At 65.5% G+C, this 57671-nt stretch carries 51 protein-coding genes (2 of these 51 cut by a window edge); 24 read left to right on the top strand and 27 right to left on the bottom strand.

Going from position 1 to position 57671, the window contains the following annotated elements; genetic code table 11:
- The 3 genes in view from B5D62_RS16090 to B5D62_RS16080 are tightly spaced (at most 57 nt apart) and all read right to left on the bottom strand, a layout consistent with a single transcriptional unit that may run on beyond the window.
- Positions 1-71: the 5' end (the start) of an RNA-binding S4 domain-containing protein gene (locus B5D62_RS16090; protein ID WP_085934930.1), read on the bottom strand. Its footprint begins 184 nt before the window's first position; only the first 71 of its 255 coding nucleotides appear in the window; its start codon is at positions 69-71; its stop codon lies off the left edge, out of view.
- Positions 72-91: 20 nt separating this feature from the next.
- Positions 92-3373, bottom strand: coding sequence for a helicase-related protein (locus B5D62_RS16085; RefSeq protein WP_085934929.1), 3282 nt, complete (start codon positions 3371-3373; stop codon positions 92-94).
- Between the two features lie 57 nt (positions 3374-3430).
- Positions 3431-4186, bottom strand: coding sequence for a DUF1223 domain-containing protein (locus B5D62_RS16080; RefSeq protein ID WP_170920968.1), 756 nt, complete (start codon positions 4184-4186; stop codon positions 3431-3433).
- Between the two features lie 234 nt (positions 4187-4420).
- On the opposite strand from B5D62_RS16080, the gene B5D62_RS16075 reads away from it, so the two are divergent.
- Genes B5D62_RS16075 through B5D62_RS16060 form a run of 4 tightly spaced genes read left to right on the top strand, consistent with a single transcriptional unit; the run spans position 4421 to position 8020 of the window.
- Positions 4421-5164 (top strand): metal ABC transporter ATP-binding protein, encoded by a 744-nt coding sequence (locus B5D62_RS16075; protein ID WP_085934927.1) that lies wholly within the window; start codon positions 4421-4423, stop codon positions 5162-5164.
- Between the two features lie 10 nt (positions 5165-5174).
- On the top strand, positions 5175-6044 hold the full coding sequence (locus B5D62_RS16070) for a metal ABC transporter permease (protein WP_085934926.1): 870 nt from the start codon (positions 5175-5177) through the stop codon (positions 6042-6044).
- Between the two features lie 9 nt (positions 6045-6053).
- Positions 6054-7049, top strand: a complete 996-nt coding sequence (locus tag B5D62_RS16065; protein ID WP_085934925.1) for a YeeE/YedE family protein — start codon at positions 6054-6056, stop codon at positions 7047-7049.
- Complete coding sequence (locus B5D62_RS16060) at positions 7046-8020, top strand: alpha/beta fold hydrolase (protein WP_085934924.1); 975 nt, start codon at positions 7046-7048, stop codon at positions 8018-8020. The genes B5D62_RS16065 and B5D62_RS16060 overlap by 4 nt, the downstream gene beginning before the upstream one ends.
- Positions 8021-8086: 66 nt before the next feature.
- Here B5D62_RS16060 and msrB read toward each other — a convergent pair whose 3' ends face one another.
- A complete protein-coding gene (gene msrB / locus B5D62_RS16055; RefSeq protein WP_085934923.1) occupies positions 8087-8488 on the bottom strand; it encodes a peptide-methionine (R)-S-oxide reductase MsrB in 402 nt (133 codons plus the stop codon).
- Between the two features lie 43 nt (positions 8489-8531).
- Entirely contained in the window at positions 8532-13358 is a 4827-nt protein-coding gene (locus tag B5D62_RS16050; RefSeq protein WP_085934922.1) for an NAD-glutamate dehydrogenase, read from the bottom strand.
- Positions 13359-13806: 448 nt separating this feature from the next.
- Here B5D62_RS16050 and B5D62_RS16045 point away from each other — a divergent pair, with 448 nt between their 5' ends.
- Together B5D62_RS16045 and B5D62_RS16040 are read left to right on the top strand one after the other, a co-directional pair.
- Complete coding sequence (locus B5D62_RS16045; protein WP_085934921.1) at positions 13807-15681, top strand: ribonucleoside-diphosphate reductase subunit alpha; 1875 nt, start codon at positions 13807-13809, stop codon at positions 15679-15681.
- Positions 15682-15752: 71 nt separating this feature from the next.
- Positions 15753-16715, top strand: coding sequence for a ribonucleotide-diphosphate reductase subunit beta (locus B5D62_RS16040; protein WP_085934920.1), 963 nt, complete (start codon positions 15753-15755; stop codon positions 16713-16715).
- 9 nt (positions 16716-16724) lie between these two features.
- Here the strand turns inward: B5D62_RS16040 and B5D62_RS16035 are convergent, their stop codons facing one another.
- Complete coding sequence (locus B5D62_RS16035) at positions 16725-18086, bottom strand: MFS transporter (protein WP_085934919.1); 1362 nt, start codon at positions 18084-18086, stop codon at positions 16725-16727.
- An 82-nt stretch (positions 18087-18168) separates the two neighbouring features.
- Here B5D62_RS16035 and B5D62_RS16030 point away from each other — a divergent pair, with 82 nt between their 5' ends.
- The gene (locus B5D62_RS16030; RefSeq protein ID WP_085934918.1) at positions 18169-19107 is read left to right on the top strand and encodes a LysR substrate-binding domain-containing protein; all 939 of its coding nucleotides are present in this window, start codon (positions 18169-18171) and stop codon (positions 19105-19107) included.
- Positions 19108-19131: 24 nt separating this feature from the next.
- Here B5D62_RS16030 and B5D62_RS16025 read toward each other — a convergent pair whose 3' ends face one another.
- Together B5D62_RS16025 and B5D62_RS16020 are read right to left on the bottom strand one after the other, a co-directional pair.
- A complete protein-coding gene (locus B5D62_RS16025; RefSeq protein WP_085935144.1) occupies positions 19132-20157 on the bottom strand; it encodes an amino acid ABC transporter substrate-binding protein in 1026 nt (341 codons plus the stop codon).
- Positions 20158-20219: 62 nt separating this feature from the next.
- Entirely contained in the window at positions 20220-21353 is a 1134-nt protein-coding gene (locus B5D62_RS16020; RefSeq protein WP_218191095.1) for a serine hydrolase domain-containing protein, read from the bottom strand.
- Positions 21354-21444: 91 nt separating this feature from the next.
- On the opposite strand from B5D62_RS16020, the gene B5D62_RS16015 reads away from it, so the two are divergent.
- The 3 genes from B5D62_RS16015 to B5D62_RS16005 are packed head-to-tail and all read left to right on the top strand — an operon-like array spanning position 21445 to position 23121.
- A complete protein-coding gene (locus tag B5D62_RS16015; protein WP_139373919.1) occupies positions 21445-21807 on the top strand; it encodes a PadR family transcriptional regulator in 363 nt (120 codons plus the stop codon).
- Positions 21804-22376: a DUF1700 domain-containing protein gene (locus tag B5D62_RS16010; protein WP_170920967.1), complete on the top strand. Its 573-nt coding sequence runs from the start codon at positions 21804-21806 to the stop codon at positions 22374-22376. The genes B5D62_RS16015 and B5D62_RS16010 overlap by 4 nt, the downstream gene beginning before the upstream one ends.
- A 10-nt stretch (positions 22377-22386) precedes the next feature.
- Positions 22387-23121 (top strand): GIN domain-containing protein, encoded by a 735-nt coding sequence (locus B5D62_RS16005; RefSeq protein WP_170920966.1) that lies wholly within the window; start codon positions 22387-22389, stop codon positions 23119-23121.
- A 33-nt stretch (positions 23122-23154) separates the two neighbouring features.
- On the opposite strand, the gene B5D62_RS16000 is transcribed toward B5D62_RS16005, so the two are convergent.
- From B5D62_RS16000 to B5D62_RS15945, 12 genes are all read right to left on the bottom strand, one after another.
- Positions 23155-23379: a hypothetical protein gene (locus tag B5D62_RS16000; RefSeq protein WP_085934915.1), complete on the bottom strand. Its 225-nt coding sequence runs from the start codon at positions 23377-23379 to the stop codon at positions 23155-23157.
- Positions 23380-23514: 135 nt separating this feature from the next.
- Positions 23515-24795 (bottom strand): TRAP transporter large permease, encoded by a 1281-nt coding sequence (locus B5D62_RS15995; RefSeq protein WP_085934914.1) that lies wholly within the window; start codon positions 24793-24795, stop codon positions 23515-23517.
- 6 nt (positions 24796-24801) lie between these two features.
- Positions 24802-25365 (bottom strand): TRAP transporter small permease, encoded by a 564-nt coding sequence (locus B5D62_RS15990; RefSeq protein WP_085934913.1) that lies wholly within the window; start codon positions 25363-25365, stop codon positions 24802-24804.
- Between the two features lie 22 nt (positions 25366-25387).
- Positions 25388-26404, bottom strand: coding sequence for a TRAP transporter substrate-binding protein DctP (dctP, locus tag B5D62_RS15985; RefSeq protein ID WP_085934912.1), 1017 nt, complete (start codon positions 26402-26404; stop codon positions 25388-25390).
- Between the two features lie 144 nt (positions 26405-26548).
- Entirely contained in the window at positions 26549-27223 is a 675-nt protein-coding gene (locus B5D62_RS15980; protein ID WP_085934911.1) for an aspartate/glutamate racemase family protein, read from the bottom strand.
- Positions 27224-27257: 34 nt separating this feature from the next.
- Positions 27258-28136, bottom strand: a complete 879-nt coding sequence (locus B5D62_RS15975) for a hypothetical protein (RefSeq protein WP_085934910.1) — start codon at positions 28134-28136, stop codon at positions 27258-27260.
- Entirely contained in the window at positions 28133-29017 is an 885-nt protein-coding gene (locus tag B5D62_RS15970) for an ABC transporter permease (RefSeq protein WP_085934909.1), read from the bottom strand. The genes B5D62_RS15975 and B5D62_RS15970 overlap by 4 nt, the downstream gene beginning before the upstream one ends.
- On the bottom strand, positions 29014-30057 hold the full coding sequence (locus B5D62_RS15965; protein WP_085934908.1) for an extracellular solute-binding protein: 1044 nt from the start codon (positions 30055-30057) through the stop codon (positions 29014-29016). The genes B5D62_RS15970 and B5D62_RS15965 overlap by 4 nt, the downstream gene beginning before the upstream one ends.
- A gap of 35 nt (positions 30058-30092) precedes the next feature.
- The gene (locus B5D62_RS15960; RefSeq protein WP_085934907.1) at positions 30093-31145 is read right to left on the bottom strand and encodes an ABC transporter ATP-binding protein; all 1053 of its coding nucleotides are present in this window, start codon (positions 31143-31145) and stop codon (positions 30093-30095) included.
- Position 31146: 1 nt separating this feature from the next.
- Positions 31147-31971, bottom strand: a complete 825-nt coding sequence (locus B5D62_RS15955) for an ABC transporter permease (protein ID WP_085934906.1) — start codon at positions 31969-31971, stop codon at positions 31147-31149.
- 97 nt (positions 31972-32068) lie between these two features.
- Positions 32069-33298, bottom strand: coding sequence for a metal-dependent hydrolase family protein (locus B5D62_RS15950; protein WP_085934905.1), 1230 nt, complete (start codon positions 33296-33298; stop codon positions 32069-32071).
- Between the two features lie 144 nt (positions 33299-33442).
- The gene (locus B5D62_RS15945; protein WP_085934904.1) at positions 33443-34678 is read right to left on the bottom strand and encodes a metal-dependent hydrolase family protein; all 1236 of its coding nucleotides are present in this window, start codon (positions 34676-34678) and stop codon (positions 33443-33445) included.
- Between the two features lie 173 nt (positions 34679-34851).
- Here B5D62_RS15945 and B5D62_RS15940 point away from each other — a divergent pair, with 173 nt between their 5' ends.
- A complete protein-coding gene (locus B5D62_RS15940) occupies positions 34852-35406 on the top strand; it encodes a P-loop NTPase family protein (RefSeq protein WP_085934903.1) in 555 nt (184 codons plus the stop codon).
- 193 nt (positions 35407-35599) lie between these two features.
- Here B5D62_RS15940 and B5D62_RS15935 read toward each other — a convergent pair whose 3' ends face one another.
- From B5D62_RS15935 to B5D62_RS15915, 5 genes are all read right to left on the bottom strand, one after another.
- A complete protein-coding gene (locus tag B5D62_RS15935) occupies positions 35600-36799 on the bottom strand; it encodes a CaiB/BaiF CoA transferase family protein (RefSeq protein ID WP_085934902.1) in 1200 nt (399 codons plus the stop codon).
- Positions 36800-36895: 96 nt separating this feature from the next.
- Positions 36896-38278 carry an MFS transporter gene (locus tag B5D62_RS15930; RefSeq protein WP_218191094.1) on the bottom strand — a complete coding sequence of 461 codons (1383 nt, stop codon included), beginning with the start codon at positions 38276-38278 and terminating at the stop codon, positions 36896-36898.
- Positions 38279-38422: 144 nt separating this feature from the next.
- Positions 38423-39109 carry a DUF2848 domain-containing protein gene (locus B5D62_RS15925; protein ID WP_085934901.1) on the bottom strand — a complete coding sequence of 229 codons (687 nt, stop codon included), beginning with the start codon at positions 39107-39109 and terminating at the stop codon, positions 38423-38425.
- Positions 39109-39912: a putative hydro-lyase gene (locus B5D62_RS15920; RefSeq protein WP_085934900.1), complete on the bottom strand. Its 804-nt coding sequence runs from the start codon at positions 39910-39912 to the stop codon at positions 39109-39111. The genes B5D62_RS15925 and B5D62_RS15920 overlap by 1 nt, the downstream gene beginning before the upstream one ends.
- Before the next feature lie 9 nt (positions 39913-39921).
- On the bottom strand, positions 39922-40674 hold the full coding sequence (locus tag B5D62_RS15915; RefSeq protein ID WP_085934899.1) for an SDR family NAD(P)-dependent oxidoreductase: 753 nt from the start codon (positions 40672-40674) through the stop codon (positions 39922-39924).
- A gap of 255 nt (positions 40675-40929) precedes the next feature.
- Between B5D62_RS15915 and B5D62_RS33390 the strand changes: the two genes are divergently transcribed.
- From B5D62_RS33390 to B5D62_RS15860, 12 genes are all read left to right on the top strand, one after another.
- Positions 40930-41097, top strand: coding sequence for a hypothetical protein (locus B5D62_RS33390; protein WP_170920965.1), 168 nt, complete (start codon positions 40930-40932; stop codon positions 41095-41097).
- A gap of 58 nt (positions 41098-41155) precedes the next feature.
- Positions 41156-43192 (top strand): protein kinase domain-containing protein, encoded by a 2037-nt coding sequence (locus tag B5D62_RS15910; protein WP_085934898.1) that lies wholly within the window; start codon positions 41156-41158, stop codon positions 43190-43192.
- Positions 43193-43251: 59 nt separating this feature from the next.
- On the top strand, positions 43252-43839 hold the full coding sequence (locus B5D62_RS15905; protein WP_085934897.1) for an ANTAR domain-containing response regulator: 588 nt from the start codon (positions 43252-43254) through the stop codon (positions 43837-43839).
- 263 nt (positions 43840-44102) lie between these two features.
- Positions 44103-45257 carry a CmpA/NrtA family ABC transporter substrate-binding protein gene (locus B5D62_RS15900; protein WP_085934896.1) on the top strand — a complete coding sequence of 385 codons (1155 nt, stop codon included), beginning with the start codon at positions 44103-44105 and terminating at the stop codon, positions 45255-45257.
- Positions 45254-46555 carry a CmpA/NrtA family ABC transporter substrate-binding protein gene (locus B5D62_RS15895; RefSeq protein WP_085934895.1) on the top strand — a complete coding sequence of 434 codons (1302 nt, stop codon included), beginning with the start codon at positions 45254-45256 and terminating at the stop codon, positions 46553-46555. Before B5D62_RS15900 ends, B5D62_RS15895 begins: the two co-directional genes overlap by 4 nt.
- On the top strand, positions 46555-47454 hold the full coding sequence (gene ntrB / locus B5D62_RS15890; RefSeq protein ID WP_085934894.1) for a nitrate ABC transporter permease: 900 nt from the start codon (positions 46555-46557) through the stop codon (positions 47452-47454). The genes B5D62_RS15895 and ntrB overlap by 1 nt, the downstream gene beginning before the upstream one ends.
- Before the next feature lie 10 nt (positions 47455-47464).
- Positions 47465-48268, top strand: coding sequence for an ABC transporter ATP-binding protein (locus tag B5D62_RS15885; protein WP_085934893.1), 804 nt, complete (start codon positions 47465-47467; stop codon positions 48266-48268).
- Positions 48269-48276: 8 nt separating this feature from the next.
- Positions 48277-50037, top strand: coding sequence for a NirA family protein (locus B5D62_RS15880; protein WP_085934892.1), 1761 nt, complete (start codon positions 48277-48279; stop codon positions 50035-50037).
- The gene (locus B5D62_RS15875; RefSeq protein ID WP_085934891.1) at positions 50034-52652 is read left to right on the top strand and encodes a nitrate reductase; all 2619 of its coding nucleotides are present in this window, start codon (positions 50034-50036) and stop codon (positions 52650-52652) included. The genes B5D62_RS15880 and B5D62_RS15875 overlap by 4 nt, the downstream gene beginning before the upstream one ends.
- Positions 52652-54058 (top strand): siroheme synthase CysG, encoded by a 1407-nt coding sequence (gene cysG / locus B5D62_RS15870; protein ID WP_085934890.1) that lies wholly within the window; start codon positions 52652-52654, stop codon positions 54056-54058. Before B5D62_RS15875 ends, cysG begins: the two co-directional genes overlap by 1 nt.
- Before the next feature lie 47 nt (positions 54059-54105).
- Positions 54106-54861: a peptidoglycan L,D-endopeptidase MepK gene (locus B5D62_RS15865; protein WP_085934889.1), complete on the top strand. Its 756-nt coding sequence runs from the start codon at positions 54106-54108 to the stop codon at positions 54859-54861.
- A gap of 4 nt (positions 54862-54865) precedes the next feature.
- On the top strand, positions 54866-55375 hold the full coding sequence (locus tag B5D62_RS15860) for an O-acetyl-ADP-ribose deacetylase (RefSeq protein ID WP_085934888.1): 510 nt from the start codon (positions 54866-54868) through the stop codon (positions 55373-55375).
- Here B5D62_RS15860 and B5D62_RS15855 read toward each other — a convergent pair.
- Positions 55347-55922: a DUF924 family protein gene (locus tag B5D62_RS15855; protein WP_085935140.1), complete on the bottom strand. Its 576-nt coding sequence runs from the start codon at positions 55920-55922 to the stop codon at positions 55347-55349. The genes B5D62_RS15860 and B5D62_RS15855 overlap by 29 nt on opposite strands.
- Before the next feature lie 41 nt (positions 55923-55963).
- On the opposite strand from B5D62_RS15855, the gene B5D62_RS15850 reads away from it, so the two are divergent.
- Positions 55964-57529 (top strand): alkaline phosphatase family protein, encoded by a 1566-nt coding sequence (locus B5D62_RS15850; protein ID WP_139373918.1) that lies wholly within the window; start codon positions 55964-55966, stop codon positions 57527-57529.
- A gap of 15 nt (positions 57530-57544) precedes the next feature.
- Here the strand turns inward: B5D62_RS15850 and B5D62_RS15845 are convergent, their stop codons facing one another.
- On the bottom strand, positions 57545-57671 hold the 3' portion of the coding sequence (locus B5D62_RS15845) for an energy transducer TonB family protein (RefSeq protein ID WP_085934886.1). Its footprint extends 791 nt past the window's final position; 127 of the gene's 918 nt are visible here — the last part of the coding sequence; its start codon lies off the right edge, out of view — the gene reads right to left on this strand; the stop codon is at positions 57545-57547.

Genomic DNA, 57671 nt, shown 5'->3' with positions numbered 1-57671 from the left:
TCGACATAGCGCGCGGCGAGCGAGCGGGTCTTGAAGAAACGTGCCTGCCAAAGCCATTTGTCGAGCCGCATCTGCTCCTGTTACCCGACAGTCATTTCTTTCCGCCCAGCTTCAACTCCAGCAGCTTGGCAAAAGGCGAATCAGCATTCGCCTCGCCCTTCTTTTCCGTCGTGGCGTAAAGGCGCAGCGCCGGACCCTGGTCGTCCCGCCGTTGCCGTGGACCCTGCGGGCGGTCGTCGCGCGACCGGTTCTCGCGTCCGCCGCCCTTGCCCTGGTCTGGTCGCGGGCCATGGGGTTTCGGTCCGCGATTGGGACCTTCCCGACGAGGGCTGTCGGCAAAAAACTGCCGTTCGTTCGGCCGCTCGGGCCGCTCCCGACGCCGTTGCTCGCGGTGGTCGCGCTGCTGCTGGCGCTGCCGCTCGCGCTGTTCCTCGCGCTCGCGCAGGAAGCGTGGCTTGACCGAGAAACTGTGCGGACCGCCTTCTTCGGTCGGAAGCAGAACGCGATAGCCGAGGCCGCGCAGGACGTCGGCCATTTGCGGCTCCGAGCATCCAACCAGCGACATCATCTGGGGCGTGGCGCGGAAATGGCCCGGCGGGAGCTGCTTCGGCGGATCCTTCCTGGGTTGCGGCGCGTGGCCTTCCTCGGCCTGGGCCGACGCGCCGGAGGTCTCTTCCGTTGCTGATTCCGCCGGTTGGGCGGCGGGTGCGTGCGGCTCGCTGGCCGCTGTCTCGTCGGTCCCGACCGGCTGCTCGGCAGTCGTCTCATGCGACGGCGCCGCTTCCGACGAGACTTCGGCCGTCACCGGCTCGGCCATCGGTGTCTCGGCCGTTACTTCCTCGGCCGCGGTCGCAACAGCTTCTGGCGCTTGCGGTGCCTCAGCCGCCAGCTCCCCGGCGCTCGTCTCGGCCGTCCCCGCCTCGCCTTGGGGTTCCGGCTCGCTTTCGCCGAAGGCCGCTGCAACGATGGCCCATTCCGTGATCTCGTCCGCCGAAGGCTTGGGCGCCTCGGGGGCTGCGAGCTCGGAGGCTGCGGGCTTTTCCTTTTCGCCTTCGGCCTTACGTTCCTGCTGTTGCGCCCGGCGTGCGGCTTCGCGGCTTTCGCGGACGGACTGGCGCGCCATCGCCGCCAGGCGCTCGACCATGTCGGCGCGGATCGCGTGGGCACCCAGCGGCAGATAACCGATCGCGGCATAGAATTCGCGCTCGGCATCGCGCGGCAGATCGATCGATGTGCGACCCTCGGCCGGCAGCGGCGGAATGCTGTCGCGATTATGCGCCACCATCCATAGGCCAGCGCGCAGACGGATCGGCACCGGCTTCAGCATGCTGGGGAAATAGAGGGAGTACACGCCCACACGCACGCCCAGCTTGGCCAGGGCCTTGCGATCCTCTTCGGTGAGCTCGGACAGCTGCTGCTCGATCGGTCGACGCGGCAGCACGCCAAGATGCTCGCACAGCTGGAAGATGATGCCGCGAGCGCCCGGCGGCAGCTGTTCCTGCGTCGCGCGTGCATCCATCAACTCGCTGAGGCCGAGGCGGATGCGAGTCTCCACCCATGTCGCGGCGCGCTTGCGGACTTCCTCGCGTGCGGGACCGTCGAGAAGATCCGACGGCAGCGCCTCGACCTTGGGGGCGAGTGTGTCGCCACTCGCTACGAGGCGGGCGATCGGCCCACCGCCCCAGCAGACGCGCAGCTGCGAATCGAAAACGAGCTCGCCGTCGTTCGCACTCGTGAAAGCCTGCAGCCGCGTCGGCAGGTTTTCGCGCAGTGCGCGCAAGGCGGCAGTCAGAACGGCTTTCTGATCCGTCTGGCCTTCGGTCGTATCAGGAACGAAGCGGAACCCCTCGATGCGTCCGAGATGCTCGCCCTCGACAATGACCTCGCCCGCTTCGGCGACCGACGTCGTCATTTCACCCTCATCATGTAATCTTCGTACAAGCAACGCGGCACGTCTATCGACAAACCTCTGTGTCAGGCGCTGATGTAGCACGTCTGAAAGCTTGTCCTCGATTGCTCTTGCACGTTCCTGCCAATGTGCCGCGCGCTGAATCCAGTCCGCTCGATGCGAAATATAAGTCCAAGTACGCACATGTGCGATACGAGCCATCAATGTATCGATGTCGCCGTCGTAGCGCTCTAGTCTTTTGACGTGGCTTTCGATCCAGTCCTCGGGCAGTCGTTCGCCGCCCTGCGTCAGATGCTGGAAGAGTTCGCCGAGAAGATGGGTATGCTCCTCCGTCATGGTCTTGCGGAAATCGGGTACCTGACATACTTCCCACAGCAGCTTCACCCGGCTTGGCGCATGCAGGCGCGGCAGGAACTCGGACCGCTGGCCGAGAGTCTGCAGGGCGAGCTGGTCGTCCTGCTCACGCACCCGTTGGAGTGCGGCATGGGGTGGCGGCCGGTTGAGGGAGCCGATCAGCGCCGATACGGAAAGGAAATCCAGCGCCGAATTGCGCCACTGCACGTCCCGTAGCGGGTCGAAGCGATGATTTTCGATGGCCTCCACGGTTTCGGGGTCCAGCCCGCCGACATCGCTGGTGGTGCCGAAGGTGCCGTCGTTCATGTGCCGGCCAGCACGACCGGCAATCTGCGCCAACTCGACGTTGCGCAGCGGCCTCAGATTACGCCCGTCATATTTGCGCAATGACGCGAACCAGACATGGTTCACGTCCATGTTGAGGCCCATGCCGATCGCATCGGTCGCAACGAGATACTCGACCTCACCCGACTGGAACATCTCGACCTGGGCGTTGCGCGTGCGTGGACTGAGGGCGCCCATGACGATCGCCGTGCCGCCGCGCTGTCGCCGGATCAGCTCGGCAATGGCGTAGACTTCGTTGGCGGAAAAGCCGACGACAGCGGACCGCCGCGGCAGGCGAGTCGCCTTCTTCGGGCCGACATAGGAAAGCTTGGAGAAGCGCGGGCGCGCGACGATGTCGATGTCGGGCAGCAGGCGATTCAGTACCGGTCGGATCGTGTCGGCGCCGAGCAGCATGGTCTCGTTCGTGCCGCGCGCATTGAGAAGCCGGTCGGTGAAGAAATGCCCGCGCTCGGGATCGGCGGCCATCTGGATCTCGTCGACGGCCAGGAACGAAACCGTACGCTCGACGGGCATCGACTCGACCGTGCAAACGAAATAGCGCGCGCCCGGCGGAAGGATCTTTTCCTCCCCGGTGATCAGGGCTACCTGATGGGCGCCCTTTATCCGAACGATCCGGTCATAGTTTTCGCGCGCGAGCAGGCGCAGCGGGAAACCGATCATGCCGGACTCGTGTCCCAGCATGCGTTCGATGGCGAGATAAGTTTTGCCGGTATTGGTGGGACCGAGAACGGCGGTCAGGCGGCCGGCAGCGCTGCTGAGCGACATGGGGCCACCTTCGCCCGCGTCTGCGGCCGAAGCAAGGCCGCGAATCGGCCCCAGGCGTTAGTTGGTCGCAATCGGCTCGAGCTTGTTGCAGCCGATGATCTGGCCCTGATTGGCGCGCTGGACCAGGACCGCGACGCCTTGCTCGGGTCCGAAGCGATCCGCCGGCACGGTCCATTGCGCCGAGCTGCCATCCCAGCGGCTGACGACCTCGAAATGACGCACGATATTGAAATTCTCGAGCGTTCGTCCGTCATTCTCGCCGGCCCCGATCTTGGTGGCGACGCGACGGTCGTATACGGCCAGCGCGATGTCGGCGGGTTCGTGGCCAAGATCGAAGGGCGCCAGCCGGATGACGAGTGGGGCGTTGACGGCGTGGGTCAGCTCCGGAGTCGCGCGCCGGGGGCAACGGGAGCGCGCCTGATCCAGCATGTCTTCCACGCTGGCGCTTGTGACCGCGGGCCGGTGCACGATGCCGTCGACCACCATCTCCGGCGTATAGACATAGCGCTGTTTCAGATTCCGGGCATACGCGCGCTGGCGCAGCGTTGTGGTCGACGAGGCGAACTTGTCCTTCCAGCCGATATAGTCCCAGTAATCGACGTGATAGGAGAGCGCGACGATGTCGGCGCGGCGCGCCAACATCCCCAGGAGCCGATCGGCCGGCGGGCAGGAGCTGCAGCCTTGCGAGGTGAAGAGCTCGACCGCCCATGGACCAGCCGCGGCCTCGCGCGCGACAGCGCCCTCGCGGCGGCTCGCAAGTGCGGTGGCCGTGAACGCTGCGGCACCCGTCAGGATCAGACGGCGCCCAAGCATGGACACGCTCGACATGGTTCTAGAATGGACAGATCGGACGCTCTCGGCCAATCAACAAACGGTTAGCGGCAGCTGGACTCGTAAAAGGTGATAATATAACAAATTTGCCGATGCCGACGCCCGTTTCACCAGGCACTGCCCTGCTCGCGATGAGCGCATCCAGCCGGGTCGCTGCGGCACTGGCTGTGGCGGCGCTGCTGTGGCTCTGCGTCTGGGCAGTCATCTGAGGCCCTCATGAACCCGGCGTTTCGCTTGGTCGATGTCACGGTCAGCTACGATCGCCATCCGGCCGTGCACCACGTGTCCGTCGACATCCCGGCCGAAGAGATGACGGCGATCGTCGGTCCGAATGGCGCCGGCAAGAGCACGCTCCTCAAAGCCCTGCTCGGCCTTGCGCCGCGGATCGAGGGCCGGATCGAATGCCACGCGCAGCGCATCGCCTATCTTCCCCAGCAGGCGGAGATCGATCGCAGCTTCCCGATCTCGGTGTTCGACACCGTATTGCTGGGCGGCTGGACGCGCTTCGGCGGCTTCGACGCGGTCACCAAGACCGATCTCAATGACGCTTGGCGTGCCATCGAGGCGGTCGGACTCGCCGGCTTCGAACAACGGCCCATCGACACTTTGTCGGTTGGGCAGTTCCAGCGCGTGCTGTTCGCCCGCCTGTTGCTGCAGGACGCCGATCTCGTGCTGCTCGATGAGCCTTTCGCCGCGGTCGACGCCAAGACGGTGGCCGATCTCATGGTCGTGATCCGGCGTTGGCGCGCGGAGAAGCGCACGGTGGTTGCCGTTCTGCACGATTTCGATCAGGTCCGGCGCGAGTTTCCCAACAGCCTGCTGTTGGCCCGCGAACTCGTGGCATCGGGACCGACCGAGCGGGTGCTCTCGGCCGAGAACCTCCTGCGTGCGCGGGCGATGGCCGAAGCGTGGGACGAACATGCCGGCGCCTGCGACATGCCGATGCGCTTGAGCGCCTGATCGGCGGCCCATGCTCTACGATCTTCTGATTGGGCCGTTCGCCGATTTCGGCTTCATGCGCCGCGCGCTGGTGGCAAGCCTTGCTCTGTCGATGGGCGGCGCCTCGATCGGCGTGTTCCTGATCCTGCGGCGCATGACACTGATGGGTGATGCGTTGGCGCATGCGCTGCTGCCCGGCGCGGCGCTGGGCTTTCTCCTGGGCGGCCTTTCGCTTCCGGCAATGAGTCTCGGCGGATTTCTTGCCGGCATCGCCACGGCGCTGGCCTCCGGGGCGATCGCCCGGTTCACCAGCATGCGCGAGGATGCGAGCTTCGGAGCGGCGTATCTGACGTCGTTGGCGCTCGGCGTGATGATCGTCTCCTTCCGCGGTTCGGCGATCGATCTGATGAACATCCTGTTCGGCGCCATTCTCGCTGTCGACAACACGGCCCTCATACTGGTGGCAGCGACGACGACCGTTACCCTGGCCGGGCTTGCCGCGATCTATCGGCCGCTGGTCGTGGAATGCTTCAACCCGGGCTTCCTCGCCGCCATGGGCGTAAGGGGCTCACGTTATCATTATCTCTTTCTGGCGCTCGCCGTGCTCAACATGGTGGCCTCGTTCCAGGCGCTGGGCACGCTGATGGCGCTTGGCCTCATGCTTCTGCCGGCCGTCGCGGCCTCGTTCTGGGCGCGCGAAGTGTGGTCGATGACCGCGATCGCCGCCCCCATGGCGTTTCTGTCGGCGACGATCGGCCTGCTGGTATCGTTCCATGCCGGATTGCCGTCCGGCCCGGTCATCGTGCTGATTGCCAGCCTGTTCTTCCTTGGCTCGTTGCTCCTGGGCTCCCGCGCCTCGGTGCGGGCAAGGCTGTCGCAGCGCGTGCACCTTCGGGCATAACCTGTCTTCATGTCGTTGGACAGTAATGCCGCGGTCGCGCTTGCGGCTTTCGTGATTGGCGCGCTCTTCGGAGCCTTGGCCCGCTGGTCCGGCTTCTGCCTGCGCGGCGCCGTCGAGGACACTCTCACGATCCCCGAGGCGCCACGGCTGCGCAGTTTCCTGCTGGCGATGGCGGTGGCCTTTCTCGGCGTCCAGGCGCTGGTCCTGACGGGCCGCCTCGATCTGTCGAGGGCGGTGGTGCTGCCGCAGAGCCTATTCTGGGGTGGCGCCCTGCTGGGCGGTGCGTTGTTCGGCGTCGGCATGGTGCTGACCGGCGGCTGCGGCACGCGCCTGCTGGTGCTCATGGCCGGCGGCAATCTGCGATCGGCGATTTCCTTTCTCGTCTTCGCGCTCGTCGCCTATGCCACGATCCGCGGCATCCTCGCGCCGGTGCGCAGTGCGCTGATGGCGCTGAGTTCGACGCCGCTCGGACGGCAAACCTTGCCGACGACTGTCGGCGTGATCGTCGCCGCGTTGGCGCTCGTCGGCGCTTTCTGGCGCCGTGTGCCGCCACGGCATCTGGTGGCGGGTCTGTTGATCGGTCTGCTGGTCCCGGCCGGCTACCTCGCCACGACGCTCCTGGCTGACGAGTTCGATCCGCTGCCGGTGGAGAGCCTCAACGTCACCCGCGCCGGTGGCGATGCGCTGGTCTATCTGCTGATCTGGACCGGAGCGAAGATCAATTTCGGAATCGCCTTTGTCGCCGGCATCCTGGTGGGCGCGGCTGTCATCGTGGCGTTGCAGGGCGACTTCAAACTGGTGGGGTTCGATCGGCCGGTCGACATCTTGCGTTATGCGTTCGGCGCGGCGCTCATGGGAGTGGGCGGCGTACTGGCGCTGGGCTGCACGATCGGCAATGGTCTCACCGGCGTCGCGTCCTTGGCGCCGACCTCGTTCATCGCCGTCCCGGCCATGGTCGTGGCGGCGGCGGCGACGTTCAAATGGCGTTGGAGGAGACAGGCATGACGGCTTCACCGGTTCCTGGCGTGGCACTCAAGACGGTCACGGCAAACAACATCCACATGCGTTACGCCGAGATCGGCAGCGGACCGCTGGTGCTGTTCTGCCACGGCTGGCCGGAGAGCTGGTATTCCTGGCGGCATCAGTTGACGGCCCTGGCTGCCGCTGGCTTCCGCTGCGTGGCGCCCGACATGCGCGGTTACGGCGGCACGGAGTCGCCGGAGCCGATTGACCAGTACACGCTGCATCATCTGGTCGGCGACATGGCCGAACTCACCAAGGCGCTGGGCGAGACCAAGGCCTATATCGTCGGCCACGATTGGGGCGCGCCAGTCGCCTGGCACGCCGCGCTCTGGCGGCCCGACCTCTTTCCGGCCGTTTGCGGCATGAGCGTGCCCTACGCCCCGCCGGGCCATGTCGACATCCTGACTGCGCTCGACAAGCTCGGCATCCACGACTTCTACCTGCAATATTTCCAGAAGCCCGGCGTGCCCGAGGCCGAGCTGCAGCAGGACATCAAAGGCGCCCTGCGTCGCCTCTATTATGCGGCGAGCGGCGACGTCACCGAACAGGGCAAGGGATTTGCGCGGCTCACCGCCGGGTCCTTGCTCGGCAATACGGTCGATCCGGCCGCGCTGCCGGCCTGGCTGCGGTCCGAGGATCTCGACTATTACGCCCAGGAATTCTCCCGCACCGGCTTCCGCGGTGGCCTCAACTGGTATCGCAACCTGCGTCGCAACTGGGAACTGGCGGCACCGTGGCGCGGTCAACCGATCCGTCAGCCATCGTTGTTCATCGCTGGCAGCCGCGATGGCGTCCTCAGGTTTCCGGCGGCTCAGGCGCAGCTCGACGCCTATCCCAAGACTCTGCCCGGTCTGAAGGGCAGCCATATCCTCGACGGTGCCGGCCACTGGGTGCAGCAGGAGCGCGCCGACGAGGTCAACCGGCTGCTGATCGCATTCCTGAAGGGGCTCTAGATCTTCGGAACCGCGCGCTTCCAGGCGATCCATCTCCGCACGGGAAGCGCGCGGTGCACGATATGACTATTTCTTCTCCTCGAACTTGAGCGCCGCGCCGTTCATGCAGTAGCGCTGGCCAGTCGGTTGCGGGCCGTCCGGGAAGACGTGACCGAGATGGCCGCCGCATTTGGCGCAATGCACCTCGACACGCGTCATGCCGTGGCTTTGATCGACCGAGGTGTCGACGGCAGCGCCCATCGGCGCCCAGAAGGATGGCCAGCCCGAGCCGCTTTCATATTTGGTCGACGAGTCGAATAAGGGTTCGCCGCAACCGGCACAGCGGAAGATGCCCGTGCGCTTCTCGTTGTTCAGCGGGCTGGTGAAAGGCCGCTCGGTGCCATGATTGCGCAGCACATGGTGCTGCAGCGGATCGAGTTCCTGGCGCCACTCGGTATCGCTTTTGTCGATGGGGGTCTTGGTGCTCATGATGTCCTCCGATTGACTGCCGATCTCCGCTCACACAACGTATTCAGACCAGGCTTCGCAACTCCGTCGTCGTCACCGACAGCATGGCGAGATCGAGCTGGCCCGTGCCCGACAGCTCTTCCTTGAGCCGGTCGACGCGCTCGAGGGCGAGCGGCCGGCCCTCGGCCCAACGGGACAGCGCGACGTCCGGATCGGCTGCGCCATCGGCGCCGGCGGCACGCAGGACGGAGCCGAGCAGGTCGGCATGCAAGGCTGCCAGCTCGTCCGCCATGGACAGCGCCGCCTGCGCCGGCCACTGGCCTTCGCGCGGCAGCTTTTGCGCGCCAATGGCGAGGGCGGCCAAAGACAGCCGCTCGCCGAGCCGGAAGTAGAGGCGCGCCGCGTCCTCGATGCTGCAGCCGTTGGCGCGCGCCGCCAGCATCAGATCGCCGGCGCTGGCAAGCGTCTCCAGGGATGCGGCGCGCCGTGCCACCGCCGGCGGCGCGCCAAGCGCCTCGAAGGTGGCGCCGCGCTCGTTCAAGGCGGCCGTTTCGGCCGGACCGATCATCGTGGGATGCAGGTCGCCCAGCGCCGCGACCGCGGTGCCGAGCTGGTCGGTCGCGGCCAGCGTGTCGATTGGCTGCGGCAGGCGACGCAAGGTCCATTGCACCGTGCGGATCAGGAACCGCTGCGAGGCCACGAGCATGCGGATCTGCGCTTCGGCCTTGAGCGACTCGTCCAGCGCCTCGATATCGGTCCAGAGATCGCGCAGGTTCCAGGCGTCGCGCACCACGGCGAAGGCCCGCGCGATGGCCGCGGCCGACGCGCCGGTGCGCTGGCCTACGCTGCGCACGAAGGTCGGACCGCAGCGATTCACCATCGAGTTCACGACCTGCAGCGTCGTGATTTCACGCCGCAGGCGATGGTCGCGGATCGCGCTCTCGAATTTCTGCTCCAGCGTGGTCGGGAAGTAGCGCAGCAGCTCGCTTTCCAGCAGCGGATCGTCGGGCAGATCCGAATTCAGGATCTGCTCGGCGAGATCGATCTTGGCATAGGCCAGCAGGACGCAGAGTTCCGGCCGTGTCAGGTACTGGCGGTTCTGCGCGCGGGCGCGCATGGCGGCCGAATCAGGCAGGAACTCGACGGCTCGGTCCAGGCGACCCTGGCGCTCGAGCGCACGCATGAAACGCTCCAGCCGATCATGCTCCTCCCCGGCCTGCGCCTCGGCAATGCTGATGGCTTGGCTCTGCTGGTAGTTGTGGCGCAGCACGAGCGAGGCGATCTCGTCGGTCATGCCGAACAGCAATGCATCGCGATCGGCGACGTCGAGCTGGTCGCGCTCGATCGCAGTGCCCGTCACGATCTTGATGTTGACCTCGTGATCGGAAGTGTCGACGCCGGCCGAATTATCGAGCGCATCGGTGTTGATCCTGCGTCCTGCGAGCGCCGCCTCGATGCGGCCGCGTTGCGTGAAGCCGAGGTTGGCGCCCTCGCCCACGACCCGCGCCCGCACGTCGGCGGCGTTGATGCGCAGCGCATCGTTGGTTCGATCGCCCGCCTCGGCATTGCTTTCGCCGGAGCTTTTCACATAAGTGCCGATACCGCCGAAATACAGCAAATCGACCGGCGCCTTCAGGATCGCACGCATGAGATCGATCGGGGTCGTGACGGGCTGTTCGATGCCAAGCGCGGCGCAGGCGGCCTCCGACAGCGTGATCGATTTTGCCGTGCGTTCGTAGAGGCCACCGCCCGCAGACAGCAACTTCTTGTCGTAGTCCATCCACGAGGAACGCGCCAACTCGAACAGCCGCTTGCGCTCGGCCCAGCTGATCTCCGGGTCGGGCGACGGATCGATGAAGATGTGGCGATGATCGAAGGCTGCAACCAGCTTGATCTGCCTGGACAGCAACATGCCGTTGCCGAACACATCGCCCGACATGTCGCCGACGCCCGCGACCGTGAAGGGCGTGCGCTGGATGTCGGTGCCGAGCTCCCGGAAGTGCCGCTTCACCGATTCCCAGGCGCCACGGGCAGTAATGCCCATCTTCTTGTGGTCGTAGCCTGCTGATCCGCCCGAGGCGAAGGCATCGTCGAGCCAGAAGCCGTAATCGCGCGCCAGCGCGTTGGCGATGTCGGAGAAGGTCGCCGTGCCCTTGTCGGCGGCGACCACCAGGTAGGGATCGTCGCCGTCGTGGCGCACGACCTGCGGCGGCGGCTTGACTGCGCCGGCGATGTAATTGTCCGTGAGATCGAGCAGGCCGCGTATCAGCGTCTGATAGCAGAAGACGCCTTCTGCCTGCAGTTGCTCGCGGCTGCCACCCTGGGGCGGCCGCTTGACGTAGAAACCGCCCTTGGAGCCGGTCGGCACGATCACGGCGTTCTTCACGATCTGCGTTTTCATCAGGCCGAGAATCTCGGTGCGGAAGTCCTCGCGGCGATCGGACCAGCGGATGCCGCCGCGGGCGACGCGGCCGCCGCGCAGATGGATGCCTTCCATGCGCGGACTGTAGACGAAGATCTCGACCAGTGGCCGTGGCGCCGGCAGGTCGTCGATGGCGCGGCTATCGACCTTGAAGGAGATCCATTCCTTTACCTCGCCGGCCGTGTCCCGTTGCCAATAGTTGGTGCGCAGCGTGCAACGCACGGCATTGAGGAAGCGCCGCAGGATGCGATCCTCGTCGAGCGTGGCGACGGCCTCGACAGCCCCGCTCAGCGCGGCTTCGACCGAGTCGATGCGCTCGGCGCGACGGTCTGAGCGCGCCTCGCCCAGGGCCGGGTCGAGGCGGGCACGGAAGAGATCAATCATCCCGCGCACGATCGCCGGATAGGCGGTGAGGACCCGCTCCATGTAGTCCTGGCTGAAGGCGATACCGGCCTGCCGCAGATACTTGGCATAGGCGCGCAGCAGAGCCACTTCGCGCCAGGCCAGCCCGGCGCCCAGCACCAACCGGTTGAGGCCATCGTTCTCCATGGCCCCCGCCCACAAGCGGTCGAGGGTCTCGGCGAAGCGTTCTCCCACCGCAATGAGATCGACGGCGGACTGGTCGGCCGTCTCCACGCTCAGCACCTGCAGCGCCACGCCGCTTGGCGCCGCCTCCGCGCCCAGCAGGAACGGCGCCTCGCTCAGGACGCGCAGGCCGAGATTCTCGGCCAGCGGCAGGATGTCGGAGAGCGCGATCGGCTCGCCGGGATGGAACAGGCGCACGCTGAACCGATGCGGCGGCAGTCCCGGGTCGCGATTAAGGCGGACGCCGAACGGGGCGCCCGCGAGGGCGGCCTGCAGCGGCTCGATATCGGCCACGGCATGATCTGCGTCGAAGCTGTCGCGGTACACCGGTGGGAAATAGCCGCGCCAGGTGCGCGCCGCGGCGCGTCCTTCGGCATCGCCCAGCTTGGCCTGCAGGGCCGCGCGCAGGCGGTCGTTCCATGAGGTGGCGGCTTCGGCGAGCGCCTGTTCGAGTGCCACAAGGTCGGGGGTGGGCGCATTGGGGCGGTCGAGCTTGAGCGTATAGAGCGCGCGGGCCAGCGCCGACTCGTCGCTGCTGGCGCCGGTGATGGAGATGACCTTGCCGTGCCAGGCCTCCTGCAGCAGATGGCAGAAGCGCTCGCTCAACGCCGCATCGAAGCGCTCGCGCGGCGCGAAGACCAGGCACGTGGCGAAGCGGCCAACTGCATCGCGTCGCGTGAACAGCGCCACGCGACGACGTTCCTGCAGCTGCAGGATGCCGAGCGCGTGCTTGTAGAGCGTGTCCTCGTCGATCTGGAATAGCTCATCGCGCGGATAGGAATCGAGGATGGCCAGCAGCGCCTTGCCATCGTGGCTGTTGGGATCGAGGCCGGCGCGCCGCAGCACGCTGTCGACGCGTCCGCGCAGTAGCGGCACTTCACGCACCATGGCGTGATAGGCGGTCGAGGTGAACAGGCCGACCAGTCGCCGCTCGCCGGTCACGCGGCCATCCGGGTCGTGTGTCTTAACGATCACGCAGTCCATGCCGCCGGTGCGATGAACCAGCGACAGCCGATCGGTCTTGACGATCATGAGCTGCTGCGGGCCGCGCGCGAAGCGCGCCATCGCCTCGCCGCCGCCGAGGCCGGCATCGAACAGATGCACCTCGTCGCGCCGCAGGATGCCGAGCGCCGAGCCCGGGATCAGGTCGTAGCGGAGGCCACCGGGATGTGTCGCGTCATCGACGTAGCGATAGCGGCGATGGCCGAGAAAGGTGAAGTGATTCGACTCGAGCCAGCACAGGAATTCCTCCTGCTCGGTGTGAGCCGTGCCGCTGCCGGCCATCAGGTCCTCGAGCGAATCGAGGCAGGCCCGGCGCAGCGCCGGCCAATCCTCGACCGCCATCCGCACCTCGCCGAGCACGCGGGCAAGCGTGGCCGCCAGCTCGTCCAGCACCTCCGGCTCGGCCTGCCGGTCGATCTCGATATGCATCATCGACTCGGGCCGCGCCCGTTCGCCCGCCTCCGTCGCCACTTCGATCAGGTCACCATCGAGATCGCGCCGCACCGCCATAACCGGATGCGCCAGCAGATGGACCGAGATCTCGCGGCGATTGAGCTCGTTGGTGATCGAATCGACCAGGAACGGCATATCGTCGTTCACGATCTGAACGATCGTATGTCGGCTTTCGAAGCCATGGTCGGCCAGGGTCGGATTGAACACGCGCACCTTGGCGATCCCGGGCAGGCGCCGCCTCGCGAAATTCAGAAGGCAGACAGCGGCGGCCGCGCGCTGCTCCATGGGCGCCGCCGCCAGGTCCCTGTCCGCCACGCGCTCATAGAGGCGCCGAGCGAATTCGGCCGCGCCCTGGCTCTGGGACTGGCTCGCGGCGGCCGCGCAGATAGCATCCAGGCCGTAGATTCTCGGTGCGAGTACTGTTGCCATCGATCTTTCCTACGCTGTCGGCGCTGCCTGGATGGTACGCCGCACCATGACAATCTGACGACGAAGACTTGGCAGGCCAGAAGTGCCCACCGCATCGGCCCTTTCGCTCTATGGCCCGACGCCGCCGGGCTGATTCGCTGGGCTTTCTGTTTGGGACCCACGGAATCCGCGGGAAAGCGCGTTTTGTTCTCCTCCCATGCTGCATCTGCGAAGAGTCTGCCGAGGCCAAGAAATCAGAATCTGTAGGGTCATTTTTTCATTTCAAAACAATGCACTAAGAGACCATTCCTGAGATTCACATTAGTGGAATAAAATTGGCGATGACAGGGCGGCCGCTACGCGTATCATCAAGGAATAGTGGGGCTGGGCCAACCGGTCCCTAGATGTAGGTGTCTTCCACAAACTGTTTTATCCACAGGTGTGGACAAGAAGAAAATGGGGGCCGCAAGTGTTTGATGTTGTTCAAGTTCGAAGCGGTGCTCGGGTTGTTACCGACTCCTCTCGGGACGCCCGCCTGACGGCCTTCGGCAAGGCCACCCTGGCCGACCGGTACCTTCTGCCGGGCGAAAGCTACCAAGAAATGTTTGCGCGCGTCGCCTCGGCCTATGCCGACGACGATGCCCATGCCCAGCGGCTGTATGATTACATCAGCAACCTCTGGTTCATGCCCGCGACCCCCGTGCTCAGCAACGGCGGCACGTCGCGCGGCCTGCCGATCTCCTGCTTCCTGAACGAGGCCAACGACTCGCTCGAGGGCATCGTCGGGCTGTGGAACGAGAATGTCTGGCTGGCGGCGCGTGGTGGCGGCATCGGCTCCTACTGGGGCAATCTCCGCTCGATCGGCGAGAAGGTCGGCATGAACGGTAAGACCTCCGGTGTCGTGCCCTTCATCCGCGTGATGGACTCGCTGACGCTTGCCATCTCCCAGGGCTCGCTGCGTCGCGGCTCGGCCGCGGTCTACCTGCCCGTGAACCATCCCGAGATCGAGGAGTTCATCGAGATTCGTCGCCCCACCGGCGGCGACCCCAACCGCAAGGCGCTCAACCTCCATCACGGCCTGCTGATCTCCGACGCCTTCATGCGCGCCGTCGAGGCCGACGAGGAATGGGCGCTGACCAGTCCCAAGGACGGCGCCGTCCTGCGCAAGGTGTCGGCTCGCCATCTGTGGATCCGCATCCTGACGGCGCGCATCGAGACCGGCGAACCCTACCTGGTGTTCGTCGATCACGTGAACAAGGCGATGCCGGAGCACCACAAGCTCGCGGGTCTCGAGGTCAAGACCTCCAACCTGTGCAGCGAGATCACGCTGCCGACCGGCGTCGACCATCACGGCAAGCAACGCACGGCGGTGTGCTGCCTCTCGTCCCTCAACCTCGAGACCTATCTCGAGTGGCACGAGCATCCGACCTTCATCGAGGACGTGATGCGCTTCCTCGACAATGTGCTGCAGGGCTTCATCGACAATGCCGGCAGCGACTTCGCCCGTGCCACCTATGCCGCCATGCGCGAGCGTTCGGTCGGCCTCGGTGTCATGGGCTTCCACTCCTTCCTGCAGCAGAACAACATCCCGATCGAAGCGGTGATGGCGAAGGTGTGGAACAAGAAGATGTTCAAGCACATCCGCGCCCAGTGCGACCAGGCATCGAAGATGCTGGCCGCCGAACGCGGTGCCTGTCCCGATGCCGCCGATTTCGGCGTCCAGGAGCGTTTCTCCAACAAGCTCGCCATCGCGCCCACCGCCTCGATCTCGATCATTTGCGGCGGCGCCTCGCCCGGCATCGAACCGGCGGCGGCCAACGTCTACAATCACAAGACGCTGTCCGGCTCGTTCGTGGTGCGCAACCCGTACCTGGAAAAGGTGCTGGCGCAGAAGGGCCGCAACGACGAGGACACCTGGACCTCGGTCATGACCAGCCAGGGGTCGGTGCAGCATCTCGACTGCCTCGACGATCACGAGAAGGCCGTGTTCAAGACCGCCTTCGAGATCGATCAGCGCTGGCTGGTGGAGCACGCGGCCGACCGCGCGCCGTTCATCTGCCAGAGCCAGTCGCTCAACCTCTTCCTGCCTGCGGACGTGCACAAGCGCGACCTTCACCAGATCCACATGATGGCCTGGAAGCGCGGCGTGAAGAGCCTCTATTACTGCCGCTCGCTGTCGATTCAGCGCGCGGACATCGTCTCGAACGACGCTGTCGTCTCGCCGCTCGGCGATCAAGCTCTCTCCGTGCCTAGAGTAGACGTCCCCGCGCCCTTGCCGGTCGGCACGCCGCCGGCCGGTGGGGCCAATAACAACGACTATGAAGAGTGTCTAAGCTGCCAGTAACGCGTCCCCGATGACGGGCTGCCGAAAGGCAGCCCGTTACCGTCACAGCTCCAGCCGAAGAATTCCGCGCCATGTCCCTTCTCGACGCCAAGCCGATCTACAAGCCGTTCCACTATCCTTGGGCCTACGATGCGTGGCTGACCCAGCAGCGCATCCACTGGCTGCCGGAGGAAGTGCCGCTGGCCGACGACGTCAAGGACTGGCGCAACAAGCTCTCGGACAGCGAGCGGCATCTGCTGACGCAGATCTTCCGCTTCTTCACCCAGGCCGATGTCGAGGTGAACAACTGCTACATGAAGCACTATTCGCGGGTGTTCAAACCCACGGAAGTGCAGATGATGCTGTCTGCCTTCTCGGCGATGGAGACGGTGCATGTCGCCGCCTACAGCCATCTGCTCGACACGATCGGCATGCCCGAGACCGAATACTCCGCCTTCCTCACCGTCAAGGAGATGAAGGACAAGTACGACTACATGCAGGGCTTCAACGTCGACTCCAAGGAGGACATCGCCAAGACGCTGGCAGTGTTCGGCGCCTTCACCGAGGGCCTGCAGCTCTTCGCCACCTTCGCCATGCTGATGAACTTCCCGCGCTTCAACAAGATGAAGGGCATGGGGCAGATCGTGTCGTGGTCGGTGCGCGACGAGACGCTGCACTGCAACTCGATCGTCAAGCTGTTCCGCACCTTCGTGCAGGAGAACCCGCAGGTCTGGAACGAGGGTCTGCAGCGCGAGCTTTACGTGGCCTGCTCGACCATCGTCGAGCACGAGGATGCCTTCATCGATCTCGCCTTTGAACTCGATGGCATCGAGGGCATGACAGCGACCGACGTGAAGCGCTACATCCGCTTCATCGCCGACCGCCGCCTGGTCCAGCTCGGCCTGCAACCCATCTACCGCAAGGATGCCAAGAATCCGCTGCCGTGGATGGACCAGATGCTGAACGCTATCGAGCACACCAACTTCTTCGAGAACCGCGCCACCGAGTATTCCAAGGCCTCGACGCGCGGCACCTGGGAAGAGGCGTTCTCGTAGGCTGGCAGGTCATGCCGCCGGCTGCGGCACGGGCCTGGGCAACAGACTCCAGGCGGCGATAGCACCGACCGCGGCGATGCACGCCGCCAACGCAAAGGTTTGAGCGAATCCGGCCGGCGCACGGTCCGACCCGACCGCTGCGCCGAGCGCGGCGATGCCGACGGCAAATCCGCCCTGGCGCATGACGATGGTCAGCGCCGAGGCCATGCCGGCTTGGGCCGGCGGTGCCAGGGCGACGACGGCGCCGGAGAGCTGGGAATGGGCCAGCGCCGCTCCGATGCCGATGCACGCCATGCCGGTGAGGGCGAGACCGAAGGCGATGGCCGAAGAGGCATGCGTCGCCGCGCCAGCCAGGACCAGATCTCCGGCGGCGACGATCAGAAGCGCGAGGGTGAATGGCCAGCGCGATCCCCAATGCGATACCAGCCTTCCGCCGACGGGCGGAAGAACGAGCATCGGCAGCGTCGCGGCCAGGAGAACGAGCCCCGACATGTCGACCGAGAATCCAAAACCGGCTTGCAGGAACAACGGCAGGTAGACGAGGACGGACCAGTAGCCGACCGAAAGTGTGACCAGCAGTGTGGCGCTCGCGATCATTGCCGGCCGCGCCAGTAACGCGGGATCGAGGATCGGCTGGGCCTGTCGCCGTTGCTGCAGGACGAACATCAACCCGATGACGGCGCTGCCGAGAAGGGTGGTGGGGCGCGTCACGGGCATGCTGCTGCCCTGAAGGAGTGCCTCGACCGCCAGCGAGAGGGCCAGGGTCAGCAGCAGGATGCCGGTTGGATCGAGCGGCCGGCCGGTGTCGGGGCGCATTTCTGCCACGAGCCGGGGCAGCATCCAGCCGGCCAGCAGGCAGAACGGCAGATTGGCCAGGAAGATCCAGCGCCAGCCGAAAGCAGAGGCTACCGCGCCGCCGAGAGTCGGCCCCAGCGCCATGGCGACGCCGGAAACGATACCGGTCACGGCGAAGGCTCGCGCACGATGACCGGCATCGGCATAGAGCCCGGCGATCAGCGAGATCGATCCGGTGATGACAAAGGCTGCCGCCGCGCCTTGCAGCGCCCGCGCGAGCCATAGGGACGGGCCGTCCCAGGCGAAGGCACAGGCAAGTGAGGCGAGGGCAAACCCAACATTGCCCAGGAGAAGGGCGCGCCTCCGCCCATACCGATCCGCCAGGGCACCCGAGGCGAGCAGCAAACCGGTGAAAGCGAGACTGTAGGCGTCCATGACCCAGGCGAAGCCGGCGATGCCGAAGCCGAGATCCGCGCCGATAGAGGGCATGGCCACCACGACGGCCGTTACGTCGAGTTGGGTGAGAAAGGCGGCGAATGAAAGGGCGAGGGCGGGCGTGTGATGAAAGCGACTCATGCCGGGGATTGTCGCCGGGCCTGGCCGGTCGCTCCGAGCGCCAACGCTTCACTCCAACATGAATATCGTTCATAGTGCAGTAATGCGCCGCCTGCCACCCTTCGATGCCCTGGTCGCCTTCGACAGCGCGCTTCGTCACCGCAGCGTGACGCGGGCGGCGGGCGAACTCGGCGTGACGCAAAGTGCGGTGAGCCACCGGCTGCGACGACTCGAATCGTTCATTGGCGCCCCGCTGCTCTATCGAACGAGCGAGGGACTGAGCGCGACCGCCACCGGCGAGGCCTTGGCGACAGGCCTTACCGAGCTGCTCGATGGATTGGCCGATTTGCGGGCTCGTTGTCGGGCGGCGATGGCGCCAGCCAGCCTGCGGGTCGGCATCGGCCCGGCGCTGGCCCACCATTGGCTGGTGCGTCGCTTGCCGGCCTTCACGGCCGCTCATCCCGCAATGGAGATCGAACTGGTCATCGTCGAAGGCGAGATCCAGACGCGGTTGCCGGATGTCGATGTGGAGATCCGCTGGCTGCCGGTCGACGCTGCGCGCCAGACCTCGACGCAGCGCATGCTCTTTCAGGAGCGGGTATTCCCGGTCTGCCACCCGCGCCTCTTGCCGAATGGCAGAAGCCTGCGCGATCCGAAGGCCCTGGCCAGCCTGCCGCTCCTGCACAAAGGGCCGGCGGGCCGTGGCGGCGGCGCGGAATGGTCGTGGCCGGTGTGGTTCGAGCGGCTGGGCATCTCGACGCGGCCGCCCTCGGGACTGCGGTTCGGCACGTTGGGAACGGCGATCAGCGCAGCGTTGGAGGGTGCTGGCGTGGTGCTCGCGCGCTCGCTGCTGGTGCATGACGCGCTGGCGGACGGGCGCCTCGTCCGGGTCCTTCCCCCGAGCTGGGAGATGGCATCGAGCAAGGTTCATGTCGTGCGCTCGCCAGCGGCTCTCGGCAGCGACGAGCGCGTCGCTTGCTTCGCCGCCTGGGTGGCAGCCGAGGCCAAGGCGACGGTCGGAAGACCGCGACAGGTCGCGTGATCGGTTAAGGCGCGTCGCTGGCCTTCACCGGATTGGCGGTGCGTATTGCAGACCGCCCTGGCTCCACAGCCTATTGAGGCCGCGATCGACCTTGAGCGCGCTGCCGGCGCCCAGGTTGCGGTCGAAGGCCTCGCCGTAGTTCCCGACCTGCTTGACGATGTTGTAGACCCACCGCTCGTCGACGCCGAGCGCCTTGCCCATGCCGGGGGTGACGCCGAGCAGGCGCTTCACGGTGGGATTGTCGCTCTTCAGCATCTCGTCGACGTTGTTCGATGTGATGCCGTACTCCTCGGCCTCGATCATGGCGTACTGGGCCCATTTGACGATGTCGGCGAACTGGTTGTCGCCGTGACGCACGGCCGGTCCCAGCGGCTCCTTGGAAATGATCTCGGGCAGGATCTCGTAGTCGTCGGGATTGGCGCTATTGGCGGCGCGCGTGCTGTAGAGGCGGGCGCGGTCGCCGGTATAGACGTCGCAACGCCCTGCGAAGAAAGCGGCGCGGATCTGGTCGATATCCTCGAAGATGACCGGCTTGAAGGTCATCTTCATGGCGCGGAAATAATCGGCGATATTGAGCTCGGTCGTGCTTCCCGACGGCACGCAGATGGTGGCGCCGTTCAACTCCCGGGCGCTCTTCACCCCGAGCTTCTTGGGCACCATGAAGCCCTGGCCGTCGTAGTAGGTGATGCCCGTGAAATCGAGGCCGAGCGCGGTGTCGCGTGTCAGGGTCCAGGTCGTGTTGTTCGAAAGCACGTCGACCTCGCCGGACTGCAGGGCCGTGAAGCGATGCTGGGCCGACAGCGGCACGTACTTGACCTTCTCCGAATCGCCGAACAGGGCGGCGGCGACCGCGCGGCAGACATCGACGTCGATGCCTCGCCACTTGCCTTCGTTGTCGACCATCATGAAGCCGGCCAAACCGCCCGCCGCCACGCCGCAGATCAGCGTGCCGCGGGCCTGCACGGTGTCGAGATCCTTGCCGGCCAGCGCGTAGCCCGATGGGGCAAGCAGGGACAAGCAGATCATTGTCGCCAGAAGGAATCTGTGCATCTCGGTCTCCTCTCCCTCACCCGGCGCAAGGGGCGTGCCACGTTTGACGTCGGCCCCTTCCTTCATGACAGAAGCGGCAGCACCACCGCCATGAGGATCGTGAAGGCGACACGGCCCTGTTCCCGACCGGTCATGCCGTAGTTGCCGCAATTCATCGCCACCACCAAGTCCAGATCAGGCAGCACGAAAAGGAACTGGCCGCCCCATCCGATGCCGCCGACCCAGCGATGCAGCAGCGATTGCCCGGCCGCCGTCACCTGGCCCACATACCAGTGATAACCATAGTCCCGGCGGGCATCGATCCGGACGACCGGCGTCGTGATCGTCTTCACCCAGCCCGCGGGTACGAGCTGGCGGCCTTGCCATTCGCCGCCCGAAAGAACGAGCTGGCCGATCTTCAGCATGTCGCGCGGCAGGAGGCGAAGGCCGGAGGCGGCATAGGGTTCGCCCCTGCTGTCCGTCGCCCAGGCCGATGCGCCGAAGCCCATGGGCTCGAACAGGACGCGGCGCGCATAGTCGAGCAACGGTTGTCCTGTTGCGCGCACGATCAGATGGGCAAGCAGCGCCGTGGCGCCGCCGCAATAGGTCCATTGCGAGCCGGGCGCGTACACGATCGGTAGCGACAGGATGTAGCGATAGCGGTCCGGCGCGGCGTCCATCGCATCCTCGCTGTTCTGCGGATGGCCATAGGGGATCGAGAGCTCGTCCCATGCGAGTCCCATGGTCATGCTGAGAACGTGGGCGATGGTGAGCTTTTCCCGGCCAGGCTGGAGCGCGAGGTCGGCATATTCGGGGAACTGCGCATAGAGCCCGGCCTCGGGCGGCGGGACTTTTCCCTCGGCGAGGGCAATGCCGTAGAGCAGCGCCACCACGCCCTTGGACACGGAGTACAAGTCGTGCGGCACGTCGGGGCCGAACACGACCCGGCCGAGCGGTCCGCGCGATCGGCTTTTGTCCTCGCCCGGTTGGTAGTGCTCGAAGATGACGCTGCCGTGCTGGGAGACCAGCAGGGCGTGCAAGCCGCTGAGCTTTTCCTGCTCGGTCACGAATGCGAGGCGACGATCGAAATCGGCCGCTGCCGGCGTGGCGAACGCAGCTCGGCCTCGCCCAGCGAGCAGAATGGCCGCACCGCCCAGCATCAAGCTGCGGCGGGCGATGGAACGGTCGAGCGGGTGGCGGCGGACTTGGTCGGTCATGGGCGCTGTTCTCCTCTGGACAGACGACATGGCATCCACTACCTTGTTTTGCAAGGTACTGTGTCATACGTGATAGAGGGTGCTGAAGCCCGTGTCCGATTCGCTGCTCGTTCAGCTTCGCAAAGGTGTGCTCGACATGTGTGTGCTGGCCCTGCTCGCGCGCAGCGACGGATATGCCTACGACATCGCTGCCCGACTGGCCGAGGACATCGGCATGGGCGAGGGCACGATCTATCCCTTGATGCGGCGCATGCAGGCTGATGGCCTGGTGAAGACCTACCTCAAGGAATCGAGCAGCGGCCCGCCGCGCAAATATTACCAGCTCACCAAGGCGGGCCATGCCGCGCTCGCCGCCCAGAAGGCGGAATGGAATGCCTTCGCCGCCGCGGTGGCCGACGTGCTGTCGGACGCGCGGTCTTCCTCGGCAACGCGATCCCAGGGAGCGGACAAATGACCAAGGCCGAGTTTCTCGACACACTGCGCCGCCGCCTCGCCGGCCTGCCGCCGGCGGAAATCGACGACCTTGTCGGCGACTATGCCACGCACTTCGACGACGGCATGGCGGCCGGCCGCAGCGAGGCCGAGATCGCCGAGGCCCTGGGCGATCCGGCACGGCTGGCCCGCGAGCTGCGGGCGGAGGCGGGCTTTCGTCGCTGGGAAGAAGCGCCGACGCCGGCCAACTTCTTTGCCGTCTTGTTCGGCTTCCTGGCACTGGTCGCGGTCGACTTCGTCTTCCTGTTGCCGGTGCTCGCCGGGCTTGCGTTCTTCGTCTTGCTGGCCGGGTTCGTGCTGCTCGGACTTTGCGTCGCGGGCTTCGTGCTGGTGCTCGAGCTGTTCCGCCTCGATCACGGTCTCACCCTGCATTATCTGGCGCGCCTCTTCGCCGGCATCGGTCTGCTGGGCGTGGGTGTTGGCGGCGGCGCTCTCCTGCTGCTGCTGGTCGATTATGTCGTGAGACTGCTCGGGAAGTTCGCGCGGCTGCACTACGCGCTGCTGGGCCAGGCCGGGCAGGCGGCGGCTTAGGAGGATGACCATGATCAGGGGGCTTCGCGCCGTTGCGGCCATCGGGCTCGGTGTCGGCATCGTCTCGCTCGCCATCGCCTATACGCTGGGCGGACGCGACGTCGACGGGTTGTGGGATCATCTGCATCGCCGCGACTGGGCTTGCGACGATGGCAAGGCTAGGCGCGACGGCGCATCGGAACGACGGCTCGCCTGGAATGGCGAGGACGCGATCGATATCGCCGTGCCAGCCAGCGTCCGGCTGCGCGCAGGCGAGGGCAACGAGATCGTCGTGCGCGGCGCACCGGACATCGTTGCCCATGTCGCCGTGCATGGTGATCATCTCGTTCTCGATTGCCACGGTCGCGGCGCGTCCCGCGAACTCGAGGTCGTTCTCCCGGGCAAGGCCTTCCATCGCATCGGCCTTTCCGGCTCTGGACGGCTGACGATGGAAAACCTCTCCCAGCCGGAGATGGCGCTGCGGATCAGTGGCAACGGCAGCGTGCGCGCCCAGGGCAGCGTCGACCGGCTGTCGGTTGCTGTCGCGGGCTCCGGCGACGCCCGGCTCGCCGACCTCGCGGTGAAGGCGCTGACCGTGAAGATCGCCGGCAGCGGCAGCGTGGAGGCAGCACCTCAGGACGAGGCCGACGTGTCGATCTCGGGTTCGGGCAATCTCAAGCTCCTGAGCCGGCCTGTCCATCTGACCACCCACATCTCCGGCTCCGGCCGATTGAGCCAGGTGCCTGCCGGGCCGGTGGGCAAGTAGGAGAGACAGCTTCGACGTTGGAGTGCTGCCGATTCAGTATGTTCGACTGTAACCGTCGGGATGCAGATCGGGATATCGTCGAGCAACCGGAAGAGTGACCTGCACATGCAGGTTGTGAATGATATCGCCAAGAAGGCGGATCATCTGTTTGCGTTCGGACTCGCTTTCGACGACATCCACCGCAATGTGCAGCTCGCCCAGAGCAAGCTCCACTTGCTTCATTGCCACCATGATCTTCTCTGCTACTTCGCGTTCCATTGCATCCTCGTTCTGCCTGGACCTAGCGGTCATCGCCTTTTTGGCATGCATGCTCACACGCATCGACGCGTCAGGCAGTCATCGGCGGTGCGTGTCTCGCCACCGCTAAACTTGATCCGTATACGCGGTGTCGACCTAATGTCCGTAGACGAGCTGCGGTAGCCACATGGTCAATGGCGGCCAGTAGGTGATGATCATCAGGACGATCAGCAGCAGGACCAGGAACGGCAGGATGCCGCGAATGACCTCGCCGATCGGCGCGGTCGAGATGGTGGCCAGCACATAGAGGTTGAGCCCGACCGGCGGATGCACCAGGGCGATCTCCATGTTGTGCGTGAAGATGATGGAGAAATGTACCGGGTCGACGCCAAGCGGGACCAGCGCCGGCGCCAGGATCGGCAGCACCAGCAGCAAGGTCGCCACCACTTCGAGGAAGCAGCCGAGGATCAGCAGCAGGACGTTGATGGCGAGCAGGAACTCCCAGGTCGAGAAATGGTGGTCGAGCACCCATTTCACGAGCTGCGCCGGCACGCCGGAATCGGTCATCCAGTGGCCGAAGGCGATGGCGGTGGCGACGATCAGCATGATCGTGCCCGCGCTTTTGATGGCGTCGGCGATCACCGACAGCGACTGCGTCCAGTGGAACCCGCGATAGAAGCCGAGGCTGATGGCCATCGAGGCGGCGGCAGCGATGGCGGCTGCCTCGGTGACGGTGACGATGCCGCCATAGATGCCGACCAGGACGATGATCGGCACCAGCAGGGCCGGGATCGCCCGCCAGGTGACCTTGAGCCGCTCCGCCATCGGCAGAGCCGGCTCGACGGGGAAGTTGTTGCGGCGCGCGGTGTACCAGACCCAGCCGAAGAAGGCGGCGGCCTGCAGCAGGCCCGGCAGGATGCCCGCCAGGAACAAACGGGGGACCGATTGCTCGGCGACGATGCCGTACAGGATCAGGGCCAGGCTGGGCGGGATGACGATGCCGATCGTGCCCGAGGCGCCGATGACACCGAGCGCGAAGGAGCGCGGATAGCCTTTTTCCAGCATGGCCGGCAGCAGGATCGTGCCCATGGCAAGCGCGGTCGCCACCGAGGAGCCGCAGATCGCGGCGAACAGGGTGCAGGAGACCACGGTCACCAGTCCCAGCGAGCCGCGCACGCCGCCGATCCAGGCGGTGCAGAGATCGACCAGCGCCTTGGCGACGCCACCCTGCCGCATGAAGGCCGCTGCCATCACGAACAGCGGCAGCGACATCAGGGTCGAGGAGTTGAGCGAATCGATCACGACCTGCGCGGCCCCGATCAGCGGCTGGTCGGAGAAAATGTAGAGGACCGCGGCGCAGGCGCCGAGCACGAGGAAGATCGGCATGCCCGAGGCGAGCAGGCCGAAGAACATCACGAAGAAGAGGGTGACCCACATCGGCGATCAGTCCGTCGTTGCCGACTTGGCGTCGCCGCCGGCCGGTGCCATCAGGTCATGCTCCGCCGTATGGCCAACCGTCATGGTCGCGGGATCGAAGCGGAAGAGATACCGGTAGAGGCGAATGGCGTAACGGACCGTCATCAGTAGACCGCCCACCGGCAGCGACGCGTAGTAGATCCACATCGGGAAGGCGAAGTCGGTCGAGCTGTGCTCGTCCAGCATCCAAGACGACTCGGTGATGTTGAAGCCGTACCACACCATGCCGATGCAGAAGACCAGCGCCACGATACAGTTGAAGCTCTCCAGCCAGCGCTGACCCGTCGGGCCGACGAGGCGCAGCACCAGGTCGGGCCGCACATGGCCATCGGTCCGCACCAGCTGGCTCGAGATGATCATCACGCCCCAGACCACGAGATAGACGATCACCTCTTCGGCCCAGCTGATGGCATAGGCCGGAAAGAAGTATCGCCCCGCGACCTGGACGATGCCCACGATCATGGCAATGGCGCCGAGCAGCCCCACCAGGGTCCGCTCGATGCGATCCCAGAAATTGTCCGTGCGGTTCACTCTGGACCTAGCCGTGCCAACCCTAGCCGATCGCTTCCTTGACCAGCTTCACGATCTCGGGCGAGAGCTTGGCATCCTTGATCAGGGCGTCGACGTCGCCGAGCATGGCCTTGCGGGCTGCCGCGAGTTCGTCGGCGGAGGGGTCGGTGAATTTCACGCCATTGGACTCCATGACCTTGCGGCCGTTGGCCTGGGAAGCCGCCGCGTTGCTGCGGTAGCCGCCGATATTCTGGGCCCAGAGGTCGGTCATCATCTTCTGATTGTCGGCGCCGAGCTTGGCCCAGGTGGCGTTGCCGATCATCGGGATGTACTGGCCCATGAACTGATGGTCGGCATAGGAGTACTTCACGCCCGCTTCCCACAGCTTGGCCGAATTGCAGCTTTCGTCGGTGCTGACCAGGGCGTCGAAAGTGCCTTGGCTCAGCGCCAGCGGCACGTTCGGCCAGGCGGTGGTGTTGGCGATGCCGCCCACGAACTTGATGCGCCAGGAGATGCCCGCGCCACCGGGGCTGCGGATCTTGAGGCCCTTGAGATCAGACAGGTGATTGAGCGCCGTCTTGGTGCTGTACCAGTTCTGATAGCCGAGATCGATCCACGGCCCCAGTACCTGGGTATGCAGCTTGCCCATGAGCTGCTGGTTCACGTACTGGCCTGGCTTGCCATCGGTCGCCTTGTGCGTGGTCTCCGACGATTGGCCGTAGAAATAAGGCAACTGCACCATGTCGCAGTCGGGCACGAGGCCGGTCAGCGTCCAGGCGCCGGGCGCGGCCATCTCGACCTGACCCTGCAACAGGGCCTTGGAGACGTTGAGGTCGGCGAACAACTGGCCGGAATGGAACACCTCGCCGACGATGCCGCCATTGGAGGCCTTGGCCAGTTTCTCGAAATAGTCGACGATCGTCTGATTGCGCGGATGGCTGGGGGCCGTGTCGAGCGAGCAGCGGATCTTGAGCGGCTCGGCGGCGCGCAGGATGGCCGGCGAAACGAGCGTGGCGGCGGCAGCGCCGAATACGGCGCGGCGCGAAAGGCGCAGAGACATCAGACGTTCCTCCAATTGGACCTTGCCTTATGGTTCTTGGGCGACGTGCGTCGCCGGTCCGCAAGGAGCAGTTTAGAAGCGGTAGCGTCTGGCGTTAAAGGCCAAATGTCGCAGCGAGCCGCTTGGCGCTATTTCACGCGCGGATCAGGTCGATAGGGCGGTCCGGAAGATCGCCTCGACATGAATGTCGGCGCAGTCGATCACGGCAAAGTCAGGCGTGCGGTCGGCGAACGCCAGGAACAGATCGGTGCCGCCCAGCATGATCGCCTCGGCGCCCCGATCGCGGCACAGCATCCGGCCGGCCTCCAGGAAGATCAGCCGCTGTTGCTCGGTGACGCGGCCGATATTCGCCATCGCGGAATAGGCGTCCGCCACGCGGTCGAACATCTCGCCCTCGGGCGCGATCAGATCGGCAAACGGTACGCCGCCATAGAGCTTGCTGCCCATCACCATGCGCGTGCCGAGCACGCCGATCTTCCTGAGCTTGCGGGCGGCGATCGCGGCACCGACGGCGGGAATGGCGTTGACGAGCGGCAGAGGCGAAATCGGCTCCAATTCCCTAATGCAGAAATGTCCGCCCATCGAGGTGACTGCCGCGATATCGGCGCCGGCCGCCTTCAAACGATCGATGAGGCCGGCGAAGATCGCGGCCTGCCGGGCGGGCTGGTTGGCGGTCAGGTTGCGGCCCATTTCCTCGACATCGGCATGGACGATCGTGAGGGTGAGCGGACGGCCGGCGGCGCGATGCCGGTCGATCAGGCCGCGATAGTAGAAATCCGTTGCCGCCGGTCCGATACCGCCGATCAGTCCGATATGCATGTCGACAATCCTGCCTTGTTCCGGGCTCCCGAGGTCAAGAAGTGTAAAGCACCTTCTCGACCAGCTCGCGGTCGAGAACCTCGGCCATCGCGACACCGGACACCGTATGGCTGCGCGGCACGAGGGATGAGACGAAGGCGACGACGTCGGCCGGTTGATCATCGTAATTCAGTGACACGGCCTCTCCCTCGTGGGGGGAACTGTGCCGTCCAAGGTCGGGGAGCGCTTCGTTCCACGGCAGGTAGACCATATCGATGGCCTTACTGAAAAGCCGCCGAGGGGCAAACTTCTCCCGTTCGATCAACAGATAGTCCACTTTCGGCAGGATCGCGGGGATGCAGTCAGGCCACACCGCCATCGTCGCGAGTCGCCCATCGATCAGGATGAAGATGATGGCGGGAACGAAAAGATCGCGCGTCTGCTCATGCTGCAGAATCGGCCGACAGTAGTTCCAGTTCCAGATTCTCGTCAGCTGCTCGGCCGGCAACGCCGACGGTCTTTTGCCGGATTGGGACTGGCGGGTAAGGACCGATCGATAAGCGATCTCGTTGCCATGGTTCCAGCCGCTGATCAGCTCGTTACGACGATACTCACCTTCACCCATGCCATGGCTTTGGGGGTCGAGGACCACGCAGTCGAACTCGCGGACGAAGGCCGCGACTTCCAGCTCCGCCTCGTAGATGAAGAAGCTGGGCCGGAAGAAGTTCACCCCAAAAGCAACGGCATAGCTGCTATCCGGGGAGTCAGGCTCGGCCTCGTGCTTGTCGAACCAGAAATACACACCGGTGGACTGGTTCTCGTAAAACGCCTGCCCGCTCTCGATGGTGTAGTTGGGCTGCGCACGAAAATAGTCCAGCATCTGGCCTTCGGTGATCGTCCCTGATCTTGGCTTCAAGTAGAGATCGTAGCTCATGCGGTCGTCCGTCGCGCGGAGCGGCGCTGGATCAGGAGGTTCGCCACCACCGTGAGGCCGAGCGTCACCGCCATCAGAATGAAGGCGATGGCGCCGCCGAACGGCCAGTTGGTTTGCTGGGTGAACTGGTTGTAGACCAGCGGCGCCATCATCTTGAACAGCGGCCCGCCCAGCAGATAGGGCGTGGCGTAGGCGTTCATCGCCAGGATGAAGGTCAGGATGGTGCCCGAAAGGATGCCGGGCAAGGCGAGCGGCCACAGCACGCGCCGAAACATGGTGAGGGGCGGGGCGCCCAGGCTGAAGGCCGCTTCCTCGACGGCGCGGTCGATGCCCTCGATCACGCTCTGCAGCGACAGGACCATGAAGGGCAGGTTGACGGCGATGATGCCGATGATGACGGCCTTCTCGGTGAACATGATCTCGAGCGGCTTGTCGATCAGTCCGAGCCCGGTCAGGCCGGCATTGACGAAGCCCTTGTTGCCGAACACCACCATCCAGCCCGCCGCGCGCACGGCATTGCCGACGAACAGCGGCAGGACGATGGCGATGATCAGCAGGTGCTTGAAGCGGCTTTGCGTGCGCGCCACGACATAGGCGAGCGGAAAGCCCAGCACGAGACAGGCGACCGTCGACAGCAGCGCGATCTTCACCGTCGTCGCCAGGGCCGCCGTGTAATAGGGATCGGTGAAGAAGTGGATGTAGTTGGCGGCCGTCAGCGCCTCGACCATCGTCTTGGTCGCCTTGTCGAAGCCGTTGAGGCTGAAGCGGAACAGGATCGCCAGCGGCGCGAACAGGCTCACGGCGACGAAGATCGTCGCCGGCCCGATCAGCGCCGATGCCGTCAGGAGTCGGCTGCGCTGCCTGTCGATCGCGAGGCTCATCCCTTGAACGACTTGTTCCACCATTCCTGGAACGCGACGTCGTTCTTGGCCAGATAGCCGTAATCCAGATCGACCAGCCGCTTCTGCTCCTCGGGCGTGAAGCCGATGCGCTTCTGCACGTCGGCCGGCACGTTGGCGTTGGTGACGGTCGGGTTGTAGCCCATGTCGACCGCGAAGGCCTCCTGCGCCGCCGGCTCGAGCATGGCGTTCAGATAGGCATAGGCGCCGGGCTTGTCGGGCGCATTCTTCGGCATGGCGAAGCCCGAGATGTACATCGGCACGCCTTCCTTCGCGGCCGCCGTCTCGATCGGGATGCCGGCATTCTGCCACTGCACCGCGCGCGCCTTCCACATGATGCCGATGGCGATCTCCTCGGTCTTCATCGCCTGGGCGAAGGCCTCGTTGCTGGGATAGATGCGGGCGCCGGCCTTCTTGCAGGCCAGCAGCAGCGCCTTGCCAGGCTCGATGTTGCTCGGCGATCCACCGCCGGCCATGCCGGCGGCAACCAGCGTGTACTGGTACTGGATGTCGATGATGCCAAGCTTGGAGCCCATCTTGGGATCGAACGTCTCGGCGAAGCTGGTCGGCGGCGTCGAGAGCAGCTTCGGATTGTAGAGGATCACCTTGCCCGAATAGATCTGCCCGATGCCGTAGGGGTACTTCATCATCGGCATCAGATTCTTGGCCAGCGGGATCTTCGAGTAGTCGAGCTGCTCGAGCAGGCCCTGTTCGTTGGCCTCGTACATGTTCGCGGCCGACAGGCCCTGCACGTCCGATGTGCCGCGCCGCAGCGTCTTCTCGGCCAGCATCTTGGCCCGCCGCGGCGGGTCGTTGGCCTCGTCCTTGACCACGTCCCACCCCTTGGGCTCGAGGAAGGGCTTCTCGATGTTCTTGGCCAGCAGGCGCGAATAATCGCCACCCCAGGTGCCGACGACGATGCGCTTGTTGTCCTGGGCGCGTGCGAACTGGGGCGCGCCAAGAGCAAGGGCGGCGGCGCCACCCAGCAGGGTGCGGCGGCGAAGCGGGAACGGACCGGACATGAAGGCCTCCTGTGTCTTTCGTTTATTCGGTCTTGCTACTCGTTGAATACCTGCGCCGCCGCCGCTGGCCAGCCGACATGAACCGGCTGGCCAACCTCGGGCACGAAGGCGCCATCGCGATTGGCGACATGGACGATCAGCCGGTCGCTGGGCGACAGGCGGACGTGGATGTCGATCAAGGCGCCGAGATAGGAGACGAATTCCACGGTACCGCGCAGGTTGTTGTCCAACCCGCTCCCGGCGGTCGACGCGATGCCGACGCGTTCCGGTCGCAGCGCCAGCGCTCCCCGACCCGGCGTGCCGCCGACACACGCCAAGGTCAGACCGCCATCGGTCCGGAACCGGCCGGGTGCCTCGACCATGCCCTCGAAGAAGGTACTGCGGCCGACGAAGTCGGCCACGAAGCGGTTGGCCGGCCGCTCGTAGAGGTCGCGCTGGGTGCCGACCTGGCGCACCGCGCCTTCGCTCATCACCACCAGCCTGTCGGCCATGGTGAGGGCCTCTTCCTGGTCGTGCGTCACCATCACCGCGGTCAGGCCGAGCTTCTGCTGCAGCTCGCGGATCTCCACGCGCACTTCCTGGCGCAGCTTGGCGTCGAGGTTGCTGAGCGGCTCGTCGAGCAGCAACACGTCGGGATGGATGGCCAATGCGCGGGCCAGCGCCACGCGCTGTTGCTGACCGCCGGAAAGCTGGCGGGGCAGGCGGCCGCCATGGCCGGCCAGGCGCACCAGCGCCAGCGCATCATCGACGCGCTTGGCGATCTCGGCGCGCGCCACCTTGCGCATCTCGAGGCCGAAGGCGACGTTCTGCGCCACGGTGAGATGGGGGAATAGGGCGTAGCTCTGGAACACCATGCCGGCGTTGCGCCGCCACGGGGGCAGCAGCGTCACATCGCGTCCGCCCAGCTTCACATGGCCGGCGGTGGGTTCGATGAAGCCAGCCACCATGCGCAAGGTCGTGGTCTTGCCGCAGCCGGAAGGTCCCAGGAGCACGAGGAATTCGCCGTCCGCGACCTGCAGCGAAACCTCGCGCACGGCCTGGAAGTCGCCGTAGCGCTTGGACAGGTTCTCGATGTCGAGCTGTGCCATGTCAGACCACCCGGGCCAGCTTGACGTAACGATCGGTGATCAGCATGGCGATGGCGATCAGGACGATCTGCACCACCGAGACCGCCGCGATGGTCGGATCGATCTTCCACTCCAGATACTGGAGGATCACGATCGGCAAGGTGGTGCGGCCCGGGCCGACCAGGAACAGGCTCATCTCCAGATTGCCGAACGAGGTGACGAAGCCGAACAGGGCGCCGGCCACCATGCCCGGCCGGATCGCCGGCAGGGTGATGCGCCAGAAGGTGATCCAGCGATTGGCGCCGAGATTCTGTGCCGCCTCTTCGGTGGTGCGGTCGACGCCGGCCAGGCTCGCCGTGACCAGCCTCACGATCCAGGGAATGACAATCACGACATGCCCTGCCACCAGGGCATAGAAGGTGCCGATCACGTCGACATCGAGCGCGTTCTCGAGCTCGACGTGGAACACGTACATCGACGTGCCCAGCACGACGCCCGGCACGATCAGCGGCATCAGCAGCAGGCTGGAGAGCGGCGCCCGCCAGGAGATGTCGTACCGCGCCAGGCAGAGCGCGGCCGGCACGCCCAGTGCGAGGCCAATCACGGTCGCCAGCACGCCGACCTGGAATGAGAGCGAAAACCCGTCGACGAACTTCCTCTGGTCGAGGATGGCCGCGAACCAGCGCAGGCTATAGCCCTCGGGCGGGAAGGACGGGATTTCCTGGCGGAAGAAGGCAAGCCACACCACGAAGACGAGCGGCAGCAAGATGTAGGCCAGCGACAGCGTCGCGGCACCGTTCAAGGCCCAGCGGCCTGCGCGGCGGCGGATAAGCGCGACGGCGTTCATGGCTTGGGGCGCGCGACTCCGGTCGCGCGTCTTTGCCGATCGCGGTCGAGATCGCGGCACTGGCGTGACGCGCCGCTGGCGAAGAGGCCGTCGGTTGTCACAGCGCGTTCTTGTGGAACTTGCCGGCCTTCATGATGACCGGCAGGTTGACGCCGCCATCCTGGAACAGGCCGAGATCCTTGAGGGGATCGCCGTCGACCACGAGCAAGTCGGCATAGGCTCCGGGCTGGATGGTGCCGAGCTTGCCCTCCTGGCGCACGACCTCGGCGCCGATCAGGGTAGCCGAACGGATGACGTCGATTGCCGGCATGACCTCGCCGCGGATCCGGAACTCGCCGGTCTGCTCGTTCTCCAGCGCACCCAACAGGTCGGAGCCGTAGGCCATTTTCACGCCCGCTTTGCGGCAATGCTCGAGTTCGGCATAGCCGTATTTCAGGACTTCATCGTTCTTCTCCAGCATCTCGTTCGGCATGCCGAATTCCTTGGCCCGCCGCTTCATGGCGTCGTAGGTCACGAGATTGGGGATCATGTAGACGCCCTTCTTCGCCATCAGCCTGGCGGTCGGGGCATCGACGAGATTGCCGTGCTCGATGGTGCGCACGCCGCAATTCACGGCGCGGCTGATGGCCTCCGGCGTATAGGCATGGGTCAGCACGTAGCGTCCGAAGGCCTGCGCTTCCTCCACCGCCGCGGTGATCTCCTCGACCGTGAACTGCAGCGATTCGAGTGGATCGTACGGCGAGGCCACACCGCCCGAGACCATCAGCTTCACCTGATCTGCGCCCTGGCGCATCTGCTCGCGCGCCGCCTTGCGCACTTCGTCCGGTCCGTCGGCGATGCAGCGGATGAAGACCATGCCGTTGCAGCACAGGCAGGGCGGGCCGATGTCGGTGCGCCGGTTGCGGTCGTTGTGGCCGCCGGTGGGGCCGATCGAGCGGCAGGAGATGAAGAGGCGCGGGCCCGGGATCAGACCTGCTTCGACCGCGGTCTTGGTGCCCCAGTCGGCGCCGCCGGCGTCGCGCACCGTGGTGAAGCCGCGATCGAGCATGCGCTTCAGGCGCCCGGCCGAGCGGGCCATCATCAGCGTCAGCGGCACCGCCTCCATGCGGTTGATGTAGACCTCGCTGTGATGCGTGTGCACGTGGCAGTCGATCAGGCCGGGCATCAGCGTGCGCTTGCCGCAGTCGATCACGGTCGCCGTCTTCGACTTGATGGCCTTGGGCGACACTTCCTTGATCGTGTCGCCCTCGACCAGCACTTCATAGCCGCCGCGCGCTTCCTTCCAGCGCGGATCGAGGAGGTTCAGGTTCTTGAACAGGAAAGACATTGCAGGACTCCGAACGGTGTCATCCGAGCGCACGCGGCATCGGCATCGTCTCCGGAACACATCGGCGATCGGCGCCACACACAGTGCACGCCAAAACCCAATGTGAATTCCGAGCGCAGCGAAGGACTCGCCGCCGCGGCACGCTTACATCAACGCATTCTTGTGGAACTTGCCGGCCTTCATGATGGCCGGCAGGTGCTTGCCCTGGTCGAGGAAGAGCTCGAGCTTCTTGAGTGGATCGCCATCGACCACGATCAGATCGGCATAGGCACCGGGCTCGATGATGCCGAGCTGACCCTCCTGGCGCAGGATCTCCGCTCCCACCACGGTCGCCTGCCGGATGATCTCCAGCGGCTTCAGCACCTCGGCGCGGAACAGGAACTCGCGGCTCTGCTCGACCTGGAGCTGGCCCAGGAGGTCGCTGCCGTAGCCGACCTTGACGCCGGCCTTCTTGCAGATCTCGAGCGACCGCAAGGCACCTTCCAGCACGATATCGTTCTTGGCCAGCATGTCGGCCGTCATGCCGAACTGCGCCGCGCGTTCCTTCATCACGAAGTAGGTGACGAGGTTGGCGATCATGTAGCCCTTCTTCGACTTCAACAGGCGCGCCGACTTGTCGTCGATCAGGTTGCCGTGCTCGATAGTGCGCACGCCATTGCTGACCGCGCGCGTGATCGCCTCGGGCGTATAGGCATGGGCGAGGACGTAGCGGCCGAAATTCTTCGCCTCGTCGGTCGCGGCGGCGATCTCGGCTTCGGAGAATTGCAGCGAGTCGAGCGGATCGTAGGGAGACGCGACGCCGCCCGAGCACATGATCTTCACCTGGTCGGCGCCCTGGCGCATCTGCTCGCGCACTGTCTTGCGCACTTCGTCGGGGCCATCGGCCACCGCCATCGCATAGACCATGGCGTTGCAGCAGCCGCAGGGAGCGCCCTGATCTGTGCGGCGACGCGAATCGCTGTGGCCGCCGGTGGGGCCGATGGCGCGGCCGGAGATGAACAGGCGCGGACCGGCAATCAGGCCGGTGTCGACCGCGGTCTTGATGCCCCAATCGGCGCCGCCGGTATCGCGGACGGTGGTGAAGCCGCGGTCGATCATGCCCTTCATCAGGTCGGCGGCGCGCGCCGTCATCAGGGTGAGGGGCACGTTCTCGAGATTGCGGATGTTCACTTCGCTCAGAAACACATGCACGTGGCAGTCGATCAGGCCCGGCATCAGCGTGCGCTTGCCGCAGTCCACGACTCGGGCATTGGCAGCCTTGATCGGCTTGGCGGAGACTTCCTTGATGCGCTCGCCCTCGACCAGCACCTCGTAGCCGCCGCGCGCTTCCGTCCAGCGCGGATCCAGCACGTTGGCGTTCTTGAACAGAATCTGCGACATCAACGCTCCCCCAACAGAAGCCGACACCCTACGACGGCGCGCGTATTGACGCTACAGTTCGCCCATTGGCAAGGGGGCAGCATGGCACGCATCGGGTGGCGGGGCCGGGTTCTCGCCGTCACCGCGCAGCATAGAGGTCGCCTCACGCGCACAGGGCGCGGTGGAGGCGGCTGATGCGGCGCGTTGTGGTCTTCGGCACGACTGGATCAGGAAAGAGCCGGCTGGCGCAGCGTCTCGCCGAGCGCACCGGCCTGCGCGTGGTCGAGCTCGATGCCCTGTACTGGGGACGCGACTGGCAACCGGCGCCGGTCGACTTGTTCCGCTATCGCGTCGAGAACGAGGTTCGGCAGGGCGACTGGATCGTGGTGGGCAATTACGGCCAGGTGCGCGATCTCACCTGGCATCCGGCCGACACGCTGGTCTGGCTGGATCTGCCGCTGCCGCTGGTGATGTCCCGCCTGGTCCGGCGGACGCTGAAGCGGGCGCTGACGAAAGAGGAGCTGTGGGGCACCGGCAATCGCGAATCCCTGGCCAATGCCTTCTTCAGCCGGCAGTCGATCCTGCTCTGGGCGCTCAGGACACACCACAAATACCGCGAGCGGTTCGGCGCCGAGTGCGCCGCCTTGGGCCAAGAGAAGCGGGTCGTGCGCCTGCGCAGTGCCGCTGAGGTCGAACGCTTTGTCTCGGCCGGCCCGCTGGGCGTTGGTCAGGCTTCCTTGCCGTATTAGCGCCGATCGCCGCGTATTTGCGGCATTGGCATTAATTGCGAATTATGCAATTATAGGGCGCCACAACCGTGCTCGCCGGAAAACCCATCGATGATCGCGCCACCAGATCTGGGGGAGGGCCATTAATCCTCCATTTATTTAAGCGTTACTTGCGGTAGCCGCCCCTATATCTTGCGGTCACCGCCGTCGGCACTCAATCCGCCGCTTTCACCGCCGGTGCCGGTGCGCGCACCCCGCCGCGCGACAGCATGGCGTCGATGTCGGCGGCGCTGTAGCTCAGCTCGCGCAGGATCTCCGGCCCGTTCTCGCCGATATGCGGAGCGTACTGCTGTGGCGGATGCTCGGAAGCGCGCGGCAAGCCAGGGATGTTCGCGACCGGCAAGGCGCCCATGCCGTCCTGCTCGATCCAGTCGACCGCACCGGTCGCCTTGACGTGAGGGTGCTGGAGATAGTCGGTGTAGTTGTTCACGCGCTCGCAGAACACATCCTTCGGCTGCAGGATCTCGATCCACTCCTCGGTGGTCTTCTGCGGCATGGTCTCGTTCAGCGCCTTGATGATCTTGGCGGCGTTCCTGATGCGGTTGTCATGGCTCTGCAGGTCGGGGTCGTTGGCGATATCCTCGCGGCCGATCAGCTCGAACAGCAGCCTGAAGTGGTGCGGTCGCATGGCCGACAACATGATGTAGCCGTTGGCGGTCTTGTAGCTGCCGGCCGGCATGTAGAGCACCGGCGGATTGCCCTTGGAGAAGACCCACTCCATCAGCTTGGCGCCCTGGTAGGCGGCCGCGGCGCGCATCAGGCTCGAATCGATGTAGCAGCCTTCGCCGAAGCGGAACTGCCGCATGATGGCCGGAGCGAGCGCCTGGAAGGTGTAGAGGCCGGTGGTGACATCGACCGCGATCATGCCCTGACGCCACGGCGTGCCGTCGGGCATCTTGTTCATCACCATCATGCCCGAGAAGGCCTGGATCAGCCCGTCGACCGTGGGCCGCTTGCTGTAGGGACCGGTCTGGCCGAAGCCCGAGATCGAGCAGTAGACGACCTTCGGGTTGATCTTCTTCAGGTCCTCGTAGCCGAAGCCCAGCCGCCCGATAACACCGGGGCGGAAGCTTTCCATTACCACGTCGGCCTTGGCCGCGAGCTTTTTCACCACGGCGATGCCGTCCGGCGACTTCAGATCGAGGGCGATGCTGCGCTTGCCGCGGTTGAAGGCGATCGAATGGGCACAATGATCACCCTTCAGCTCGCCCAGCGCCCGGCCCCAGTCGCCCTCCGGCGGCTCGATCTTGATGACGTCGGCTCCGTGCAGGGCCAGCAGCATCGAGGCGTGCGGCCCCGCGACGCCCTGCGTGAAATCCAGAACCGTGACCCCGTCGAACGCGCCTTTGACCATGGATGCGAACTCCTCCCGGCCCTGAACGTACGTTTACCGGTGCCGTGCGATCAAGGCCGGGCGTGCAAAGGCGCCATGCGCGGGAGCAGATCGGGCCTAGCGAGCGATCGCCTCCAGCCGGCGGCCGTTGGTGCGAGGGCCCCAGGTGCCAACGATGCCGAACACCAGGACCATGGCCACAGCGATGAAGACGAAGACGCCGGTCACGCCGTAGCGCGCCAGGACCGCGGCGATGATGAAGCCGGTGAAGATGGTCGAGAACCGGCTCCAGGAATAGACGAACCCCACTGCCTGGGCGCGGATCCGCGTCGGATAGAGTTCGGCCTGATAAGCGTGGAAGGAGAAGGACAGCCAGTTGTTGGCCAGGGTCACCAGGATGCCCATGACGATGATGCCGGCGGCGCCGGTCTGCTGCGAGAAGATCAGGCCGAAGGCGGCGATGGCAAGCGCCGAACAGGCGACCTGCCATTTGCGCTCGACCTTGTCGGCCACCAGCATGCCGAGCAGCGGCCCGATCGGGTTCGCCAGCGCGATGATGAAGGTGTACTGCAGCGACTTGGTGACGGTGATGCCCTCCGAAATGAGGAGCGTCGGCACCCAGGTCGCGAAGCCGTAGTAGCCGATCGTCTGCAGCAGGTTGTAGGCGATCATCATCACGGTGCGGCCGAGATACGGGCCCTGCCACATCTCGATCCAGGCACCCTGCTTTTCCTCGACCTCGTTCGGCAGCACGCGTGGCGGCGGCAGCTCGCGGCAGGTCTCCTCGCGCACCCGCCGCTCCATGTCCGCCATGATGGCTTCGGCCTCGGCGGTTCGGCCGCGTTGGGCCAGCCATCGCGGCGATTCCGGCAAGCCGAGCCGGATGATCCAGATGAAGACAGCGCCAATCGAGCCGATCGCCACCACCCAGCGCCAGCCATCGATCCCGAAGATCGAGGTGGGCACCAAGAAGGTGGCGATCAAAGCCACGACCGGTACGGCGATGAAGGAGATCGACTGGCTGAAGGCGAAGGCGCGGCCTCGCCCTTCCTGCGGCACCAGTTCCGATACGTAGGCGTCGATGTTGACCAACTCGACGCCGATGCCGATCGAGGCGATGAAGCGCCAGATGTCGATGCTCATCGCCGTGTCCTGGAACGCCATGATGAGCGTGCAGGTGGAGTACCAGAGCAGGGAGAAGGTGAAGATCGACCGGCGGCCGAAATGATCGGAAAGCCGGCTGAAGAGGATGGTGCCGACGAACAGGCCGCCGAACAGCGCGGCGATGAAGCTCGCAAAGCCTTCCATGCCGAACAGGGCCTTGGTGGTCGGCGTGAAGATTCCGCTCTTGAACAGGCCGAGGGCGATGTAGGCGGTGAAGAACAGATCGTAGAGTTCGAAGCAGGCGCCGAGCGAGATCAGGACGATGAGGCGACGGATATAGCGGGACTTGGGCAGGCGATCGAGCCTGGCCGCGATCGTTGTCGATGCGCTGGTCATGATGCGGTTTCCTCTCTTCATCTTCATTATCGAGATCGAGCAGGAACGGCCGGCGGGATCGAAAGCCGGCCGGTACACCAACATACTTTGGAAAGCTTATCGTTTCGGCGCCGCCCGGGGAATGGCTTGCGGGCCGGTCACTGCTCAGGAAACGACGGGCAGTGCCTCGACGTCATAGGCATGGCGGAGCGAGCGGCCCAGCACCGGATCCTCGAGTTCCATTTCGAAGCGCGAGGAGGCACGGATGGCGCCGATCGACGGCAGCGTTCCGCAGAACATCGCCACGCCCGCTGGAAGTCTCTTTTCGCCCTGCCATCCGAGGATCAGGTCACGCGGCGAGCGGATCTTGGCGACGCCGCCTTCCTGATAGAGCGTGCGGCCGCCTGCTTCGACGATGAAGCTGCGCAGCAGGAGCTTGTCCCAATGCGGCTCGACTTCCTCGAAGCGCCAGGCCGTGCGGGCGACGACCTTCGGGCAGACCTGCTTGGCCACGGCGACGCCGTAGCTTTCGACCTTGCGATCGGTATGGTCGGATCCGACCGTGACCCAGAGGCGGTCGGCCGCTCCGACCAGGACCGGCTCGACCTCACCCGAGCTGTCGTCGCCGAGGACCTGAATGGCCTCCGCCTGCGTCACCAGGTCGGCGGCAACGCGATAATAGAGCGGCACTTTCGAGGGCGGCTGAACGCCGATCGCCTTCAGCTCCTCGATGTGATGGTTGAGCGCTTCGACGTCACGGCCGGTCCAACCGGCGATCACCAGCTTCTCGATCTCGACGGCGACCTTTTCGATACTGCCCTTGGCATGACCCTCGAACGAGAGTGTCGCCATCAGAGAACGGCGAGACGGGAGTTCAGCAAATCGGTTACCAGCATATAGCCCGGCGCATGAGTGATGCAGAATTCCGGCTTCACCGTCGCGACCACCGATTGCGGCGTGACTCCGCAGGCCCAGAACACCGGCAGCTCGTCGTGGTGCACCGGCACCGCATCGCCATAGTCGGGCTTGGCGATATCCTTGATGCCGATCATCTCGGGCTTGCCGATATGGACCGGCGCGCCATGGACCGACGGAAAGCGCGTCGTGACCTGCACGGCGCGGATCGCATCGGCGGGTTTGAACGGTCGCATGGAGACGACCATGGGGCCATGGAACGGCCCGGCCGGCGTACATTCGATGTTGGTCCGAAACATCGGCACGTTGCTGTTGCAGGTCTGGTGCCGGAGCTCGAGGCCGTTCTCGATCAGCGCCTCCTCGAAGGAGAAGGAGCAGCCGAGCAGGAAGGAGACGAGATCGTCGCGCCACACCTTCTTCAGATCGGTCACTTCCTCGACCAGTTCGCCATTCTTCCAGACTCGATACATCGGGATGTCGGTGCGGATGTCGAGATCCTCGCCCAGCATCGGCAGGCGCCAGTCGCCTGGTTCGGACTGGCCGAGCAGCGGACACGGCTTGGGGTTGAGCAGGCAGAAGCGCGTGAAGTCGGCGGCCAGGGCCTTGGGCAGGATCGCTAGGTTGCCCTGGACGTAACCCGGCGCCATGCCGGACGTGGGCAGACGATGACCGCCGGCGCGGATGCGACGGCGGGCGTCACGGCCGGTCTCGCCTTTCAACCCGGTGATGTTGGTATCCATGGAACTCTCCTACACGTGCTGGCCGCCGTTGATCTGGATCTCGGCCCCGGAAACATAGCTCGCGCCGCTCTCGCAGAGGAAATGGACGACGTCGGCGACTTCGTCCGGCGTCCCCAGGCGCCGCATGGGAATCTGGTTCTCGACGATCTTCTCGGTGCCGGGCGACAGGATCGCTGTATCGATCTCGCCTGGAGCGATGGCGTTGACGCGGATGCCGCGCGGCCCGAAATCGTGCGCCATCTCGCGGGTCAGGGCCGCCAGCGCCGCCTTGGAGGTGGCGTAGGCCGATCCGGCAAAGGGATGCACGCGGCTGCCGGCGATCGAGGTGACGTTCACGACGGCGCCCTGGGCGGCCGAAAGTTCCTCGACCAGTCCACGCGCCAGCGCCACGGGAGCGAAGAAATTGACGTTGAACACCTGGCGCCACAGGTCGAACGGCGTATCCATCGCGCCCAGGCGCTCGCCGTTCTTGCCCTTGGGCGAAATGGCGGCGTTGTTCACCAGGGCGTCGAGCCGGCCGCCGGTGAGCCGCTTGCGGATTTCCTCGATGCCGCGGCCAAGCTCGACGGGATCGGCGAGATCGAGCTGGACATGGTTCTCGCCGCCGCTGGGCCAGGGGCAAAGGGCGCTGAAAGGTTGCCGCGAAATGGTGATGATGCGCCAACCGCTGGCGCTGAACTTCTTCACCGTGGCGTGGCCGATGCCGCGGCTGGCGCCGGTCAGCACCAGGGTACGGACATTGTCATGCGGGAGGGCGTTCATGATGGGCACAATACTCCGTCTGGCGCGCTTTGGACCATCCCGCGACGCACCGACCATAACATAGTGCGCGATGGCGCCGCCGGCCGGGATTCAACGCGCTTTTGGCTGAAACATTGATGACAATTCTTAAGCCCTTGTTCGGCTGCGGTTTTCTTGAACCATCGAAGGGTCTCGCCTATAGATACGCACGGCCCGCCCTCTTCATTTTCGGGATTGGGTCTTTTTTTGACGACATTTATTCGGGGAGTGTCCGTAATGGCGGACGAACGCGAGAAGCGGAAGCCGACGCCGCATTTGCATACGCGGCCCGCGACCATGATGACGGCGATTGGTCTTTGCTTGCTGATCATGCTGATGCAGCTCGTTCCACAGTTCCAGAACGCCTCGCTGCGTTCCGGCATCCCGGCAAGCACCGTCCGTTAGTCGTTGCGCCGTCCGGCGCGCGACGTAACGGAGCTTGTGCGCGCGCCCGCGAACGCGCATGAAGGGGCTGATTAACACGCCCCCGATGACTCACGACAACGTCCAGGCCCTGCCGCTCGGCACCCAGCTCGGCGACTTCCGCCTCGACGCGGTGATCGGCCATGGCAGTTTCGGCATCACCTATCGGGCCTTCGACAGCCAGCTCGCCAAGATGGTGGCGATCAAGGAGTACCTGCCGGTCGAATGCGCCGTGCGCAAGGCAGACAAGGATGTCGTGCCGCGCGGGGCCCGCTATGCCGACGACTTTGCCTGGGGCCGGGAGCGCTTCCTCGACGAGGCGCGCGCGCTCGCCCGCTTCCGCCATCCGCACATCGTCCCCGTGCTGCGCTATTTCGAGGCCAACGGCACTGCCTACACGGTGATGGAATTTGAAGACGGCCGGAATGTCGCCGAGCTGTTGCGCGAGCCGGGTGGTCGGCTGGCGCCGGACGATGTCCGGCGGCTGGCCGCTGGGCTGTTGAGCGGGCTGGCTGCCGTCCATGCCCAAGGCTTTCTCCATCGCGACATCAAGCCGTCCAACATCATCATCCGCCGCGATGGCGTGCCGATCCTGATCGATTTCGGCGCTGCTCGTCGCGCCATGGGAGACCGCACCCGGACGCTGACCGGCGTGCTCACGCCCCAATACGCGCCGATCGAGCAATATGCGTTCGACGGCAAGCAGGGGCCGTGGAGCGACATCTATTCCGCCGCCGCTGTGCTCTACCACGCCATCACCGGCCGGACGCCGCCCGAGGCCGCGTCGCGTGTCGGCCATGATCCTTACCGGCCGCTGGCCGAGAGCGAGGCCGGGCGGCTCGATCCGGCGTTCCTGGCGGCGGTCGACCGCGGACTGGCCTTTGCCGCTCCCGACCGGCCGCAATCGGTCAGCGAATGGCGTGCCCTGTTCGGCAATTCTTTGCCGTCGGCTCAGGACGCCCCGACGCAGCGGATGGAGCCGGCTGCGGCGCCCCGCCTGGGCGGCGTCCAGCGCGAGCAGCGCGACTTCACGCCGCCGCTCTCCGAGCCACGTCCACGGCCAGCGGCGGGCAGGCGCTGGCTGCCCGTTCTGGCAGTTGTCGCTGCCGGCGGCGCGGCCGCGCTTTGGTACCTATCGCCCGACGTGCGCAGCATCATCACGCCGAAGCCTTCGGGAACGACGACGGCCTCTTCGTCGAGCGCGACTGACAACTTGCCGCCGCCGCTGATATCGGCACCGCCTGCCTCGGGGTCTTCGGACTCGGCGCAAGGCGGCACCGGGCCGACCGCTCTTACGGCGCAGCCTGCCGCGCCGGCATCGCCACCGCCGAATGCGGCGACGCTGCCGAGTCCCACGCCGCTCAAACCTTCCGCGGGCGCTGCACCGCCGGCTTCGGCGCCGACCGACGGTTCGGCCTCGATGGCGCGGCAGGCGCTGGTCGGCCAGGCAGAGCGCGCCGCCACTCAAGGCCGCAACGCCGCCGACAAGGCAAAGGAGGCAGCCGATGCCGGACGGGCCGCGGCGGGCGAGGCCCGCATCGTCGCCGCGCGCGCGGCGCGGCCCGGGCTCGAGAACGCCCAGCGGCTCTCCTATCCCAATGGCGCGAGCTATATCGGCCAGACCATGTCCGGGCAGCGGGATGGGCTCGGGGTCGCGACCCTCGACACCGGCGAGCGGCAGTCGGGCGAATGGAAGGACGACCGCCTCAATGGCCTCGGCACGGTACGTCTGCCGGATGGCTCGCGCTACGAAGGGCAATGGCGCGATGGCCAGTCGACCGGCCTGGGCGTGCGCGAAAGGCCCGGAACGGAACGCGCGGAAGGCAATTTCGTCGATGGTCGTCTGGATGGACTCGCCGTTCGCCGCCTGACCGGCAACGGCGGCGGCGTGCAGTCGGGCGAATGGCACGGTGACCAGTTGGACGGCCTGGGCGTCGAATCCCTGCCCAACGGCGAACGCTACGAAGGTGAGTTCAAGGGCAGCAAGCGCCAGGGCTACGGCGAGGTGTTCGGTGCCGACGGCAAGGGCGTTCCGGGTCGCTGGGAAGCTGGCAAGCAAGTGGAATCAGCACCTTAGCGGCGGTGGCATGGAAGTTGCGGCCATAGGTTTCGTTTGTTCCAACAGCCGCGCCGACTTTGACGAAGACCCTGTCCGTTCTGCTGATCGACGATAATCCTGCCCGTGCCGAGGTCGTCGAAGCCGGACTGCAGGCCGCCGGATATCGCCTTCTTGCCCGGCTGGAAGGCACGCAGGATCTCACGGCCCGGGTGCGCGACCTGAGCCCCGATGTCGTGGTGGTCAGCACCGACAGTCCAAGTCGCGATGCCATCGAGGACATGCGCCGCAGCACCGAGCAGCAGCCGCGCCCGATCGCGCTGTTCGTCGACCAGTCCGATCCGGCCACGATTGCGGCGGCCATGGAGGCTGGCGTTTCGGCCTATGTGGTGAAAGGGCTGGCCCAGGACCGGGTCCGGTCGGTCCTCGATGTCGCCGTGGGCCACTTCAACCGTTATCACGCCATGCGCGAGGAGCTGGAGCGCGCGCGGCTCACATTGCTCGAACGCAAGGCCATCGATCGCGCCAAAGGCCTGCTGATGGAGCAGCGGGGCTTGGGCGAGGAGGCGGCCTACAAGCTGTTGCGCAAGCTCGCCATGGACCAGAACAAGCGCATCGGCGAGGTCGCGCAGGAGCTCGTTACTTATGCAAAGGTGCTGAAGAAATAGCCGCAGCCCGAATTCGGGCAGCCACTGCTGCGATAGGCGGTCGGTCGGCATGGAGAGGCGATTTCAGACACTTAGCGGAAGGCGCGCCGTGCGACCCGGATTGGCACGACTTGTGCGTCTCCTTCCGCGAGACCCAACGGTGGGTTCTCTCCTGAGTTAGACGCGGACCAATGGCGGTCCGCACGTGGACAACGGCGTCCTGAGCGACCGGCAAATCTTGCCGGCCGAGCGGGGCGCTTTTTGTTTTTGGAGTCGCGTACGACATGGCCGAACTCGAGCGGACGAAACTCAATGTCGGATACATTCCGATCATCGATTGCGCGCCGATCATCCTGGCGGACGAGCTCGGCGCCTACGAGCGACAGGGGCTCGAGGTCGAGATCCGCCGCGAAGTGTCCTGGGCCAATGTGCGCGACAAGCTGGCGCTCGGCGTTCTCGATGCCTCGCACATCCTGTCGCCCCTGCCCTTGGCGCTGACGCTCGGCATGGACAGCGTCACGGTGCCGATGATCAACGCCATGACGCTTGAGCTGAACGGCAACGCGTTGACGCTGTCGCAGGCCTTGTGGCGCGAGATGGAAGAGGCCGCGCCCGATCTCGCCGGGGCCGGTCATCCGCCGCTGGTGGCGCGCGCCCTCGCGGCCGTGGTCCGCCAGCGCGCTGCCCGTGGCGCGCCCCGCATCGTGCTGGCGTCGGTGTTTCCCTATTCGGTCCAGAACTACATGCTGCGCCACTGGCTGGCATCGGGCGGCCTCGATCCCGATCACGACGTCCGGCTCACGGTCGTGCCGCCGCCGCATACGGTGGCGCATCTGTCGGCCAAGGTGATCGACGGCTATTGCGTCGGCGAGCCCTGGAACCAGCGCGCGGTGGCGCTCGGCATCGGACGCATCGTGCTCACCGGTCCAGACATCTGGCGCGGCATGCCGGAGAAGGTGCTGGGCGTCACCGAGGCGTGGGCGGAGCGACATCCCAACACGCTCAAGGCGCTGATCAAGGCCCTGATCGAAGCCAGCCAATGGCTGGACGAGCCAGCAAATCGCGCCGAGGCCGCCCGCGTGCTGTCGAGCCCGCGCTATCTCAACACGCCGGTGGAGATCCTGGCGCGCACGCTCGATATCGCCGACTTCCATGTCTTCCATCGCAGCTTCGCCAACTTCCCCTGGCGCAGCCACGCCGACTGGTTCCTCGGCCAGATGGTGCGATGGGGCCAGGCCGCCCCGGACCTCGACATCGAGGCCGCGTCCAATCGCGTCTATCGCACCGACCTCTACCGTGCCGCCGCCGAAGAGATGGGCGTGGCCTGTCCCGAGAGCGATCGCCTGCCGCCGGGTGGCCACGGCGAGCCCGTGCTTTCTCCGGCCGAACTCGAGCCGGTTCCGTTTCCAACCCTTATGCGTTCAGGAGAAGAGGCATGACCAAGACCAGCCAAGCCGGGATCCGCCGCCGCGGCCTGTTGAAGGGGGCCACCGCGACGGCCGGCCTGATGGCGGCTGTCCGCACCGCCTTTCCGTCGGGCGCCTTCGCGCAGAGTACCGGGCCCGAGACGAACAAGGTGACGCTGGGCTTCATTGCGCTGACCGATGCCGCGCCCCTGATCATCGCCAAGGAGAAGGGCTTCTTCGCCAAGCATGGCATCACCGACGCCAACGTCGCCAAGCAGGCGTCATGGGGCACCACGCGCGACAATCTCGTGCTGGGCTCGGGGGCCGGCGGCATCGACGGCGCCCACATCCTGACGCCTTTGCCCTATCTGATCTCGATGGGCACGGTGACGGCCGAGAACAAGCCCACGCCGATGTTCATCCTGGCGCGGCTCAACTACCAGTGCCAGGGCATCTCCGTCTCCAACGAGTTCAAGTCGCTCGGCGCCAAGGCCGATGCCACGCCGCTCAAGGAGGCGTTCGCCAAGAAGAAGGCCGCCGGCAAGGAAGTGAAATGCGCCATGACCTTCCCGGGCGGCACCCACGACATGTGGATCCGCTACTGGCTGGCCGCCGGCGGCATCGATCCCGACAAGGATGTTTCCACCATCGTCGTGCCGCCGGCGCAGATGGTGGCCAACATGAAGGTCGGCAACATGGACGCCTTCTGCGTCGGCGAACCATGGAACGACCAGCTCGTGCACCAGGACATCGGCTACACCGCCTGCACGACCGGCGAGGTCTGGAAGGATCATCCCGAGAAATCGCTCGGCGTGCGCGCCGACTATGTCGAGAAGAATCCGAAAGCCGCAATGGCCGTGCTGATGGCCGTGATGGAAGCCCAGCAGTGGTGCGAGAAGATGGAGAACAAGGACGAGATGGCGACCATCATCGGCAAGCGCCAGTGGTTCAACGTCCCGCCCGCCGACATCATCAACCGTATCAAGGGCGATATCGATTACGGCGACGGCCGCAAGGTCACCGGTTCCGACCTTCTCATGAAGTTCTGGAAGGGCGGCGTCTCCTACCCGTACCAGAGCCATGAACTCTGGTTCCTGACCGAGAACCAGCGCTGGGGCAAGCTGCCGGCCGACCTCGATACCAAGGCGATCATCGCCAAGGTCAATCGCGAGGATCTGTGGCGGCAGGCGGCCAAGAATATTTCCGCTGCCGACAGCGATGTGCCCAAGAGCACATCGCGCGGCAAGGAGACGTTCTTCGACGGCAAGGTCTTCGACCCTGCGGATCCGAAGGCCTATCTCGCCTCGCTTCAGATCAAGAAGGTGTCCTGATGGCGGCCAAGGCCAACAGCGTTTCCGTGGCCGCGGCGGTGCCGGTGCCGGAAACGAGTGCGGAAATCGTGACCTTCCATCCGCCGGTCCGGCCCGTGATCGAGCGCTTGCGCCAGGAGGCGGCGCGCGTGGCAGCGGTGATCCTCCCGCCGCTGATCGTGCTGACGCTGGTGATCGTCGTGTGGCAGGTCCTGTGCTCGGCGCCAAACTCTTCATTGCCGGCGCCGACGAAGGTTCTCGCCGATTCGTGGGATCTCATCTCCGATCCGTTCTACGACAACGGTGGCGTCGACAAGGGCATCTTCTGGCATCTCGCCAAGTCGCTGAGTCGCGTGGCGATCGGCTTCTCGCTGGCGGCCATCGCCGGCGTCGCCCTTGGCGTGCTGGTGGGGCAGAGCCTGTGGGCGATGCGCGGCCTCGATCCGATCTTCCAGGTCTTGCGCACCATTCCGCCGCTTGCCTGGCTGCCCCTGTCGCTGGCGGGCTTCCGCGACGCGCAGCCCTCGGCGTTGTTCGTGATCTTCATCACCTCGATCTGGCCCATCATCATCAACACCTCCGTCGGCGTGCGGAACATCCCGCAGGACTACCGCAACGTTGCCGCCGTCATCCGGCTGTCGTGGTGGGAGGTATTCTGGAAGATCACCCTGCCGGCCTCCGTCCCCTACATCTTCACGGGTCTGCGCATCGGCGTCGGGCTGAGCTGGCTGGCGATCGTCGCGGCCGAGATGCTGATCGGCGGCGTTGGCATCGGCTTCTTCATCTGGGATGCGTGGAACAGCTCGCGCATCTCCGACATCATCGTCGCGCTGGTCTATATCGGCATCGTGGGCTTCCTGCTCGATCGTCTGATCGCTTTCGTCGGGAAGCTGGTTTCTCATGGCGTCGCGGCGCAATAGGGAGGAAGCGATGAAAAACGGCTACCTCAAGTTCGAGCAGATCGGCATGAGCTTCCGCCGCGGACGGATCGCGACGGAGGTGCTGCGGGACATCGATCTCACCATCGCGCAGGGCGAGTTCGTTTCCCTGATCGGCCATTCGGGCTGCGGCAAGTCCACCCTGCTCAACATCCTGGGCGGTCTGCTGAAATCGACCCGCGGCGAGGTATTCCTCGAGAGCAAGGTCGTGGACGAACCGGGTCCGGACCGGGCGATCGTGTTCCAGAACCACTCGCTGCTGCCGTGGCTGACCGTCTATGGCAACGTCGCCATCGCCGTCGACAAGGTCTTCGGTGCGACCAAGAGCAAGAGCGAGCGGCACGACTGGGTGATGCACAATCTCGAGCTGGTGCAGATGGCGCAGGCTCGGGACAAGCGTCCCCACGAGATCTCCGGCGGCATGAAGCAGCGCGTCGGTATCGCGCGCGCGCTCGCCATGCAGCCCAAGGTGCTGCTGATGGACGAGCCGTTCGGCGCCCTCGATGCGCTGACCCGCGCCCACCTGCAGGACAGTGTCATGGAGATCCATGCCAAGCTCGGCAACACCGTGATGATGATCACGCACGATGTCGACGAGGCCGTGCTGCTCTCGGACCGCGTGGTGATGATGACCAATGGCCCGTCTGCCACGATCGGCGAGGTGCTGACGATCGACCTGCCGCGGCCGCGGCGCCGGCTGGAACTCGCGACCGATCCCGAATACGCCCGGTGCCGGGCTGCCGTGCTGGAGTTCCTCTACGCGCGCCATCGAGTCCCGGCGCGTGCCGCGGCCTAGGTCGCGCCATGACAGAACTCGACGCACGCCAGAGACTTTGGCTGGAGGGGTTCCGCGCCGGCATCGCCGCCGCCAAGCGTCAGAATGCGGCGCCGGCGGCCGCCGCGGATGGGCCGGACTCGCCGATGCTGGCGGCCCAGGACCGTACTGTCGAGCAGGGCGGTAAGCTCGTTGCGGAGGAGAAGGCAAAGCGCCAGCGTCACCCTCTCGATCGCTGGCCCGAGGTGGTGGCACGCGCGGAGACCGGGCAGTTCCCCAAGGGTATCGACGTCTTCCTGGCCAAGTATCACGGTCTTTTCTATGTCGCTCCGGCACAGGACTCCTTCATGTGCCGGCTGCGCATTCCCAACGGCATCCTGTCGGTGCGCCAGATGGTCGGATTGGCGGACGCCGCGGACTCCTTCGGCGGCGGCTACGCCGATGTCACCACGCGGGCCAACCTGCAGATCCGCGAAATCCCGGCGCATCACGCGGTGGACATGCTGATGGCGCTCCAGTCCCTGGGTCTGACCGCGCGGGGATCGGGCGCCGACAACATCCGCAACATCACCGGCAGCGCGACGGCCGGCATCGATCCGCAGGAAGTCTACGATACGCGGTCCCTCTGTACGGCGCTCAATCAGCACATCCTGAACAGCCGCCCGCTCTACGGGCTGCCGCGCAAGTTCAATATCGCCTTCGACGGGGGCGGCAAGGTGCCGACGTTGGAGGATACCAACGATATCGGGTTCGTGGCCTGTCGTGTCGTGGGCGGAGAGAATATCGAGCCTGGTGTCTATTTCCGTCTGCAGCTCGGCGGCATCACCGGCCACCGCGATTTTGCGGCCGAGACCGGCATTCTGGTGAAGCCGGAGGAGTGCATCGCGGTTGCGGATGCCATCGTGCGTGCCTTCATCGCGCACGGCGATCGCACCAATCGGCAAAAGGCGCGTCTCAAATATGTGCTCGACCGCATGGGGCACGAGGCTTTCGTGGCCGAGGTGGAGAAACTGTACGGTACACCGCTGCGTCGGGCGAAGGGCGCGGAGATCGCGCCGCGTCCGCTTGGCGACAAGCACGGTCATATCGGCGTGCATCCCCAGAAGCAGGCCGGCTTCAACTATCTGGGCATCGTGTTGCCGGTCGGCCGCATGACGACGCTGCAGATGCGCGGACTCGCGGAGATCGCCGAGCGCTTCGGCAGCAGCACGCTGCGCCTCACGGTGTGGCAGAACTTGTTGATTTCCGATGTGGCGGATCGGGATGTCGGCGTCTGCATCGCGGCGATACAGGCGCTCGGCCTCGCCGTCGAGGCCAGCGCTATCCGACGCGGCCTTATTGCCTGTACCGGCAATGCCGGCTGCAAGTTCGCTGCCTCCAACACCAAGGGGCACGCGCTCAAGCTTGCCGACTATCTCGAGGGGCGTCTGACAATCGATCAGCCGGTCAATATCCACCTCACGGGCTGCCACCATTCCTGCGCTCAGCACTATATCGGCGATATCGGCTTGCTCGCCTGCAAGGTCGAGAGAGACGAGGACAGCGTCGAGGGCTACCATGTTTATATCGGCGGCGGCGCCGCCGCGACGGCCGAGCAGGCGATGGCGCGGGACTATGCGGCATCGATTCCGTTCGACGATCTGCCGCCGCTGATCGAGCGGCTGCTGACGGCCTGGCTTAGGAACCGTGAAACGGCGTCGGAGACCTTCTTCGAGTTCTGCCGCCGACACGACATCGAACGGCTGCGCGACCTCGCAAGCCAGGTGACGGTTCACGCGATGGCGGCATGACAGTCGTCGCGACGACCTGTCCCTATTGCGGAGTCGGGTGTGGCGTAATGGCCACTCCCGACGGCATGGGCGGAGCCAAGATAGAAGGCGATCGGCATCATCCCGCCAATCGGGGACGGCTCTGTTCGAAGGGCGCCGCGCTCGGCGAGACCTTGTCGCTCGAGGATCGTCTTCTATATCCGGAGATCGACGGGCAGCGCGTCTCATGGGACGCCGCGCTCGATCACGTCGCTGCCGGGCTGCGGACGGTCATCGCACAGCACGGACCGGACGCTGTGGCCTTCTACGTGTCCGGCCAGCTTCTGACCGAGGACTATTACGCCGCCAACAAGCTCATCAAGGGCTTCCTCGGCACGGCCAATATCGACACCAATTCCCGCTTGTGCATGGCCTCCTCGGTTGCCGGACACAAGCGCGCCTTCGGCAGCGATACGGTGCCGGGTCTTTACGAGGACTTCGAACAGGCCGACCTGGTCGTGCTGGTGGGCAGCAATCTGGCCTGGTGTCATCCCGTCCTGTTCCAGCGGCTCGATGCGGCCAAGCGGGCGCGGCCCCGGATGAAGGTCGTGGTGATCGATCCTCGACGCACCGAGACCTGCGATATCGCCGATCTGCATCTGGCGTTGAGGCCCGGCTCCGACGTCGCCCTCTTCAATGGTCTGCTGACCGAGCTGCACCAACGCGGCGCGACAGCGGCCGATTTTGTCGCCGAGCACACGGCCGGTCTCGACGCGGCGCTGGCGATGGCCTCCGCCGGCGATGCCGGGACCTGCGGGCTGTCCGCGGCCGACCTCGCTCTCTTCTTCGACTGGTTCGCGAAGACGGAGCGGACGGTCACGCTCTATTCCCAGGGCGTCAACCAGTCGACGGCGGGTGTCGACAAGGTCAACGCCATCATCAACTGTCACCTGTTGACCGGCCGGATCGGTCGGCCCGGCATGGGGCCGTTTTCCATCACCGGCCAGCCCAATGCGATGGGAGGACGCGAAGTCGGCGCGCTTTCCAACGCCCTGGCGGCGCATATGGACTTCGCTCCGGCCGATCTCGACCGTGTCGGCCGCTTCTGGGGCACTTCGCGTCTGGCATCGAAGCCCGGGTTGAAGGCGGTGGATCTGTTCGATGCGGTCGGCCGAGGCGAGATCAAGGCGCTCTGGATCATGGCGACCAACCCGGTCGCCAGCATGCCGAATGCCGATGCCGTGCGCGCCGCCCTCGCAGCCTGCGACCTCTCGATCGTCTCCGAGGCGGTGCGGGCCAGCGACACGGTCGATGCCTGCCGCGTGCGACTGCCGGCGCTGGCCTGGGCCGAGAAGGAAGGCACGGTCACCAACTCCGAACGCTGTATCTCCCGGCAACGGCCCTTTCTGCCCGCGCCGGGAGAGGCCCGGCCGGACTGGTGGATTATCGCCGAGGTTGCGCGCCGACTTGGGTATGGCGACGCCTTTGCCTGGACTGGCCCGGCCGACATCTTTCGTGAGCATGCCGCACTGTCGGCCTTCGAGAATGAGGGCACGCGGGATTTCGATATCGGCGCCTATGCGACCCTCGACGATGCCGGTTATGGGTGCCTCGCACCGTTCGTCTGGCCGGCTCCGACAAAGGCGGCCGCAACCGGAGGACGCTTCTTCGGTGGTGGCGACTTCTTTCATGTCGACCGCCGAGCCCGTTTCGTCGGCACGCCGGTCCGGCCGCCGGAGCACGCTCCTGATCCCGAACATCCCTTGCGATTGAACACCGGTCGTGTGCGTGATCAGTGGCATACGATGACCCGGACGGGGAAATCAGTCCGCTTGGCGGGGCATCGCCCCGAGCCGACCGTCGATTTGCATCCTCTCGACGCCGCAGCCCGCAATTTGAGGACCGGCGACATCGCCGAGTTGAGGAGTCGCTGGGGACGGGCCGTCTTCAAGGTGCATGTATCCGATGCCGTGAGGCCGGGCGATATCTTCGCGCCGATGCATTGGACCGCGCAATTATCCAGAAGCAGCAAGGTAAATGCAGCCGTCAATCCGGCGGTCGATCGCCTTTCCGGTCAACCCGAACTCAAGCACACGCCCGTTCAAGTCCTGAAGCTACCGGTCTGCTGGCATGGCACGATTCTCGCTCGCCGGCCGATCATGGTGCCGGAGGTTTCCTACGGGGCGCGAGTCAGAGTCGCTGGCTGTCATGCTTATGTCATGGCGGGTGAGCAGTCGCTGGAGCAGGCTAAACGACTGTTGTCGGTAGCCGTGCGAGCGACCAATCCTGGGCCCTGGGTCGACGGAGCGAAAGGGATCGGCGCGGTGATCGCTGATGGCGTCGTCGATGCCGTGCTGGCGCTGAGCGAAGACCATGACGAGGCCGCGCGAGATCGGCTGTCTCCCTTCCTGTCGATGGGGCGGCTGACGGCCGACCAGCGGGCTGCCCTGCTCGAAGGCGGCGGAGCCGACGACCGCGGCGGCGAAATCTGCGCCTGCTTCGGCGTGTCGCGTGCTGCCATCGAGGCTGCCATCGGCGCTGGCGCATTGTCGCTCGCCGAGATTGGCGCAGAGACGCATGCCGGAACCAATTGCGGCTCCTGTCGCCCGGAAATTCGGGCGCTGCTGCGCGGCGTGAAATCGAGAAAGGCAGCGTGATGCAGACCTTTCCTCTTTTCCTGTCGTTGCGGGATCGTCGCGCCCTGGTCGTCGGCGGCACCGATCAGGCCGCGCGCAAGATCGAGCTGCTGCTTTCCGCTGGCGCACAGGTCTCGCTGATCGCCGACACGGTTACCGGTGAAGTCGCGCAGCTCATCACCGATACGCGCGTCACCTGGGCCGGCAGCTGCTTCAGCGATGACGAACTCCTGGGCGTCAGCCTGGTCATCGTCGCCACCGAGGACGAGAGCCTGCAGGCACGGGTGTCGCAATCGGCCCAATCGCGCGGCATCCCGGTCAATGTCGTCGATGGTCCCGCACTGTCGAGCTTCATCATGCCGGCGATTGTCGATCGCGGCCCGGTAACGGTCGCGATCTCCACCGGAGGGGCGGCGCCTGCGCTCGCTCGCAAGGTGCGAGCCGAGATCGAGCGTGCCTTGCCGGCGGCCCTGGGCCGTGTCGCGTTGTTTGCCGATATCTTCCGCGAACAGGTGCGGCGCACCTTACGAGAGCCGCGATCCCGCCGCCGTTTCTGGGATCGCGTTTTCGAAGGCCGAGTGGCAGCCTTAGCGCTGGCGGGCGACGAGATCTCCGCGCGACGGGAGCTCATCCGCCTGCTGGATGGTGCGCGCGGCGAAAGCTCGCCGGTCGGCATGGTCCATCTGGTTGGGGCGGGCCCCGGCGATCCCGACTTGCTGACGCTGAAGGCGCATCGCCTGCTGCAGGGCGCCGATGTCGTCGTCTACGACCAACTCGTCTCGCCCCAGGTGCTCGCTTTGGCGCGCCGGGATGCCGAACGTGTTTATGTCGGCAAACGCGGTGCATTGCCGTCGCTTCAGCAGGCCGAGATCAACCGACGGTTGGTGGCGCTCGCGCATGCCGGCAAGAACGTGGTGCGTCTGAAGGGCGGAGATCCTCTGGTCTTTGGCCGCGGCGGAGAGGAGATCGAGGCGTTGGCGCGTGCCGGTGTCACGGTCGAAGTTGTGCCGGGCATTACGGCCGCCTTGGGCTGCGCCGCCAGCGCCGGCATCCCGCTCACCCATCGCCTCTATGCTCCGGCCTGCGTCTTCGTGACGGCTCACTTGAAGGATGGCGACATCGCGCTCGACTGGCCGATGCTGGCGCGGCCGCGCCAGACCGTCGTCGTCTACATGGGGATCGAGACGCTGCCGCTGGTTGCTCGCCAGCTCGTGCGGCATGGTCTCTCGCCGGCGACACCCGTGGCGCTCATCGAGAGCGGCACCACCGAGCAGGAGCGGCGGATTGTGGGCACTTTGGCCACAATTGAGCAGCAGGCGGTGGGCGCCAGACTGCACGGTCCGACGCTGTGCGTGCTAGGTGAAGTTGTCGGTCTAGCCCTCAGTCGCGACAAAGAAATTCGGTTTGAGTCCCGAGTTGGCCTCTGATACAAGCGAAACACCTGTGGCAAAAATGCAACAAACTCGGGGCGAGGATGCGTCGTATCCTGTTAAGTGCAGCTATCACCCTGGCAGTTGCCGGCACGGCCTTCGCGCAAACCACCGCGACGGGGGTCTCTGAAACAAAAATCGTTCGTGGCGCCTCCTCGGCCACGACGACCCACAAGACAACGACGGCGGCGGCCAAGTCGGCTTCGCATGCCGTGCACAAAGTTGCTGCCGTCCAAAGCGTCGTCCGCAAGCCGGCGCCGGTGCGTCAGCCGACAACCCCTCAAAGCCTTCGCGGCTCCCGCTACGGCGGGTTCGCGCCCTCGGCGCCCATCGAGCCGCCGCAACTCGACACCACGAGCCCCCGTTCACTGAGCATGGTGAACGTCAATTCGGGCGAGACGATCAGCGTGACCTACTGGTCGGACGGCAGCTACCGCCGCGATGCTCTCGATCAGCTCAATCACTTCCTGCGTGATGTGAAGACGGGCGAGCAGACCGAGATGGATCCGCTGGTGCTCGACGTGCTGTGGCAGACCATGCAGCTCTGCGACTATCACGGCACCGTCGAAGTGCTGTCGGCCTATCGCTCGCCTGAGACCAATGCCTGGCTGGCCAGTGTCAGCCGCGGCGTGGCGCGCGACAGTCAGCATATGAACGGCAACGCCATGGATATCCGCTTCCCGGGCGTGCCCGTCTACAAGATCCGTCAGGCTGCGCGATCCCTCCAGATGGGCGGCGTCGGCTTCTATCCCCGCTCCGGTTTCGTTCATCTCGATACCGGGCCGATTCGCTACTGGTAACATCATGGCGCTCCTCGAGGTCGTCGAGGGCGATATCACGCAGCTGGACGTCGATGCGATCGTCAATGCTGCGAACCAAAGCCTGCTGGGTGGCGGCGGCGTCGATGGCGCGATCCATCGCGCCGCCGGCCCTGAATTGCGCGCCGAGTGTCGCTTGCTGCATGGCTGCGACACCGGCGATGCCAAGATCACCAAGGGCTATCGCCTCAAGGCGCGTCACGTCATCCATACTGTCGGACCGGTCTGGCGCGGCGGCGGCAACCAGGAACCCGAGTTGCTGGCGAGCTGCTACAGCCGTTGCCTGACGCTGGCCGAGCAGCATGGCCTCAAGAGCATCGCCTTTCCGGCCATCTCGACCGGCATCTTCGGCTATCCGAAGGAGCCCGCCACCGAAATCGCAGTGCGCGTGGTGAAGGCGCAAGCCTACCTCGACCACATCATCTTCTGCTGCTTCGACCGGGGGACGGCCGATCTCTATCGCGCCGTCATTGCCCGAAGCGATCGGCCGACTTGAGATAGTCGAGTTCCTCCGGGCTGCATGGCCGGGCCAGCACGTCGTTGCGATGCGGAAAGCGCCCGAACCGGGCGATGATGTCGCGATGGCCGAAGGCGAATTTGACGTTCTCCGCGCCGCCCAGCGCCGAGAAAAGCGCGCAGCACAATTCTTGGTCCGCCAGCGCCTCGCTATGCTGGAACGGCATATAGAAGAAGCCGCGCATATCCGCCGGAAAGATCGCGGGATAGAAGCGCGCGAGGGCGACACGCGCTGCTTGCAATGCCTTGGCATCGCCGCTGAAGGCGCGAGGCGCGCCACGATACATGTTGCGGGAGAATTGATCGCAGAGAACGATCAGAGCCAACGTGCCGTCGGGCGACTGCATCCAATGATCGAGCGCACCGCCGATCGCACGCTCGAGAAGGGCGGCAAATCGTGTCCTGATCTCGGCATCGAATGCCGGCGTGCTCTTCCACCAGATCTCGCGCTGCCGGCCATGCCCTGGGTCGGCCAGCGGCAGGAACCAGAAATCCAGGATCTCGCGGATGGACGTGTCGTCGTTCATGCGGCTTAGATAGGAACGCGTGTCAGAGGAGGGAAGCCGGCGTGGGCAAGGTCCGCAACGTTCTGTTCATCATGTGCGATCAGCTGCGTGCCGATCATCTGTCCTGTGCCGGGCATCCGCATCTGCAGACGCCGGCGATCGATGCGCTGGCGAAAAAAGGCGTCCGGTTCCCGCGTGCCTATGTGCAGTCCGGCGTCTGCGGTCCTTCCCGCATGTCCTATTACACGGGCCGCTATGTCTTCAGTCACGGCGCCACCTGGAATCGTGTGCCGCTGTCCCTGCGCGAAAAGACGATCGGCGACTACCTGCAGCCGGCGGGCATTCGCGTGGCGCTGGCCGGCAAGACGCACGTGCTGCCGGATGCCGAAGGTCTCGAGCGCTTCGGCATCGAGGGAGGCTCTGCTCTCGCGGCATTGATGCGCGCCGGCCGTTTCGAGGAGCTGGATCGTTACGACGGCCATTCCCCACCGGGCAGCGAGAGTGGCTATGCCGCCTATCTCGCCGAGCATGGCTACACGTCGAACGATCCCTGGAGCGATTATGTGATCGCTGCCGACGGGCCGAACGGCGAGAAGTTGTCGGGCTGGCAGATGCGGCATGCCAGGCTGCCGGCGCGGGTTGCCGAGGAGCATTCCGAGACGGCCTACATGACGCGCGAGGCGATGCGCTTCATCGATCAGATGGGCGACAAGCCGTGGTTCCTTCATCTCAGCTACGTAAAGCCGCATTGGCCCTACATGGCACCCGCACCCTATCACGCGATGTACACGGCGAAGGATTGCCTACCGCTCAACCGCAGCGAAGCCGAGCTTGCCGATCAGCATCCCGTGCTCGCCGCCTATCGGCGGCAGGAGGAGTCGGTGTCCTTCAGCCGGCCGGACGCTTCCGACACGGTGCGTCCGACCTACATGGGCTTGATCCGGCAGATCGACGATTGGCTCGGCCGGCTGTTTGCTCATCTCGAGAGGCTCGGTCGTCTGGACGATACGCTGATCTTCTTCACCTCCGATCATGGCGACTTCCTCGGCGACCACTGGCTCGGCGAGAAGGAGATGTTCTACGAGGAAGCGCTACGCGTGCCGTTCATCGTCTACGATCCCGATCCGGCGGCCGATGCGACCCGCGGCTCGGTCGACACCCGCTTCGTCGAAGCGATCGATGTGGTGCCGACGACGCTCGCCGCCCTCGGCTTGCCGGCCAATGAGCATCTGGTCGAGGGGCGGTCGCTGTTGCCGCTGCTGCGCGGCGGTGACTCGGAGACGTGGCGCGAGGCCGTGTTCGCCGAGCTGGACTATTCCTTCCGCGAGGCGCGTCTCATCCTCGGACGGAAGCCGCGGGAGTGTCGGGCCATGATGGTCCGCACCGACCGGTGGAAGTATGTGTGGTGGCAGGATTTCCGGCCGATGCTGTTCGATCTCGCCGCCGATCCGCGGGAGCAACGCGATCTTGGCGGCAACGATGTCTACGCCCATGTTCGCCGCGAGATGGAAGGCCGGCTTTCGGCATGGCTCAAGGGCCGTAAGACGCGGGTTACCGTCGACGATGCCTATGTCGAGGCGCGTACCGCCACGCACAAGAAGCACGGCATCTTCTTCGGCGTGTGGTGATGCTCGTCCCGCGCGCTAACGATTGACGGAGACGAGCGGCAGGTCGAAGGCCGCACTTTCCCCTTTGATACTCGGCGGCAGGGGCGCGTAGGGCGAACCGGCGCGCACGCCTGCCAGCACGCCATTGTCCAGAACCGGGAAG

The organism is Enhydrobacter aerosaccus, assembly GCF_900167455.1.
Classification (GTDB): Bacteria; Pseudomonadota; Alphaproteobacteria; order Reyranellales; family Reyranellaceae; genus Reyranella; species Reyranella aerosaccus.
Note: the sequence above shows the minus strand (reverse complement) of the source record. Positions and strands in the feature narration are given on the sequence as shown.

Coding starts and splice junctions, on each gene's coding strand:
- B5D62_RS16085 (WP_085934929.1), bottom strand. CDS start 3,373: ATGTCGCTCAGCAGCGCTGCCGGCCGCCTGACCGCCGTTCTCGGTCCC.
- B5D62_RS16080 (WP_170920968.1), bottom strand. CDS start 4,186: ATGCTTGGGCGCCGTCTGATCCTGACGGGTGCCGCAGCGTTCACGGCC.
- B5D62_RS16075 (WP_085934927.1), top strand. CDS start 4,421: ATGAACCCGGCGTTTCGCTTGGTCGATGTCACGGTCAGCTACGATCGC.
- B5D62_RS16070 (WP_085934926.1), top strand. CDS start 5,175: ATGCTCTACGATCTTCTGATTGGGCCGTTCGCCGATTTCGGCTTCATG.
- B5D62_RS16065 (WP_085934925.1), top strand. CDS start 6,054: ATGTCGTTGGACAGTAATGCCGCGGTCGCGCTTGCGGCTTTCGTGATT.
- B5D62_RS16060 (WP_085934924.1), top strand. CDS start 7,046: ATGACGGCTTCACCGGTTCCTGGCGTGGCACTCAAGACGGTCACGGCA.
- msrB (WP_085934923.1), bottom strand. CDS start 8,488: ATGAGCACCAAGACCCCCATCGACAAAAGCGATACCGAGTGGCGCCAG.
- B5D62_RS16050 (WP_085934922.1), bottom strand. CDS start 13,358: ATGGCAACAGTACTCGCACCGAGAATCTACGGCCTGGATGCTATCTGC.
- B5D62_RS16040 (WP_085934920.1), top strand. CDS start 15,753: ATGTCCCTTCTCGACGCCAAGCCGATCTACAAGCCGTTCCACTATCCT.
- B5D62_RS16035 (WP_085934919.1), bottom strand. CDS start 18,086: ATGAGTCGCTTTCATCACACGCCCGCCCTCGCCCTTTCATTCGCCGCC.
- B5D62_RS16030 (WP_085934918.1), top strand. CDS start 18,169: ATGCGCCGCCTGCCACCCTTCGATGCCCTGGTCGCCTTCGACAGCGCG.
- B5D62_RS16025 (WP_085935144.1), bottom strand. CDS start 20,157: ATGCACAGATTCCTTCTGGCGACAATGATCTGCTTGTCCCTGCTTGCC.
- B5D62_RS16020 (WP_218191095.1), bottom strand. CDS start 21,353: ATGACCGACCAAGTCCGCCGCCACCCGCTCGACCGTTCCATCGCCCGC.
- B5D62_RS16010 (WP_170920967.1), top strand. CDS start 21,804: ATGACCAAGGCCGAGTTTCTCGACACACTGCGCCGCCGCCTCGCCGGC.
- B5D62_RS16005 (WP_170920966.1), top strand. CDS start 22,387: ATGATCAGGGGGCTTCGCGCCGTTGCGGCCATCGGGCTCGGTGTCGGC.
- B5D62_RS16000 (WP_085934915.1), bottom strand. CDS start 23,379: ATGGAACGCGAAGTAGCAGAGAAGATCATGGTGGCAATGAAGCAAGTG.
- B5D62_RS15995 (WP_085934914.1), bottom strand. CDS start 24,795: ATGTGGGTCACCCTCTTCTTCGTGATGTTCTTCGGCCTGCTCGCCTCG.
- dctP (WP_085934912.1), bottom strand. CDS start 26,404: ATGTCTCTGCGCCTTTCGCGCCGCGCCGTATTCGGCGCTGCCGCCGCC.
- B5D62_RS15980 (WP_085934911.1), bottom strand. CDS start 27,223: ATGCATATCGGACTGATCGGCGGTATCGGACCGGCGGCAACGGATTTC.
- B5D62_RS15975 (WP_085934910.1), bottom strand. CDS start 28,136: ATGAGCTACGATCTCTACTTGAAGCCAAGATCAGGGACGATCACCGAA.
- B5D62_RS15970 (WP_085934909.1), bottom strand. CDS start 29,017: ATGAGCCTCGCGATCGACAGGCAGCGCAGCCGACTCCTGACGGCATCG.
- B5D62_RS15965 (WP_085934908.1), bottom strand. CDS start 30,057: ATGTCCGGTCCGTTCCCGCTTCGCCGCCGCACCCTGCTGGGTGGCGCC.
- B5D62_RS15960 (WP_085934907.1), bottom strand. CDS start 31,145: ATGGCACAGCTCGACATCGAGAACCTGTCCAAGCGCTACGGCGACTTC.
- B5D62_RS15955 (WP_085934906.1), bottom strand. CDS start 31,971: ATGAACGCCGTCGCGCTTATCCGCCGCCGCGCAGGCCGCTGGGCCTTG.
- B5D62_RS15950 (WP_085934905.1), bottom strand. CDS start 33,298: ATGTCTTTCCTGTTCAAGAACCTGAACCTCCTCGATCCGCGCTGGAAG.
- B5D62_RS15945 (WP_085934904.1), bottom strand. CDS start 34,678: ATGTCGCAGATTCTGTTCAAGAACGCCAACGTGCTGGATCCGCGCTGG.
- B5D62_RS15940 (WP_085934903.1), top strand. CDS start 34,852: ATGCGGCGCGTTGTGGTCTTCGGCACGACTGGATCAGGAAAGAGCCGG.
- B5D62_RS15935 (WP_085934902.1), bottom strand. CDS start 36,799: ATGGTCAAAGGCGCGTTCGACGGGGTCACGGTTCTGGATTTCACGCAG.
- B5D62_RS15930 (WP_218191094.1), bottom strand. CDS start 38,278: ATGACCAGCGCATCGACAACGATCGCGGCCAGGCTCGATCGCCTGCCC.
- B5D62_RS15925 (WP_085934901.1), bottom strand. CDS start 39,109: ATGGCGACACTCTCGTTCGAGGGTCATGCCAAGGGCAGTATCGAAAAG.
- B5D62_RS15920 (WP_085934900.1), bottom strand. CDS start 39,912: ATGGATACCAACATCACCGGGTTGAAAGGCGAGACCGGCCGTGACGCC.
- B5D62_RS15915 (WP_085934899.1), bottom strand. CDS start 40,674: ATGAACGCCCTCCCGCATGACAATGTCCGTACCCTGGTGCTGACCGGC.
- B5D62_RS33390 (WP_170920965.1), top strand. CDS start 40,930: ATGGCGGACGAACGCGAGAAGCGGAAGCCGACGCCGCATTTGCATACG.
- B5D62_RS15910 (WP_085934898.1), top strand. CDS start 41,156: ATGAAGGGGCTGATTAACACGCCCCCGATGACTCACGACAACGTCCAG.
- B5D62_RS15900 (WP_085934896.1), top strand. CDS start 44,103: ATGGCCGAACTCGAGCGGACGAAACTCAATGTCGGATACATTCCGATC.
- B5D62_RS15895 (WP_085934895.1), top strand. CDS start 45,254: ATGACCAAGACCAGCCAAGCCGGGATCCGCCGCCGCGGCCTGTTGAAG.
- ntrB (WP_085934894.1), top strand. CDS start 46,555: ATGGCGGCCAAGGCCAACAGCGTTTCCGTGGCCGCGGCGGTGCCGGTG.
- B5D62_RS15885 (WP_085934893.1), top strand. CDS start 47,465: ATGAAAAACGGCTACCTCAAGTTCGAGCAGATCGGCATGAGCTTCCGC.
- B5D62_RS15880 (WP_085934892.1), top strand. CDS start 48,277: ATGACAGAACTCGACGCACGCCAGAGACTTTGGCTGGAGGGGTTCCGC.
- B5D62_RS15875 (WP_085934891.1), top strand. CDS start 50,034: ATGACAGTCGTCGCGACGACCTGTCCCTATTGCGGAGTCGGGTGTGGC.
- cysG (WP_085934890.1), top strand. CDS start 52,652: ATGCAGACCTTTCCTCTTTTCCTGTCGTTGCGGGATCGTCGCGCCCTG.
- B5D62_RS15865 (WP_085934889.1), top strand. CDS start 54,106: ATGCGTCGTATCCTGTTAAGTGCAGCTATCACCCTGGCAGTTGCCGGC.
- B5D62_RS15860 (WP_085934888.1), top strand. CDS start 54,866: ATGGCGCTCCTCGAGGTCGTCGAGGGCGATATCACGCAGCTGGACGTC.
- B5D62_RS15855 (WP_085935140.1), bottom strand. CDS start 55,922: ATGAACGACGACACGTCCATCCGCGAGATCCTGGATTTCTGGTTCCTG.